Raw genomic sequence first — 57,671 nt, 5'->3', positions numbered from 1 at the left:
TCAGATGAGCCTGGACGAATACCGCGAATTTTTTCAGAAGTCCAACCGGTTTTCCTGGATTAATTTGAGCGGCGGTGAGATTTTTATGCGCCCGGATCTTATTGAGATCGTGAAGCTCATGATCGGGAACTGCAAAGACTTGTACTTGATTGATTTCCCGAGCACAGGTCAGCAGACCCAGTATATTGAGAAGAAGGTGCGGGAGATCCTCGATCTCAAACCCAAGCGGCTCTTGGTCACGCTGAGCCTGGACGGCACGCGGGAAGGTCACGATGAGATTCGGCAAGTGGAGGGGGCATGGGAGCGATGCACGGATACCTTCAATCTTTTGCGGCAAATTAACCGCGAAAATTTCGGAGTCTATTTTGGGCTCACGCTTTCCGGTTTTAATGAGGGCCAGTTCCCTCAGGCGGTGAAGGATGTGCAGGCTAAGCTGCCCTATGTGACGCACAAGGATTTTCATGTTAACGTGGCGCACGAGTCCGGGCATTACTATCAAAACGGGGGGATGCCCCGGGCCTCGCTTGAGGGACTGCAGGAGATCCTGGGGGAGATCCGAAAGCTCAGGGGGAAGCCAAGAAATCCTGTGGCCTGGCTGGAAGACCGTTACTTGGCTCTGGCCCCGGAGTTTGCGCGCTCGGGTCAGTCGCCTATGGTATGCCAGGCATTAGCCTCCTCGGTTTTTATCGATCCCTTCGGGGATATTTATCCTTGTTCGATTTATGACCGGAAGGCGGGCAGTCTGCGCGGTTGCGATTACGATCTGGCCCGTTTTTGGCAAGAGAATGAAACCAAGAATCTAAGGAAGGAGATCGAAGAGGGGAAGTGCCCGCAGTGCTGGACGCCTTGCGAGGCCTATCAGACCATTCTCTCTCAGCTCTCCAAAACTCTATTTCAATAACCATGTTTTTATCAAATGCTGAAACCATTTTCAGAGGCAGATTCACCCGGTACCTGATCGGGGGACTCGCCCTTGTGCTTTTGGGGGCTTTGGCTTATTTGCCGAGCCTTCAAGGGGAGTTTGTGTACGACGATGTTTCCTTTATCGTGGAAAACACGGCCAAACACGACTTGTCTCAATGGCCTTCCTATTTTCTGAGTTCCCGGGCAGTTTCTTCCGAGGATCATCAAATTTACCGGCCCTTGCGCACCCTTTCTTATGCCCTGGAGTGGCGGGCCTTTGGGGCGCATCCCTGGGGTTACCATTGCACACAGGTGGTCTTGCATTTGCTCAATGTCCTGTTGGCCTGGTGGTTGGGGATCCGGGTGTTCGGTGATTTTGCCTGGATGGATCAGAAACGCGCTATGGAGGCGGCCTGGTTTGGGGCTGCGGTCTTTCTTTTGCATCCGGTGCAGGTCGAGAGCGTGTATTGGATTTCCTCGCGCGGGGATTTGCTCTATGCATTCTTTGCCCTGTGGGCGCTCTTGGCCTATAGGCTCTATCTGGTTGAAGGCAAACGCTGGGCCCATTTCTTCAGTACTGCGGCCACGCTCCTTGCGCTTTTGAGTAAGGAGACTGCCGTGGTACTGCCTTTCTTGCTCCTGACCTATGCCTTTTGTCTTGGAGACCGTATCCGTATCCGGCGTTTGGGCAGACTCATTCGGACTATTAAACCGCATCTTATTTTGGTAGGCGTCTTCTTTCTGGTGCGTCTTTTTGTGGTCGGTTCGGTGGCGCAGAGGGGGTATTGGGCCGGAGGATTTTGGCCCACCTTGTGGACCGTGCCCAGTATTGTCTATGGGTATTTTGAACTCCTGCTTTTTCCGCATCCGCTCTATGTGATCCGGCAGGTTTCGGCTGTGAGCACTGCTTCGAGTGGCGCTTTTTGGCAGCCGCTGATTTTGATGGGGACCTTGGCGGGCGCGCTCTTGTGGGTAGGCCTGGGCCGGCGTTGGATCATTATGGCTTTGGCCTTGGCCTTTTGGACTCTTCTGCCTGTTTCCAATCTGGTTCCTTTCCGGGGGATCATGGCCGAGCATTTTCTCTATTTGGCGGTGCTGGGTTTTGGCTGGATTTTGGGAGCGGTTTTTGTGCGGCTGTGGAACCGGTCCTGGAATGAGGACCGCGCCCACAAGAAGGAGCGCCTGGTGCCCAGCCTTTTGGCGTTTACGATGCTTTTGTCCTATGGCCTGTTCACACTGGAGCGGGGAGAGGACTGGCAGAATGAATGGACTCTTTGGAGTCATGAGGTGGAAGCCGCGCCGGCCTCATTTCAGGCTCATATTGGTTTGGGCCTGGCGGCCGCGCATCGCCAGGATTTTCTCCTGGCCGAGGATCAATTCCGTAAAGCCATTTCCTTGCGCGGGGACAGTGGGTTGGCTCATTACGGTTTATCGCTCACGCTCATGCATCAGAACCCCCAGCGTTTGGAGGAGTCCATGGTTCATGCGCTTCTGGCGCAGCAGTTCAACTATCCGCAGGCCGGCCAACTGCTCCGGCACCTGTCTTTGCTAGGGGTTTGAGATGCTGCAACGCCCGTCTGTTCGCATCCAGCTGTGGGCAATTCTTCTTCTGGCTTTTGTGGCCTATTTACCGGTGCTCAAAGCAGGCTTTGTCTACGACGACCACTTCTTTATCGCAGGCAACTCGCATCTTCAGACCTTGAGAAATATCCCCGATTTCTTTCTGCGGCCGCAGCATACCCTGGCGGATGATATTGTCTGGGACGATATTTTCAGGCCTTTGCGCACCACGAGTTTTGCCTTGGATTATTTTGTGTGGAAGCTTAATCCGCTGGGCTATCACTTGAGCAGTCTGGGTCTCCACCTTTTGACCGTCCTGTTGGTCTTCTTGTTTCTTAGTAAGTTTCTGGAATCTGAAGCAGCGCTCTGGGGGACGGCCCTATTCGCCTTGCACCCTGTGAATGTTGAAGCTGTGGCCTGGATTTCGAGCCGGGCGGATGTCTTGTGCGCGCCGCTGTATTTGGGCGCCTTTCTCTGCTATGTGCGTTCGAGGCGTACAGAAGCCGGCGGCCAAGGCTTGCGCCTGTTTTCCTGGAGTCTGTTTCTGTTGGCGGCCCTGGCCAAGGAAGTGGCCCTTACGCTGCCGCTGGTTCTTTTGGTTTGGGAGGCTTTGTTTGGATCCAAGAGAGCTGAGCAAAGTTCCGGAGCCTTTTCCCGGTACCGTTTCTTGATTCCGTTTTTTGCCACGGCAGTCATCTATGCCGCGATTTGGATGGGCGTTCTCGGAAGGACGAGTCAGCGCACATGGCATGGCGGCACGCCGTGGACGAATTTGGCGACTGCCTACTATGCCTGGGCGAGGGCCTTTTCGCTGCTGCTTATGCCGCTTGGTTTGGCGCCCGACCATCCGGTGCCGCCCATTACAGGCATTGAGCCCAGACTTTGGGTGGGCTTGGGCTTTGCGGGTTTCCTGTTGTTTTGTGTCGCTGATCGCCTAAGGCGCGGGGACCGGATTGCGGTTTTCCTGATTGCTTTTTCTTTCCTGGTCTATCTGCCTACCTCGAGTTTAGTTCCCTTAAATGCGTTGGTGGCTGAGCGATTTTTGTATTTGCCGCTAATCGGATTGGCCGGGTTGCTGGGTCGTTATCTTTGGGATAAAGGAAAGCAGGGCCCTCAATATGTGGGGGTGCTGCTTGTATGCGTGCTGGGGGCGCTGACACTTGCGCAGGCTGCAGTGTGGAGGAATGATGCCCAGTTGTGGGACTCTGCTTTACAGGCAGAGCCGCAGAGTTTTGCCGCGCACTTCAATACCGGTATCCGTCTCAAGGGCGCAGGCGCTTACTCAGCGGCCTTGGCGCATCTGCGTAAGGCCGTGGCTTTGGAGCCGGACAATGCGCATGCGCACTACTACCTGGGTTCCGACTATATGCAGGAGGGCAATCTGGGGGCGGCAGAGAGGCATTACGAGCGGGCTTTGCAACTGGTCCCGGACTACGCCAATGTGCTTTTTGATTTCGGGGTTCTCCGTTGGAAACAGGGAGACCTGGTGGAGGCAAGGAAGATCTTTGAAGAGCTGCATCAGGCGTATCCGGAAAACCAAACCGTGACTTGCTATTTGCAGCACACCGGGAACCCCCCACAACCAGGGACAGGTCTCTCGAATCCATTGCAGCATAGCGGGTTACGCGAGGTCCGTCCCCCTATCGCCGTTCATCACCGGTGAAGGGGATGGGGACGGATCTCATGTAACCTATTATACGGTATAGGGATGGCGAGACCTGTCCCTAAGAATGGCGAATATGCATATTTTTGCTCAGAGCCGGAAGAAGGAACGCATTGTTATTTGGATGCTGATGGGGGTATTCCTCGTGCAGGCTTTCTCGAGTGCTGTTCTCAAGGCTCCTGCGGGCGATGAGTTGCTCTACATGGACTCCGCTCAGTATCTCTACGAAGGCTCGCGCTGGGCTGTGCGCGAAAACCTCACCCACACGCCGCTGACTTCCTATTTGCACGGGTGGCTTTCGGCTTCTTTTGATTATAAGAACCCTGCTGTGCGACTCATGCTGTGCCGTCTCTGCATGCTTCCCTTTGTGTTTCTTTTTTTTGGAATTCTCTGGCTTTGGGGCCGCAGGGCCTGGGCCCCGGCTGCCGGGCTTTGGGCTGCAGGCTTGGCAGCTTTTGAGCCCAATCTCTTAGCGCATGCACGGCTGGTGAACACGGACTTTCCCATGGCAGCCATGGCCTTGCTGTGCTTTTACGCGGTTTGGCGGGCCATTGAAAAACCGTCTGCATTGGGCTATGCGTTGGCCGGGCTTTGCATGGGCTTGGCCCTGGGCACCAAATTCACGGCAGTCCTTGTTTGGCTGAGTGCTTTTCTCATTCTGGGAATTTTCGCGCCGCGAAATCACAAGGGGCTGGGCTATCTCGGGATTGTCTGTCTGGTTTCCTGGATTGTGCTTTGCACACTTTACGGATGGCAGGGGGTCGGAGAGGCCCCGGACGCGCGCTGGTTTACGAGTGATCTCTTCAGCCATTGGGGAACTCGCGAACCCGTGCGCAGTCTGCTTGGCCTCTTGCCCGCGCCGTATATCTGGGGTTTGGATTTTCAGCGCCACTACAGCGAATTCGGATTTCCCAATTTTCTCATGGGCGCGCACTCCCGTTACGGCTGGTGGTATTACTTCCCGGTGGTGTGGCTGGCCAAGACACCCTTGCCTCTAATCGCACTTTTTGGTGCGGGCAAGATCCTTCTGTTCCGTCCCAAGGAGGGTCAAAACCGCCGCTTGCAAGGGGTTCTCTTTGTTCCGCTGATCTGCATTGCTTTCTACTTCCTGTTTCTCAATCACTACAATATCGGCTACCGCCACCTCTTGCCGCTCACCCCGCTGGTCCTTCTGCTGAGCGCCTACGGGGCCTGGAGTTTGTGGAATTGGGGAAGAACGGGACGCATGGGTGTTGCTTTCTTGTGTGCATGGTTTGTCATGGGCACTCTTGGGACCTGGCCGCATTACCTGCCGTATTTTAATGAGGCTGCGGGCGGCCCGTCAGCGGGATACCGTTTGCTGTTGGACTCCAATCTGGACTGGGGGCAGGATGCTTTTTTGGTTCAGCGCTATATGAAGAGACATCCGGGCGCACACCTTAACCCCAAAGATGCAATGGAGGGGAAGGTGATTGTGAAGGCCGGAATGCTTCAGAACTACCTGAACCAAGAGGACCGGGCGGCCTGGTTGAAGCGCCTCAAGCCTGTGGACCAAATCGGGCACACGCATCTTGTGTACGAGGTGGATTTGGAAGAGATTCGCAGGCTCAGCGAAGCGTCGCCGGAGGATGATGAACTTCAGCGGGCCCTTCTGCAGCTTCTGTATCGCCGGGGAGAAATAGCAGAACTCGAAATGCGCACTGCCCGCCTTCTGCAATCCGAAGCGGATTATTGGGTTTGGGCTTATTACAGGGGATTGGGGGCCTTGGCCCAGGGGAAAGATGCAGAGGCAGTGAAATGGTTGTCCGCGGCTGCCAAGTCTGCAGCGGCTTTTGAAGAGGTCTACGATGCCTTAGCTTTTGCCTTGCTTCAAGAGGGCAGAAGGGCCGAGGCCTTGGAGGTCCTCGGCCGGCAGCACCTGCGCCGCATGGAGTTGTGCACTTTTCAAGAACTGCAGTTGGACTCCACGCACTGGCGTCAGAAGGCGGAGGCGGACGCGGCTCAGCCTGTGAATTGGAATAATCTGGCCGTCGCACTTTGGGTGCAGGGGGATAATCGCGTTGCTTTGGAGGCCTTGGATAAGGCCTTTGATTTGGACCCGCGCAGGCCGGCCGTGCTTTTAAACCGGGCAGTGATCGAGGACAGCATGGGCCTTGGAATCAGGGCCATGGCTTCGTTTGACCGCGCCCTGGAAACGGCCCTTTCTGCGGATGGCATCAAACTGCCCATGGTCATTTACGGGGACCGCGTTGTGTACCTGACTGAGGAATTGATGATCAAAACGCACGCGCCTTTGCGTTGGAGGCAGTTGCGGTACGAGATCGAGCTCAAGCAGCTCGGCCGGGACATCCAGGATCCGAGGATTTACTTGGCCTTGGCCCAACACTATGCACAGCAGCGCGAGACGGCGCGCGCCTGGATGGCCTTGGAAGATGCCCAAATCAAAGCACAAGGAGAATTGGGGGAAGAGTCGGCCGTTTGGAAAAAGGCCTTGCTCGCCCAGTACCGGAGATGAAGCGTCCCCTTGTCATTACTTTGTGTTGGATTCTTCTTGCCTCCTTAACCGCAGCGGAGCAGGCGCGGGCGACCCGTTCGGAACGCGTGCCTTTGCGCTATCGCGAATCCCAACAGGCTCAAAGCTGGATTGCCCAACAGGGGCTGCAGGAGACCGCGACTTGCCGGACTGCTTCGCACAGTCTGGAACGGCCCGAGTGGCTGGCGCAGCTCTGGGGAAATCCGGATTGGGCCGTGGTCTATTTGGACGAGAGTCATGCCGTGCTTCTCAAACGCAGCATCCAGAATCAGGATTTTGTGCAGAAGTTCGAGATTCGCCCTGATCTCATGATCTGGAATCCGGGAAAGCCGTACGATGCGTATTGGGGGGCGCTCCTTCTGGGAAGGCTCATGCATTTTGCGGGTTATTACCCCAAGGCGGAATCCTATTTCCTCGAAGCGCAATCCATCCGGCCCAATGCCTGGCAACCTGCCCGCTCTTTGGCCCATCTCTATCTGGACCAGGAGCGGGTGAGGGATGCGACGGAAGCCTTGCGCACTTCTTTGCGCTATCATCCTGCACAAGCGGATCTCCAATCGAGCTTGGGGGCATTGCTCACGGTCCAGGGTGAGTGGGAGCGCGCGCTCCTGCATTACCGTTGGGCTTTATTGTTGGATCCGGGCCGGGTCCAGACTGCGCAGGAGATGGAGCAGGTGTACCGGGCTGTGAGGGATCGCCGGGAGAGGCTCAAGTGGTGATCGCACTTCTGCTCTTGCTCTTTCCGCTCTTGTACCTGGGACCCTTGTTTGCCTCAGGCCTTCCTCTATATACACTGGACCGCCACCTGTTCTGCTATCAGGAGTTTGCGCTGCGATGTTTGCGGGCCGGCGAACTTCCGCTCTGGAATCCTTTTGTGCACGGGGGCATGCCCTTTTGGGCAGCCACGGATATCCGTACCTTGCTGCCGCGCCTGGGTGCCGAGTTCTTGCTGCCGGGCCTTTCAATTTTCCAGAAACTGAACTTCCTCCATGCGTTCTTTCTCACTCTCGGAGCTTGGGGGGCTTACCGTCTTGTAAGGCGCACGGGCGGGATCAGAGCCGCAGCTTTGATGGCGGGTTTTTCTTTTGGATTCGGAGGACACCAAATAGGGCGTCTTTTTGCCGGGCACTTTGACATAGTGTACACAGCGGCTTTGGTGCCCTTTGTTTTTATGTGGACTCTGCGGGCTTTGCGCAAGAACCGGATCAGGAGTTGGGTTCCGGTGGGTTTGTGTTTGGGACTCATGCTTTATACCGGCCATGTCCAGCTCAGCTTGATGACTGCGGGTTTTCTATGTATTTTCGTTCTTGCGCAGCTTCTTAAGCGAGACAGGGCGAAAACCGGGCACTCCGTTCTGGGATTATTCCTGGCCTTTGGACTTTTTGCAGGCCTGGGTGCGGCACAGTGGATGCCTGCGATGGAATTCCAGAAAGATTCCGAGAGGGCCGGGGGCTTGAGCTGGGACCAGGCAGCAGCGCGCTCCCTTGCGCCGCGGGAACTCATTACTTTGATTCAGCCTTGGGCCTTGGGCGATCAAATCACTACCCGCTACCGGGGGGCGGGCCTGTGGTGGGAGCGGACCGCCTATGCCGGGGTTTTTCTCACAATCCTGGGATTGCTTGCGCTTTTTTTCGGCCCGCCCGCCGCAAGGCTCTGGTGTTTTATGGCGCTCGGGGGACTTCTGCTCGCCCTGGGTAATCACACGCCCGTGTACGGATTTCTTTACCAATATCTGCCGGGTTTTTCCGTTTTTAGGGAACCGGGCCGCTTCCTGCTCTTTTGGAATTTGGGAATCGCTGTGAGCGGGGCCGTGCTTTGTTCGCGTATTTTCGAGCAACCCGAGTTTTATCGGCGCTCGAAGATTCTTCCGTCCATGGTTCTGCTCGTGGTGGTCCTGGACATGCACTCTTTTGGGAGCCGGTATATCCAACCCGCGCATCCCGGCATCTTTAAGATGCCCGATTCAATCGTCCGGGCTTTGCTTCAGGATGAGGAACCTTTTCGGGTGCTTTGGCAGGGCCAGGCCCTCACAAATTTGGAGATGTTGGCCGGAATTCCTTTGGTTAACGGATACAAGCCCATTGCCACCCAGCGCTATGCGGAGTTTGTGAACACTCTCGAAGGGGCGCCTTTGGACCGGCCCGTCAGCTATCTGAAATACCTGCGCTATCCCGGTCACCCGCTCTGGCAGCTCCTGAATCTGAGGTATCTGATTCAATCTGCGGATGTGGAGCCTCCGGATTCTGAATGGGAAAAAGTGCTGAATGCAGAGAGCTTGGCGCTTTACCGCCGTATTCAAACTTCCCCGCGGGCTTGGTTGATCCCTGAGGCCCGCTGGGTGCGGGACCGCCGGGAAATTTGGCAACGCATTGCAAAGCCCGGATTTGATCCGGTTCAGACTCTTTATTTGGAGGGCGAGGGCCAGTGGCCGGCGTCCGCGGATTGGGTGCAGGGGGAGATTGAATTCCTGAGTGAGAGCCCTCATGAGATGGAGATGGGGGTCCGCGCCTCTTCGCCCTGCTGGCTGGTGCTCTCGGAGCCGTATGACCCGGCGTGGAGGGCCGGGCTCGACGGAAGTCCTGTTAACGTCTATCCTGCCAATGGGCTGATACGCGCGGTCCGGGTCCCTGCCGGGGAACACCGGGTGGAATTCCGATACTGCTCGCGCTCAGTTTTCTTAGGTATTGCTATTACACTCGTTACAATATGTCTGTTACTCATGCTGTCATTTCCGCGGGTCCGCCGTGTTTGGGGCGGGGCCAAGGATGACTCTTAGCGGCTCAATGACCCACGAACGTTCCCTTCGCCAAGACATAGTGCCTGTACTCACGATTCTTGCCCTTCTTGTGTTGAGCTTGGGGTGGGTGCTTCTGGGCCCGCGCGTGCTTTTGGGGCTGGATCTGGTTTACCAAAAACTTGCCTTGGTCAATTTGGGCCGGCAAGCCTTGAGTCTGGGCAGCCTGCCTTTGTGGAATCCGAATATCTTTTGCGGGGTTCCGTACCTTCCCACCGCGACTTTCAGTTTTGTGGATCCCTTGAATTTGGTTTGGGTGTTTACGCCGCTGTCCTTGGAGCGTGTCGTTAATTTGAGTTTGCTCACGCATTTGCTTGTGGGTGCCCTGGGATTTTACTGGCTCTGCCGGTTGAGTGAGTTGAATCCCTTATCCAGCGCGATCGGTGTGTTCGTGTTTGTGGGGAACGGATATGTACTGCAAAGCTTCTTTGCCGGCCACATCGGGCTTGTTTCCGTGTACTGGATGAGTCCCTGGTGGTGGGCGGCGCTTCGAAGATATGTGATCCGGCGCACTTTGGGCGCCGCGATTTGGGCGGCGATCGCTTTGGCCTTGCTGTGCATGACCGGGCATTCTCAGGGCACTTGGATGATGGGGGTAGCCGGGCTCTTATATTTGATTGGGGTGGGCGCGCAAGGGGAGGAGGCTTCGGAGATTTGGCATGGATTGGGCGAAGCTTTTTTTGTGGCCGCGGGCATTGCCTTGCTTGCGGCGGGTTTGGCTGCTCCGCGCGTCTTGCCATCCTTGGAGTATGCGCATCTCAGTGATCGTTCTTTGCTGACTCATGTGGTTTCCTCCCGGGAGAATTCGCTGGCTCCCCAAAATCTCCTGGGTTTGGTGATGCCTCCCTCCGGAACGGAGAACCCCGCTCCCTCTGCCCGGGCGGAGGGACGCGCGTCTGGGGCCCCGCAGATCTATACGGGGTGGGTGGCATTGCTGTTAATCTTGGCCGGGTTACTGGGCCGAAGAAGACCCTTTCAAATGACTGCCGCGCTCCTGGCTCTAATCTCCTTAGCATTGGCACTGGGTCCTGCGCTCCCTTTGGAAGGATGGGTCCGTCGCTTGGTGCCGACCTACGGATACTTTCGTGTGCCGGGCCGTTGGCTGTATGTGTTTGCCTTTGCGCTTTCTTTCTTGGCAGCCCTGGGGATGCAGCGCCTTTTTGAAGGAGTGAGCCAGGGGGCGGGAAAGGATAGGGCGCGTGTGCTGACACGAGTCATTGCCGTGTGCCTGGTGATGGAACTCTTTTTTCACGGGGCCTCTTTTGTGCGCGTTATGGAAGCTCATCCTTATCGCATCGATCCGGAACTCGGGCACTTTCTTCGCTCTTATGTGGGATCCGGGCGTGTGCTTTGGCCCGGATTTAACGGCGGTTCTTTTGAAGGTTTGCAGAATTGTCTCGGCAATGAGGGCTTGATGCCGGGTCCCTTGTCTGCTTACTTGAACCGGATCCAGGGACTGCCCGCAGACACAGCCCAGGCGCAGCGCCAGACTCTCAAAAAAATTCGAGTGCAGGATTTTGACTTGTTGTCTGCACGGCTCTGGGTGAGTGACAAGCGTTCGCCCTTGCCGGCGCCGGATCCGTCTTTGCCTGTTATTTTTCAGAATTCACGCTATCAAGTCTGGGGGAGTTTGGGCGCGCGCCCCCGGGCTTGGGTGGTGCACCGGGCCAAAGTGGTTTTTGATGACGAATCCGCCCTGACTCAGTTATTGAGCAAAGGGCGGGCTTATGAGGAAGAAGTCTTCCTGGAATGGGATAAGGCGCCGATCGATCTGCCGCAGGTGGATTCGCCCGGGTTTTCCGCAGCCACCGTGGTGTCTTCGAATCCTCATTCTTTGATAATTGATACAGTGTCCGAGGACCCGGGATTTCTGGTGGTCTCGGACACCTACTATCCCGGCTGGTGGGCTACTCTCGACGGCGAGCCAGCAGAGCTTTTGTGCGCCAACTATTTGATGCGCGCAGTATATTTGCCCAGTGGCCAGCACACGGTGCGAATGGACTACCGGCCCAGGAGTGTGACACTGGGATTTCTGATTGCACCTTCCCTTTGGCTGCTGTTGGGGGCCGTGGCCTTCATCAGGCGCAGGCGGTATTGATGGAACAACCCAAAGAAGAAAGCACAAATCAACGTGTCTGGACTGCGGTTCTTCTTGCCTTCCTAGTGTTCTTCTGGCTTTTTCAGACTGTGTCCAGTTTGTCGGTCAAGTCCATGACCAGCGACGAGGACCTCTATTTGCGGTCGGCCGTGAGTTTGGTGCGCGGCTCGCACTGGCAGCAGCGGGTCAATGTGATGCATGCGCCCTTGACTGCGTATGTGCATGGTTGGTTGCCGTTGCGCTGGGGGCAGGAGGATTTGGCGGACCGGCTTCTGCCCGCGCGCCTCTTGAATTTGGTCTGGGGGCTCTTGCTGGGTTTTTATCTCTTTTTATGGGCGCGGCGCTTGAACGGCCGCCGCGGGGCTCTATTTGTCTTAACACTTTGGGCCTTCAGTCCCAACCTTTTGGCTCACAGCCGCTTGGTGACTCCGGATATTTGTTTTGTCAGCGTCTCCTTGGCGAGTACCTATCACTTGTGGAGTTTTGCGGCTGAACACCGGCTCAATCAACTCCTCTTGTCTGCAGTTTATTTGGGCTTGGCCCTGCTGAGCAAATACACGGCTGTCTTAATGTCCGGGGTTTTGCTCCCCCTGCTCCTCTGGGCCATGCTTCTTGAAAGGCGCTCTGTTTGGAGAATGCTCTCTGCCGCGGGCATCCTCTTGGGCGTGTCCTTTTTCATCTTGGTTTTGGGCTATGGGTTTCAAGGGGCCTTTAGCTCCAAGGCCGGTTTCTTATGGCAGAGTGCGTTCTTCGACAACTTATCCCAGACCTTATTGGGCAGAGGGCTGCTATGGTTCTTTCCTTTGCCCTATCTTAACGGCCTGGATTTTCAGAAATACTTTACCGAATACGGCTTTTTGAATTATTTGATGGGCGAGTTCTCAGTCAAAGGATTCCCGAATTACTATGCGGTTGCAATGGCCGTGAAAACGCCGCTGAGTTTACTCATCCTGTTTCTGCTATCGCTTTTATGCATTGGCCGGCTGAGGTGGACAGACCGGGCCTTTTTGTTATGGCCGCCCCTGGTCTTTTTTGTTTACTTCAGTTTTGTGAGCGAGTTCCAAATCGGCCTGCGCCATGTGCTCTTGATCTATCCCTTTGCCTTTCTGTTTATTGCCGCCGCTATCCTGCCAAGGGCAGGAGATTCCCCCAGGCGGCTTTGGTCTTCTGTCTTGGCCGGGTTGTGTTTGATTGGTTTTGTCCTGGAGTCGGCATTGATTTATCCGCATTACTTGGCCTTCTTTAACCGTGCGGCGGGCGGGCCGGAAAGGGGAGACCAGTGGTTGATCGACTCGAATCTGGACTGGCAACAGGACCTGGGTTTTGTGGAAGCCTATATTGCCGATCATCCGGGCGTTCGTTTGGAACCGCCTGAGCCCGCCACCGGTCTTGTTTTGGCGAGTGTGAACAGTTTGAGGGGGTATTTGGGGAGCGAGGGACAGGTTGAATGGTTGCTCGATTTTGAACCTGTGGACTACATCGGCTATTCCTGGAAGGTCTATCAAATTACCTTGGGAAAGGCGCTGGCAGTCTGGGGCAGTGGCCCGGAAAATTCTGAGGCACGCCTGCGTTTGGTTTCTCTTTATAGAGAGGAAGGCTTATTGGATAAGGCCAAGACCCTGCTCCTCCAAGGACTGGAAGGGGAGAGCGGGCTGGACAGCCGCCGAGCGCAGATTTTGGGGGATATCTATCGCCGGGAGCGAAATCTCAGCGGAGCGCTCAAGCAAATGCGGCGTGCCGCAGAGTCCCCGCACTCGTACCGGGTCTTTGAGGACTTGGCCTGGTTGGAATTGGAGTCCGGGGAGGGTGCGCCCGGAAAACACATGCGTCTGGCCCATCACCACCGCATGCTGGAATCCTATCTGAGAGCCCCGGTCATGCCGGATCCCCGCACAGAGATGGGCGAGAGTGGTTTGGCGCGTCTCCGCACGCGTTGCAACCAAGGCTACTGGGCCTGGGCGGACGGAGATTTGGATACCGCTGTTAAACTGACCCGCGCGGTGGTGGAAAAGGAACCCTGGTTTGTGGATGCGTGGGCTAATCTGGCGTACCTTTACGAAGAGGCCGGAGACTACGGGGCGGCTTTGGAGGCGCAACAAGAATACATGCAGCGGGTAGGCAATGCGTTGGCGCGCCAGGATCCTCGCTGGTTTTACCACGGGGGCCTGGTGTTCGGGAGGACTTTGGTTTTGAACAAGCGCCAAGCCCATGAGGAAGGGTTGCAGCGCCGCATCCTTGTGTTGAAAAATGAGTTTAAGGGTCTGTCTCCCGAGGAACAGATTGCGGCTCTTTTGGAGATGGGCCGCTTATATGCGGTGCTCGGGCGTTGGCCCCAGGCACTTGCCTCTTTGCACCAGGCCCAAGGTTTACAACCGGAATCGCTCCAGGTGCGCGCGGCGCTAAAAGAGCTTTACTCTTGGAAAAAGAACTGGCCGATGTTATGAGAGTGCCTCATTTATCCAGGCTGGTGGTATTGTTGTTTCTGAGCTGGCTCCTGGGCTGCTACCTGCAGCAAATGCTTTGGCTCAAGCCTGTGCTGATTCGTCCGGCAGACGGGGCGCTGCTCAATCCGGATGCGGTTCACCTTGTTTGGAATCCCGTGCCCGGAGAAGAGATTCAATACGAAGTCCAAATTTTTCAGGGTTTGCCCGGAGAAGTCCCCGCGACATTGGAGAATAAAGAGATACAAGCTCCGGAAATCTATGTGACCGCCTTGGAGCCCGAGACCGGGTACTTCTGGCAGGTCCGTGCCTGGCAGGAGGAAAAAGCTCTGCGCTGGAGCCGGGCCGGGCAATTCAAAACGAGGGCCTATGTTCCCGCGCGCTGAGATGTTGCCGGTGATGGGAGCGCCCTTTCCCGAAGCCGATGCTTGGGATCACACGGCAGGGCGGGCTTTGGCTTTTTTGGCCTGCATTTTGGCCGCAGTCCTGGGGGCCTTAGCCCTGGGCCATTCTCACGCTGTGCTTTCGGAGGACTTCTACTTTCATACCGCTCATGCGGAGGCCTTTGCCCGCCAATTCCTGGCCCACAAGCACCCCTTTTGTTTTTGGACTGCGGGATTGGGTGTGCCTTTGTGGAGCGCTTATCCGCCCTTGCATGCTTTGATTGCGGGGGGATTGCGCGCGGTGTTTCCCCTGCTGGGGGCTGTGGTATGGGTTTGGCTTTCGACGGTGGTCTTGTGGAGCGCTTTTCCCCTGGCATTATACCGGTGTCTCCGGTCGCTGGATTTGCCTGCCTTGACTGCCGGGGGCGCGAGTCTTTTCTGTTTGCTCTTCTTCAATCCTTGGGGCCACAGCCTGGAAGCCTACACATTAATTGGATTGCAAGCGCAGTTGCTGGGCTATGTGCTCTTTTGTCTGGCCTTTAGCGCCCTGCACCGCTGCCTTTGGCACAAAGGCTCCTGGGCCTGGGCTGCTTTGGGCACGGGACTCTTGCTATTGGCCCATCCCATTGCCGCCTTCTTCCTCTGCTGGGTGGCGATCCTTGAAGTTCTCATTTTGCTCTCCCGCAAGGGCCGGCGAAGCGCATGGCCGGTCCTCAAATTATTTTTAGTTTTCGTGTTTGCTCTGGCTATAGGGTGCTTGTGGGTGTGGCCCGCGATTGCCTATAGCCAATTCCATTTAGTTATCCCTCAGCCTGAACTCTATCGTTTTACAGGCTTGTGGCAGAGCCCGTCGGTTCCGGCGCTCCTGCATTCCTGGTTTTTGGGAGCGCTTTTCGAAGGCGTGGCTTTGCCGGAGACGTGGATCCAATTGGGGCCGGCATTTTTGCAGCCGACTCTTAGTGAAGGGCGCTGGCCTGTCCTGACGGGGATGGCGGTCCTTGGTTTGGTCTATTACTTGTGCAGACCCGGGGAGTGGGAGACAGGTGAGGTGATGGTTCTGTCTCTTCTGTGTGTTTCTTTGGCGCTGATATTGGGCGCCGATGAGATTCCGGGGATGAACCGTGTTCCTATGTGGGGGGAACTTATGCAGTGGCGCGCGGTGTTTCTCCTGCAGATAGGCACCGCAGTTTTGGCCGCCTCCGTGGTGACGGCGCTGACGCGCTGGGTGCGGGAATTTTTTTACAGGGAGACAGTTAATCCCATGGTGGCGCGCACCCGCGAAGGCATTGTCTTGTGTTTGACCTTGATCCTGGTTCTTTCAGCGCCGGCATTGTATGAGCGCCTGCGCACGGCGCGCGAATTGGGACAGCGCGACGCAGAGCAGTTTATGGAGGCCGTGACCGGGGAGCTTCTCCAAATCCGGGCAGAGAATCCGGGCGCGCGCGTGTTGTATGAGGCGCGGAGTCCGGGGCTGGAGGACCTGGCCACGCTCTCGGGCTTGTCCCATCCCAAGGCCCGTGGCTCGAGCAGCGCGTCGAATTGGGGAGGGACGCCGAAGTTTTGGTGGCCGGATAACGCGGCAGAGGAGCATCCGTGGATTTTGGATCTTTATGGAGTCACTCATCTCGGCGGACTCAGTGCGCCAGGGACGTTTCTCTTGGATCGTCTGGCTCTCACTCAGAGAAGCGTCCCCGCAAGTCTGGCTGATCCTCTCTGGGCTTCCCCTGTTCTGGTTTTATCCAATCTGCGGGATTGGTACGAACTCAGCCACAGCTGGTTTATGTGGGCTATGCGCGAAGGCGGCTACCGGCAGGTTTGGCCTTTGGTGCGGCTAAGCCCCCGGCCTCGGGACTTTGAAACCTGGATAGAAGGAGGCAAGGTGCGCGCGCTCGTGCTTTTGGAGCCCGGACAGTTTGGGATAGAGAGCCCGTTTTGGAGGACGCTGTTGCAGCGTTGCGCGGACAAGGGGATTTCTGTTTACTCGAATCAGAATCTTCGCTTGAGTTCTTACACGGCCTTGGAACCGGGTTTGCCCTCTGTGCCCGGGTTGTGGCGTGAACTGGGCCCGTTGCCTCAGGAGCTGGACGATGTTGCAGTGCCTCAGGTACAGTGGGTGAATGTGGGGGGCGGGGGCCGGCATTCCATGCTTTCCAAGGCGCCGGAGGGGGGCGCTGCTTTTCTGAAAATGACGGCGGATCCAGGCTGGCAAATTCGCGTGAATGAAAGGCGTGCTGTCATTGGCATGCTTGCGCCGGGCTTCCCTGTTTGGATGCTTCCCCAAGGAGAATCCGTCACTCATTGCCAGTGGGTGGCTTCTTATGATTTTCAGCGTTTGGCAACGGTCTCGGCAGGAGCCTTGGGGTCGGTTTTTGTGTGGATATTGCTTGCAGGGGGAGTTTCCCTGTGGAGAGGACGCAAGAAGTGAGTGAGTTGAATCTCAGCATTCTCATCTTAGCCCATAACGAGGGCGGGAATCTGGGGCCGCTGATTGAACGGACTTCGCAAGTGCTCAGCCGGATGGAGCTGAGCTGGGAAGTGGTGGTCATCGATGGCGGTTCCATAGACGGAACCTGTGCGGAGGCCGAGGCCGCAGGCGCAAAAGTTTTTGTGCAGGCAAACCCCGGCTATGGGAATGCTTTGAGGGAGGGGTTTGAACGTTCGCGCGGGGAGTATGTTCTGTGTTTGGACGCGGACCTTTCGCACGATCCGGAGTTTATCGCGCGCATGTGGGATTGGCGCGATCGCGCGGATGTGGTGATTGCCTCACGTTATGTGAGCGGGGGCAGCGCGGAAATGCCCTGGTTTAGGTGGGTTCTAAGTCGTTGTCTAAATGTGATTTATGGCCATGTCTTGGCGATCGGGGTCAAGGACATGTCCAGCGGCTTCCGCATGTACCGGAGTTCAGTCCTGCGGCAGATTCAAACGCAGGGCCGGGATTTTGATCTGTTGGAAGAGCTGCTTCTCAAAATCTATGCGGGGGGGTGGCGTTTACAGGAAGTTCCCTTCGAATACCGGCCGCGCAAAGAAGGCCGGACGCACGCGCGTCTCATCTCCTTTGCCCGGTCCTATTTGAAGACCTTGGGCTCCTTGTGGCAGTTGCGCAATTCCATCCAATGCGCAGACTATGATTTCAGGGCCTTTTACAGCCGGATCCCGTTGCAGCGTTGGTGGCAGCGCCAAAGGCACCGCCATATTCGCGAGTTGGTAAAGCCCGGCACCAGCATCCTGGATGTGGGCTGCGGTTCCAGCAAGATCCTTGTCGACTTGCCTTTGGCTGTTGGCTTGGATCCCAGCATGGGTAAATTGCGTTTCATGAGGCGAACCAACACCCGTTTGCTTCGGGGAAGCGGTGCAAGACTGCCTTTTGCGGACAATCTCTTTGAAACCGTCATTAGCTCACAGGTGATTGAACACTGTTTGGATGCCGAAGAAATTCTGGACGAGCTTGTGCGCGTGGCAGCCCCGGGCGGGTCCTTGATTGTGGGGACGCCCGACTACGACAGGATCTCGTGGGTGTGGATTGAAAAGGTTTATGGCTGGGTGCACCGGGGAGGATATGCGGATGAGCACGTGACTCACTACACCCAAGCCAGTCTTAAGGCTGCACTGCTAAGCCGTGGCTGTGAGATCCAGGAAGTGCGTTATGTTGCGGGGTCCGAGCTGATCATCAAAGCCAAGAAATCCTAGTGTCAGGCCAAGAAACTCTGCTGTCATCCTGAGGAGAAAAGCGACGAAGGATCTATGTCCCCACCAACGTTCGTTTTACTTCCTCATCATCGCCTTATTAGGCATCGCGATTACCTATCTGCCCTCGCTTTCCAACGGCTTTGTGTATGACGACTATTCAGTCCTGCTCAACGCCAAGATCCTGAGAGTGCCCTTGGATCCCTCCCTGTGGTTTACGCAGGAATACTTTAATGCCTCGGGTGAATTCACCTACCGCCCCCTGACCACCCTCTCGTATTGGATTGACGTCCATTTGTACGGATTCAATCCCTGGACCCTTCACTTGGTGAATCTTCTGTGGCATTTGGGGGCTTGTGTGCTGGTGTGGTCCTTGCTCACGCGCCTTGGATTTGGCGAGATCCCGGCCTTTGTGGGGACTTTGCTGTTTGGTGTGCATCCGCTTCCTTCGGAGGCAGTGATGTGCGTGACCTACCGTAAAGATTTGTTGATGGTGGCGGGGGTGCTGGCGGCCGTGCGTTTGGCATTGGCAGGCCGGCATGGATGGGCTTATTTAGTGGGGGCCTTGGCCTTGTTGTCCAAGGAATCGGCATTGGTCTTACCTTTGTTAGTGGGCTTTGTGTTGGCGGCTGATCAACAGGCCGGAACCTTTGACTCTGTATTGCGGTTTTGGAAGAAACCTTGGTTAGGGTACTGGCTGGTGATCAGCGCTTATGTGCTCTTGCGTTTTGGATGGATGAGCCATCATGCAGATACACTCCCGCCCTATCCCGGGGGGAGTCTTGTCACGGCGCTGGGGACAGGACTCTGGGTTTGGGTGCACTACCTGCGGTCTTTCTTTTGGCCGGTGGCCTTGTCGCCGGTTCATGAGTTTGAGGCAGTGGTCGGTCTGAGTGATTGGCGCTTGTGGGCGGCATTGGGTTTGGCCGGCCTGGGTTTGGGTGGGGTGTTGCGGGCGCGGTCCCGGAATCTTCGTCTCCAAGCCGGGCTGCTTTGGCTGGGTGCGGGCTTGGTGCCCGCGCTCGGGCTCTATCCTGTGGCCAATCCCGGGGCGGAGCGCTTCTTCTATCTGCCCATGTTCGGGGCTGTGATGCTCGTGGCGGAATTTTGCGGGTGGCTCGTCGCTGCCTTGAAAGCGCACCGTATTTGGAGAAAGGTTGCCGGCGGGGTGGCACTCATTGCTTTTGCGGGTTTTTCTTTTCTCACAGTGCGGCAGTCAGGGGTGTGGGCCGATGATTTGGCGCTGTGGTCTGCCGCCTATTACCACTATCCGCAAAGTCCGAAGTCGCAGTTTGGCTTGGGTTGGGCGCTCTATCAGGCAGGGGACAGTTACGCGGCTAAAAAACGTTTGGACAGCTTGTTGCGCGTTTCTCCCTGGCATCCGCAGGCTTTGCTGGGGCGGGCCACGCTTCATTTGCAGGAGAAGGAATTCGGCAGGGCGCTGGATCTTTATGCGCAGCTGCTGCGGGTGCAGCCTGAAAACGCGGGTGCTTGGTTGGGGCGGGGGAAAGCCCTCGAGGGTTTGGGGCGCCGCGCCGAAGCGCGTTCTGCCTATGAACAAGGATTGGAATTTGCGCCGGGCGGGGCAGAGCTCTTTGTGGCGATCGGGGATTTGCTCAAAGAGGCGGGGGACTGGAAGGGGGCCCAAGCCCAGTACTACCGGGCGGTCTCTGCCAATCCCGCTTTTGCCTACAGCTATAACAAACTCGGGATTATTCAGGCTGCTTATGTGCGGGACCCGGTAGCAGCGCAGGGGTTTTTTGAAAAGGCGGTTGAGGTCCAGCCCGGGTCATTGGCAGCGCGTGAGGCCATGGAGAATCTGAAGAGACTGGAAGGGTTGGGTCATGCGACCGATTGAATATGGCCGTTGGAAGAAACGGAGTATCTTCTGGCTGATTGCGGGGATGTCGGCCGTCCTCCTTTTGTATTTGCCCGCTCTGCGCGGGGAATTTTTCTACGACGACTTTTCATTCATCGTTACCAACGACGCCCTTCGCCCTCTGTCCAAGGTGTGGACGAGATTCTTTAGTGACCCGGACAGCGCGGCCTTCGGGTTTCACGCCCTGTGGCGGCCTTTGCGCACGCTCTCCTTTGCCGTGGATTATTCCCTCTGGGGCTTGAATCCTTTGGGCTATCACTTGCACAATGTGTTCCTTCATTGGGCCAACGGACTCCTGGTTTTTCTCCTGACCCTGCGCCTGATTAAATTCTCCTCCCGGGATTCCAATCTGAACTGGAGCGCGTCGCTCCTGAGCACGATGCTTTTTTGGCTGCACCCGGTTCAGACCGAATCCGTGGCCTGGATTGCTTCCCGCGGAGATTTGCTCTATGCCTTTTTCTTTCTCCTGGCCCTGTTGCTATACCTGGCGGCCACTGAGGGGAAAGGCTTGAGGCCCGGAGTTCTGGTCTTCAGCCTTTTGGCCTATTGTGCTTCCTTGCTCTCCAAAGAGAGCGGGATTGTTTTGCCTCTTGTCCTCCTCCTTTTGGATAGATGCTTGAGACCGGAAGCGGCATGGCGCAAGCGTTTGCCTGTGTGGTTGTTTTTCTTTGCCGTGGGCGGGTTCTACTTGGCTTTGAGGACTCACCTGTTGCACAGCGTAGCGCAGCGCGAGTATTGGGGCGGCAGTTTGTACGCGACCATGATGACCATGGCGCCTGTGTGGCTGGAATACTGGAGGCTTCTGCTCTTTCCTTCCGATTTGCACGTACTGCATACCATTGCGATCCGGCATTCGGTGATGAATCCGCGGGTGATCGGCGGCCTGCTCTTTCTGTTGCTCAACGGGTTTTTATTCTGGCGCCTGCGCAAGAATGGATTGGGCTTCTTTGTGCTGGGGTGGTTTTGGATTCTGATGTTGCCGGTTTCAAACTTGGTGCCCTTTGGCGGACTTTTGGTGGAGCATTTGGTGTATCTATCCGGGCTCACCTGGCATTGGGCTGTGGGTATGGGTTTGGTGTGGATCCTCATAACCGCCCAGGAGCGGCAGAGGGCCTGGCATGCCGCGGGGATTTTGTGCGTGGCATTGCTGTTGACCGGGTATGGAGTCGGGACTTTTGCGCGGAATGAGGTTTGGGCCCAGCCGGTTTTGATGTGGGAGCTGGAAACAACCTATTCGCCCGCTTCGCACAAGGCTTATCACGAGTTGGGTGTGGCCCTTTTGGTGCGGGGGCGGTATGCGCAGGCTCGCCGGGCCTTTATGCAGGCCCTCAGCCTTGAGCCCGGTTCCACGCACACGCTTTATTTGCTGGGCCAAGTGGAGACCTGCCTGGGTAATTCCGAAATCGCGCGCGGGTATTTCGAGCAAGTCCTCGAATTCGAACCCCTGCACTCCGCCGCCCGGAAGGCGTTGTAGTTTCTCCGCAGCCGTCATCACGAGCCGCAGGCGTGGGGATCCTTGTTCAGCAATTAAATCAGGGACAGGTCTCGCCAATTCCATACGCAACATGGACTTACGCGAGAACCGTCCCTTTTGGCAGGGGTATTGGATCTGCATCCCCAAGGATCGGGCCGGTCGTCCTCACTCCGGATCGCCTTAGCTATTCTGTTCCGCAATAGGTGAAGTACGGGGGGCTGCCCAAAATCGCAGGGCACACGCTGGAAAGACATTTATGGCTTCAGCGATTTTGAGCTCCTCCGTGAGGCGCCGCCCCTCCCTTAGCGTATGCTGGGTTGTTTTCAGCTTAAGGGGACGGTTCTCGCATAACTCTCGGCCACGCAGAGAATAGGCGAGAACCGTCCCTGATGCAGTGACTATCTCCATTGGGCCTGAGAAGCGAAACAGTGCCTCCAACTTTACCCAGGCTGCTTGAATGGCCGGAGATCGGATTTGCAAGTAATGGTATACTTACTACTTGGGTTCCGAATCCTGCCACGGACTACCGGGGGGGCGTCATGGGGAGGGGAAAACAGTCCGGTTTTACCGCCATCGAGTTGACCATGGTGATGGTCATTATCGGTATCCTGGCCGCTCTGGCCATTCCCAGTTTCGACAGTTATTACAGTATGCAGGCTGAGGGCGCGGCGCGTAAGTTGGTGTCGGATCTGCGCTTTGCCCAGCAGCTGGCCATCAATACCCACGAAGCCATCGGGATTGCCTTCAGCACGGTGAACGAAACCTACCAGGTTTACGTGGTCTCCACCGGCGCGGATGTGATCAGCCCGCATACCCGCGGTGCCATGACCATAGACTACCCCAATGACCCGGAGCTTCAGGATGTCACGATCACCAGCGCTGATTTTGACGGGGGCGCCACCTTGGTCTTCAGCTCATTGGGTGTGCCCCAGGACGCTGCCGGAGTGGATTTGGGGGCCAACGGGAGCGTTGTGGTTGCTTGCCGTGGAAATAGCCGGACGGTTACGGTAAACCAAAATACAGGTCTTACTTGGGTCGACTAGTGTGTTTCATTCTCTCGGAGCGCCTGCCCTATGCAAACTTGCTTGATTACCGGGATATCCGGATTTGTGGGTTCCCACCTTGCGGAACATATTCTTTCAGAGCATCCCGACTGGAAGGTGGTAGGGACCATCCGTTGGCGTTCCCGCCATGACAATATTGAACATCTCGAAGACAGGGTCCAACTCTATGAGTGTGATTTGCGCGACCCCTCGGCTGTTGAGCGCGTCGTGAAAGAGACTCTGCCGGAACGGATCTTCGGCCTGGCAGCTCAATCCCACGTTCCCACTTCCTGGATTGCGCCCAAAGAGACCTTGGACAATAACGTGATCTCCCAACTCAATCTGATGGAAGCCATGAGGCGGGCGGATTACCCGATCCGGTTTTTGGTGTGCGGCAGCAGCGAGGAATACGGCTTGGTGCATGAAGAGGAAACCCCGGTCAAAGAGACGAATCCGTTAAGGCCTTTGAGTCCTTATGGAGTGAGCAAGGTAACGCAGGATCTCTTGGGCTTTCAGTACCACCGTTCTTACGGGTTGCACATTGTGCGCACGCGCGCTTTTAACCATACGGGCGTGCGCCGGCCTGCGGAGTTTATTTGCGGCAAGGTGGTAAAGCAGGCCTTGGAGATCAAGCAGGGCAAGCGCGAGCGCTACAGCCTGGGCAATTTGGATGCAAAGCGGGACTTCACGGATGTGCGCGATATGGTGAGAGCCTATTGGCTGGCCTTGGAAAAGGCGGAACCCGGCGAGGTCTACAATATTTGTTCCGGCAAGACGGTGACTATTCGCGAGGTGGTTGATATGGTGAGCGGGATCGCGGGTGTGAGCAATGAGGTGGAGACCGACCCTCAGGCCATGCGTCCCAGTGATGTGCCCATCCTCCTGGGGGATTGCTCCCGCTTCAAACTGGCCACGGGATGGGAACTGCGTTACACACTTCGCGAGACTCTGGAGTGGATGTGGCAGTGGCACACGGCCTCGGCCAAATAACGCGCCGACTTACGGACCCTTGCGTTATTTTGCGCATAAGTCCTTCATTCCAGGGAGTTTGTGGGGCACTTGCATGATATACTTGTGCAATATCCGGACTTATTGGGGAGGTGAGATTCATGGGGGACCTGCGGGGAGCGTCTCTTAAATCCATCCTGAAGGCAAAACTTCTGACTCAGTCCGGGATGAGTCTGATGGAGCTCAGTTTTGCCATCGTCATTCTGGGCCTTTGCGCCCTGCCTCTCATGGATATGTATTCCATGGTCGCCATTGAATCCGTTCATTCGGAGTTCCAGAATACGGCCACGGTCGTGGGCCGCGCCCTGATGGAAGAGATCATTGCCAAGGACTTTGATGAGAACAGCTCTTCCACACCCTTTCCTCCCTCCGGGGACCCCATCACTGTTTGGCCCACCAATTGGAGTAATGCTTTGGGGACAAATGCAGGGGAGTCCACCAATGCCGACTTTGATGATGTGGATGATTACGACGGTTACTCTGAGACGGCAATTGCCGGGTATCCGGGCTTTACCCGCTCAGCCACGGTCTACTATGTGTATGCGGATGATGATCCCCTGAACACGGATTTTGACACGGTCAGGCTGGACACCGCCCGGACCAATTACAAACGGATCGATGTCACGGTGACTCACGCAAAAGTGGGCACCATGACCTTTAGCGAGGTTGTGAGTTCGAGCCATAGCGGAAATTGACGGGTGAGCCCGTCATGGCGGGCGAAGCGTGGTTATCTAACGCGAAGCGTCATCGAGCTGAATTCGTCATTGCGAACGGAGTGAAGCGATCGTTGTGGAGCATAGATTGCTTCGCTATGCTCGCAATGACGGTGGGATGCCAGCAATGACGAACCAGTGACGCGCAATGACGGAATCACAGAGCTGAAACAATGAAGAAAGACCACAAAGGCCACACATTAATCGAGCTGGTCGCGGTGATCGCTGTGGCCGGCATTTTGAGTGCCGGCGTTGCGGGCACGGTGCTGGCCGTGGTCGACCTGTGGTCTTTTGTGAGCTTTCGCAATGACGAAGCCGTGATGGGCAAGATGGCCATCGACTGGATGACCCGCGAAATCCGGACTTTGCGGGGGAATGACGCGGCAGATATCCAGGTGGCGGATACGGATGAGTTTGATTTCTTTGACGGGGATGATGTCAATATCGTGTTTGAGCTGTCCGGGAGTGAGTTGCAGCGGAACAGTGACCCGCTGTGCAGGAATGTGACCAACCTGCTTTTTACCTATTTTGACGAAAACAATGCCGCTCTTGCAACGCCGGTCGGGGATGTGACGGATATCTGGCGTGTCGGAGTGAGCATAACCGTGGCGAGCGGAAATGAATCGATTACCTATAATTCCATTATTTTCCCGCGGAACCTCAGACCCTAGTCCGGTGCCCAAGCGGAGCGGGCTGAATTCCCAATCGGGTTTTGCGACCATCATCGCAGTCTTTGTGATGATGCTTTTCTCGGCCATGGGCATGGTTCTGGTCTCAATTTCAGCAGGGCAGCTTGAGGGCGCGCGCTCCAACTACCGCGAAGCGCAGGCCCTGTATGTGGCGGATTCGGGTTATGAACGGGCCAAGCAGCTCTTGGCGGAAGATCCTTCCTGGACCCCGGGCGGGGGCGTGCTCACCGAGACCTTCACCATCAGCGGAACCACGGGTTCCTATGACATTACCGTGAACACGGTGGGGGCCAATATCGAAGTGACGATTGAATCCTCCATGCTGGGTGCATAGTCCTGCCAAAATGTGCATTAAACAACTTAACAATACGATATTAAAAGAGTCCTTGAAAATATTCTAATTGGTGTTATACTCCCAGATGGATCTTGTTATGTCCACGATACAGCAAGTGTATCTGGCCGGGAAACCGAACAGCCTGAAGGGGTAGCCTGCGGGCCCAAGTTCTTGTCCTGATGGGGGTAGGCCGTCATTGCCTCAGGGGTACGGGGTCAGTCGTTTGAGACGACGGTTAGGGAGAACAGTCTGAGAGGGCAGGATTTGAAGGGGAGGCTCGCGTGGAGCAGGTGCGCAAGTTCGGAGTTCCGGTCATTTTATTGTGGGGGAAAGGGCCATGAAGAGGTTCTTGGGGAGTGTCTTTATTTTGGCGGTGTTTGTGGCCATGAATGCCTTGGGCGCGGCAAGCCGGACTTTTGGGTTTGAAGCCAAAAAGGTGGAAGTGACCGCGACCCGTCCGGCCTTGGATGCCTTGACCTTTGGGGCCGTGAACTTTATGGGCCGGGACGGAGCCGCGAGCTATTCCCTGGTGGCTGCCGGGGAACCCGGGGAGCCGCTGGAGGGCGTGATTGACGGCACGAATTACGATTTGACTGCCACAGCTACCGGGGCGGACGACCAGGCCGGGATTGCCACGGACCAGGTGGTTGGGACGATCACGGCCTCGAACCTGGTTGTGACGGGAGATCCCTCAGGCCAGCTGGGGGGTGTGGCCTCCATTGATGTCTTCGAGATGGTGGAGTGGTACAGGGACCGCGCGGATATCATTTTTACCGGGGATACCACGTACAACGGCGGGAGCATCGGCAGCGCCGGAAATTACCAGATTGTTTTTGTGGATGACGCGACGCTCACTCTGGCAGAGGATTTCGCAGGCTTCGGCGTCTTGGCTATTTGGGACAGGAGCGGTGATGGGACTACTCCGAGGCTGGTCATGCACAACACCGCGACTTGGACGGGCTTGGTGGTGGTATATCAGGATTCGACTGTGGCTTCCCAGGTCACGCGGGTCACTTTGGAAGGCCGCATGGAAATTCTCATGCAGGATTATGCGCTGCTGGGTCTTTCGGACTTGATCATCGGTACCGGAGCCATCATCAACGGGGATATCGGGATCGCCAACGCGGGAAATACTCTGACTGTCGAAAACGGCGCCGTGATTAACGGGAGTGTGCTGGCGGATTCGGTGTATCTCGAGGAGAATGTGATTATCAACGAGGACGTGCACTCGAATAATTTGACCGTGGACAACAACGTCACAGTGGTGGGCACTGTTTATCCCAGTCTGGATTTTTCAGACGTGGCTTTGCCGCCCTATCCGGTCTTTTCCGCGGGCGCGCCAGGCGACGACATCATCAACACGGCCAATGGCGCAATCGAAAGCGCGGCTGCGGGCTCCTATGACGAGATCCGCATGGGCAACAACGCGACGCTCTATCTCACCGGAGGGGATATCTACATCCGGCGCCTGCAAATGGGCCAAAACAGCACCGTGTATTACACTGCAGCCACCAATCTCTACGTGGCCGAGGATATTGATGTGACCAACGGATTTTCCTTGATCGAGGGGGCTGCGGGCTTGGGGCCGAAAGATATGATGATTTATATTACGGGCACCTTTGACTGCACCTTCAACAACCCGGTCGTGCATGCCAATATCTACATTCCCAACGGGTCCATTGTGGTAGGCAACGGCGCTGATTTCCAGGGAGCGGTGATTGCCAACGTCGTGGACTTCAGTAATAACCTGGCCACAGCAGTCAACGGAGACTCGGCTTTTATTGGGGGGCGGGCGGAAGAGCGTCCCATGATCTTGGGGGCTGTGCTGCTGTCGGGGAGCACGATGCATTTACCCAATACAGAGACCTTTTTTGATGTGTTCTATTCGGAACAGGCCTTGGATGCATGTGAGGCCTTGATTGATGACCGGGCCTATGCTTGGAGGGATTGGCGGGAAGCAGAATAAGATGCGGGACCTCGTCATCGCGAGGAGCGAAGCGACGTGGTGATCTTTGTTCCGCGTTCCGTAAAGGTTGCCGCGCCTCGCCAGGTTCGGCTCGCAATGACGGCGTTTTTGAGGCAACGACACAAGACGGGGGTTGCATACTGTGTGTTTCAAGGGCGTGGGCCGGGCGGCAATGGCCTTGAAACAGGGACACTGAGGAGGCATGTCATGAAACGAATGAGCGTACTCACAATAAGCCTGTTACTAGTGATGGGCTTCGGCATTTTTTGCCTGAGCGCCGGCACCGCATTTTCCGCAGAGGAGAAAAAGGTCTCGGTCACAGGGATTAAGCCGGCTGTGGGGACTGTTTCCGCAAGTCTGGGTGCTTTAAGTCTCTTGGGCCGCGCCGGAGAAACGACCTATGCGTTGACTGTGGCCGGGAGCGCTTCAGCCGCATCCGAGCTGGTGGTTGAAGGCGAGAACCACGATGCCAGCGGCAACCTGACGGGCGCCGGGGACCGGCCCGGCTTGGTTACGGATGAAGTCGTGGGGTCTCTTTCAACCAGCAATGCCGTGGTGAGCGGAGATCCTTCGGCCCTGTTGGGAGGCGAAGACCTCAGTGCTGTCGATCCAGCCGAAATGGTTGCATACTTTAAGTATGCGGCTGATTTGACGATCACTGCGGACACGGCCTACGACGAAACCAATAACATCGGCGGGGCCGCGGACTACCAGATCGTCTATGTCCAGGACGCGCAGCTCACGCTTGAGGGTGATTTTGAGGGCTACGGCGTGTTAGTGATCGACGACCAGAACCCCGCTTCAAGCAGGGATCCCCGCCTGGTCATGCTCAATAACGCCAAATGGGTAGGTTTGGTGCTTGTGAACCAGGCCGATGGGGCCGGCAGCGCCGATGACGTGACACGCGTGAAAATGATGGGGACTGCGGCGTCGACCGGCTTTGATGTGGGTGATTTTGTGTTGTTGGGTATTGACAGCATTGCAATGCACAATCACCAAGATGTGGCCAGTGGTGATGTGGGTGTCGTCAATGCAGGCGGGACATTTACGGCGGATGCCCATGGGGTCTGGGGTGGAAGCATTATGGCCGACAACCTCTCGCTGGGCCATCACTGTACGGTAGCCGGTGACCTGCACTACAACACAGGTTCTGTAGATCATCACTCCAGCATAGGGGGCGCAACCTATACTACTTTGAGTACGCCCTTGTTGACGCTGCCCACTTTTCCCAGCTTCTCTGCAGGGGTTGCAGATGTCAGCTTGGGGAACAACGCAACGCATACACTGGCAGCGGGATCCTACAAGGATATTACTTTTGGCAGCAATGGCGTGCTTTATTTGAGCGGTGGTGACTACTATATCGAAGACTTGAGCATGGGGGTTTGGGGTGAAGTGTATTTCCAGGCTCCCACAACCTTGCATGTGGCGGGCGATATCAATATTGATAATGGTTTTACGCTGCAGGCTGATGCAGGGAGTGGTTTGAGTGCGAAGGACTGCATGCTTTACGTGGCCGGCGATTTTGACGTGGATCGCAATCATGTGGTCATTTACGCAAATCTCTATATGCCTAATGGATCATTTACGGGCCATAATCACATTGAGTTGGGTGGAGCGTTTATCGCCAGAAGTATCGAGTTCCACAACCACTTCAATGTGCCGGCGAGTCTCGACAGTGGTTTTGGTAGCGCTGGAGGAGGCTCTGCTGAGCGGCCGCAGATTCTGGGCGCGGTGCTCATGGCAGGGAGCCAGTTCCACATTCCCAACGGCGAGACTTATGCGGACATTCTATATTCCTCAGAGGTCCTGACAGCAGTAGACTCTGAGCTCGCAGCGCGCCCGTTCAAGTGGGTGGATTGGAGGGAAGACGAATAAAACACCGTAGTCATGGCGAGTGAGCCTCCTTCGTCATTGCGGGCGTAGCGAAGCAATCTTTGCGGGACATAGATCCCCCCGCCGCTTCGCTCCTCGGGATGACGAGTAGCGCTCCTGGCAATGACGTGCTGGTAAGCGGGAGGTGACATCCTCCGGGGCTAAACCAGCGGACTGCGGCAAGGGGGTCCTAGAGACACTGCCCGGTCCGGATCTGAAGCCCTGAAAACTAATCCCTGAAGGGGGAGGAGGATGTCATGAGAACGCGAATCCAGCAACCAACAACCTGCTTGGTGTTAATAGGGGCGTTCACACTGTGTGTGGCGCCCCTTTCCCTTGCCGCTGAAGGCAAGAAAGTCGTCGTGACCGGCGAGAAGGCCCAGGTCGGTGCAGTGGCCGGGAGCCTGGGCGCTGTATCCTTTGTCTCGCGTGCCGGGGAGGCGAGTTATTCTCTGAGCCTCGACGGGAGCCCTACTTACCCTGCAGAGGCGGTCATTGACGGCCACAATTTTGACACATCGGGGAATTTGGCCGGCTCCGGGGACCGTCCCGGCGCAGTGACGGATTTGAATGCCGGTGTGATCTCCATGCTTCACACAGCGATTAGCGGCGACCCGCTTGCAATAGAGGGAGGTGTCACTCCCGTGGATGTGGAAGTGATGATCGACTATTTTCGCCAGATCGCGGATATGGTGATTTCAGCGGACACCACTTATAACGGCAGCAGTGCCATCGGGAGCCCGGGTAACTACAAGATCGTGCATGTGGACGATGCCCGACTCACACTCCAGGATGACTTCCAAGGTTTTGGGGTCTTGTTTATCGAAGACAAGACCCCTGCGGCTTCCAGGCCTCCGCGCCTGATCATGGAGAACAATGCCCAGTGGACAGGTTTGGTGTTGGTTTATCAGCACGATGTCGCGGGCAGCGTGGAGGATGTGACCCGTCTGCAGTTGATAGGGACTCCGGCTAGTCCCTTTGATGCGGGAGACTTTGCGCTCCTGGCTCTGGACCGCATGGCCATGCACAACCATCAGGACGTGGCTTCCGGTAATGTGGGTGTGGTCAACGCAGGGGGGTGGTTCAGCGCGGATTCTCACGGTGTCTGGGGGGGAAGCATTATGGCCGACAACCTTAGCCTGGATCATCACGCCACAGTGGCCGGAGATCTGCATTACAATTCCGGTTCTGTGGGTCATCACTCGAGCATCGGAGGAACAACCCATACCACACTGAGTCTTCCGCTCATGAGCCTTCCTGGCTTCCCCAGCTTTAGCGCGGGCACCACGGATCTGGCTTTCGGCGATCACAGTACGCAGACTTTGGCCGCAGGCTCCTACCGCAACATCAGCATGGGCGGGCATTGCGTGCTTTACCTGAGCGGCGGGGATTACTATCTCAATAGCCTGAGCATGGGGGTTTGGGGTGAAATTTACTTCCAGGCCCCAACAAACCTGCATGTGGCTGGGGACATCACAATTGACAACGGGTTTACGCTTCAGGCCGGTGCGGGGAGCGGTTTGAGCGCCAAGGATTGCGTGCTCTATGTGGCCGGCGATTTTGATGTGGATCGCAACCATGTGGTCATGTACGCGAATCTGTATTTGCCCAACGGCTCTTTTACGGGCAATAACCATATTGACTTGGGAGGCGCTTTTATAGCCAAGGAAATTGAATTCCACAATCACTTCAATGTGCCCTTGGTGCTGGACAGCGCATTCGGAGGGGGGAGCAGTCTCGTGGATCAGCGGCCTCAGATTCTGGGCGCAGTGCTTCTCAATGGCCGGGAGTTTCACATTCCCAATGACCAGGGCTATTGCGACATCCTGTATTCGGAACAGGTCTTGAATTTGGTGGACTCAGAAATTGCCGTGCGTCCTTACCGTTGGGTAGACTGGCGTGAAACAGAATAGTTTCACGGTGTCAGGCACCGGTGCCTGGCACCGGTGCCTGACACCAGGGACGGTTCTTACGGCCCGCCGAGTTCAACGAACGGTAAGAACCGTCCCTGCAGTTTGACTGCGATTCTTGAGTGATGCTACAATTCAATGTCACTCAAGGAGATGCGTCTATGAAGTGGAGAAATCAGGCGCTCCTGATTTCACTTGCCTTGGCGGGGGGCGCCGCCTTGGCAGCCCAAATCCTTTGGCAGCGTTTGGTATTGCCCTTGGTGGGTTCAGAATTCCACGCCACCCTTCTTGTTATCCTCGCTTTTTTCGGCGGTATTAGCGCGGGCTCTTATTTAAGCGGCCGCACTGCCGATGCGTGGGATCGACGCCGCGCGCTATGGAAATACGCGGTCTTTCAGTTGGCCGCAGGCGCTTACATTCTTCTCCTTCCGGTTCTCATTCAAATTTTGGCTCAAGGCGCTCCGCGGGGTTTTCTTCTCTTGTCGCTGGTCCTTGCCTTGGGTGTGCCTGCAGGTTTTATCGGCGCAGGTGTGCCGGTTTTGGCGCGTTATTGGATGCAGTTGCCGCAGCGGCGCGGGGATGAGGTGGCCCAGCTTTACGGCTTTGGCATGCTGGGCGCGGTGGTGGGCTGCCTGGCCTGTGTGTTTTTCTCCCTTGCGCTCTTGGGTGTGACCGGGGCTGTCTTCCTGACAGCCCTGGGCCATGTGATTGCCGCGGCTTTGGGTTGGGGGAGTCTGCCGGAATCCCAGCGCAGTGTGCCTCCGCCGTCTCCGGGGGTCCGGCGCCGCAGGCGCGTCGCGCATGTGATGCGCACGTCAGCGCGGCTGGCGCCTTTGGCGCAGCAAAGGCGCACGCTGGGTTTGGCGGTTCTGGCCCTGATCGGCGGCACGGCCTTGGTGTATCAGGTCAGTTGGGTGCGCTTCCTCAGTTTCTATGCGGGCGGGTCGATTTATACGCTCTCCTTCGGGCTTTCCGCCTTTCTTCTCGGGATTGGGTTGGGGATTTTGGCGGTTCTGCGTTTTCCCGGTGTGTCGCGCGGGGACCGCTTGCGGCTTCTGGCCGTGTCCCAGCTTTCGGTGGGAGCTGTGGCCTGCACCACTCTTTATCTTTGCGGGCTTTTGCCGGTTTTTGACTATTTGTTCGGCCGGGTCATTGGCGGGGAATTCTACCCCACGGTGGGATGGATGCTTGTGGTAACCACCGTTATCCTTTTGCCCACAGCCTTTTTTATGGGCGCGGGGATTCCCTTGGCTTTGGATGCAGCCACAACCGGGCGCCGGCATATGGGCCGGGATGCGGCGGCTTTCACCGTTATGGGAGCTTTGGGTGCTGTGGGCGGGGCCTTGGTCTTGGGCGTGGCTATTGTGCCTGCCGTGGGCGGGCGTTTGGGAGTGATCCTGGCCATTGCCGTGAATCTTTCGGTGGGTGTTGTGTTGTGGAATTGGCGTTCTGCGCGGCGTCACTCTTTTGGAATGCGCGCTGCAGCCGTGACCGCGCTTCCTTGTTTGACCTTGATTGTGGCCTATCTGGCCCCCTGGGATCCTCTCCTTTTTACCCGCGACTTGCATCAAAGTTCTTTCCAGACCGCGAATCCGAGCTGGGCTTCTTTCCGCCAGGACTTGCACTCGCGTTATGATGTGCGGTATTACCGGGAGGGCTCGGCGCAAACCGTGAGTGTGATTGACGAGCGGGATGGGTCCGACCGTTACTTGGTCCGGAACGGCCGGATTATCGGGGCGGCCAAGAGCCGGCTTGAGAGCGAAGTGCTTGCCGGCCAGTTGCCGTTCATGTTGCATACTGAGGCCCGGGAGGTTCTGGTGGTGGGTTTGGGAACCGGGATCCTGAGCAGTTCGGTGGCCACGCATGCGGTGCAAGGGATTGATATTCTGGAGCCGGAGCAGGCTGCAGTGGAGGCCTCGCAGTTCTTTACTCTCCACAACCGTAATGTGCTGGCCGATCACCGGGTGCATTTAGTGCGCGAAGACTTGCGCGGGTACTTGCGCGCGCAGGCTGATGTTTACGATGTCATTATCTCCGGGCCGCAGGACTTGTGGAGCTATCCTTCGGGGGCGTTGCTCACCTATGAAAGTCTGGCTGCCGGGCGCGCGGCATTGAAAAGCGGCGGAGTTTTTTGTCAGTGGATTCCTCTGGACGGCCTCGATCCCGCGGACCTTAAGTTGCTCACGCGCACTTTTGGGGAAGTCTTCCCGCACACGCAGGTCTGGGAGCTGGCGCACGGAGTGGATGTGCTCCTGCTGGGTTCGGATGTTCCTGTGGAGTTTGATGTGGAGAAGGTCCGGGGGCAATTCAAACGCACGCAGTTGCGTCAGGACCTTGCGCGCATTGGGGTGGACTCCCTCTATGATCTGCTCAGTTGTTTTGTATTGGGCGAGGAAGGTTTGCGCCAGTACGCGGGAGCAGGAGACTTTCACACCGATGATGACCTCATTCTGGAATTCCGCTCTCCGGATGCCACGCACCAGCCCACGGCGCGTTTGAACGCATCGCTCTTGTCTTCATTGCCTTCGGATCCCTACAAAGTGGTCAAGGAAAGCACCTCGGATCTGCGCCACCGTTTGGCCGGACGCTTGAGGCTTTTTGATGCGTATAAGCGCCGGGAGCTTATCCAAAAGGCCAGGGACTTGGTCGCGCCCCTGAGCCGGGAAGAAATTATCCAGTTCTGTCTCAAGGATCCCGACTTGGCCGATACCACGGCCCTGTGGGGCCGGCTCTATGATGCCTCGCGCTGGTGTTTGCAGGGATATATGGATGACACGGGCTGGATGGCTGCCGCCTATGATGCGCCCCGGGATCTTTACCTTTCCACCGGGACTCTGGCGGATCAGCTCGAGGGCTCCTTGCGCATGGGTCTCCTGGCGGCCTTTACCTCCAACTATGACTTGGAGAAACTCTTCCAATACAAACTGGGTTTGCATTTGAGGCAGGCCTATCACGACTACACCCTGGAAGGCGCGGATTTTGACGGGAACTTGCAGCTCGGGTATTTGGGCGGGCCGGATCAGGGCGGCCAACTGGGGCCCACGGCTCTGGGTGTTTTGGGGATCATTCAGTTGAGGGAGCCGCGTCTGTATCAGGGGCAACTCGAGAAGCTGGTGGGCTTCATGGGTCTGTTGCAGGAGGAGGACGGGCGCTGGGGCAGCGGAGTGTTCAAGTCCGATCCGGAGGAGGCCTCTCTCTTGCAGGTGGGCTATGCGCTATCGGCCTTTATGGAACTCTATTATTTTACCGGGCACGACATCTTCCTGAAACGGGTCGAGACCAGCTTCCCTTTTCTGGCGGAGTATGCGGGACAGATCGAGGATCTGGAAACCGCCTATTGGCTGATTCAGTCCCTGCACCAAGCCTACCGGGCCACGGGGGAGGAGGCTTATGCGGATTGGGTGGTGCGCAGCGCAGACCGGTTGGTGCCTTTGCAAAGTGCTTCGCTCGGAGAGGGTTGGGAGATCTTCGGCGGGGTCGGGCCTCACGGTTCCACGGCAGATACCGGAATTTTCTCGTTATCTATGGGAGAGGCCTCGGCTTTGGCCGAGGAGGCCGGGTTCCCGGACCGGGCCCAGCTCTATCGCCAGGTTATGGAGTTGGGTGTGCGCTATTTGTTGCAGCAGCAAGTCGTTGAGGAAGAGGCCTTGGAGTGGCCCAATCCCGTGCGCAGTATGGGCGGGGTGCGGGAATTTGCAGGGGATGGGAGGATGAGTTTTTTGGGCACGGTGCGGGCTTCCCATTCGCTTGTGGTGCAACTGCTGTTCTTGAATGAAGGAGGGGTGCGCAGCACCACTCCGAGCGCGTTCTTTAAATTGAGTCAGAAGAATTAGGCGTGTCATTCCCGCGGAAGCGGGAATCTAGTCGTTTCAGTCATCCAAATAGATCCCCGCCTGCGCGGGGATGACAGTTAGGAGAGGGTCATGCAACATGCTGTTAGAGCCGTAGTTATTTTCTCGCTACTTTTTCTAGCCGTTTCCACCCCTGTTCAAGCCGGTTCCACCACGGTCCCTCAAGCCACCATTTCGGAGATCATGAAGAAGCTCGAGGAGATCTCCGGTGATGTGTCCCGCATACGCAAATTCGGGATAAAGGGGGCCGGTGACAGCGGCGATTCCACGGGACGTTTGGAGGCACTCTCAAATCAGATGGCCCAGGTGCTCAAGAACCAGGAACAGATTCTCCAGGAGTTGGGGGTGATCCGGATCCGGGCGAGCCAAAAATGAGCCGGGAAGAAAATACCTCGCAAAGATAAGAAAAGTTGCGTACTATTGTGTATAGGATTGACTAATTTTTTGATAAATGTTAGAATTCTCACTGGGCATTTGAATTAAATTGTAGATTCTTCAAAATGAAATCCTGTTTCCTTGAGGGCTGAGCTGTGGTCGTCGACCCTTCAGAAATTCCTGACGAATTCGCCGGTTACATAAAGAAGAAGCCAGGAGAAGAAGGAGACGCAGGCAAGTCTCCGGAGCAGCCTCAAGATCCCAAGCCTGCTGCCTGGCCTCCGCCTCCTTCAGGTTCCCAACCTGAAGAAAAGTCTTCTGCCCCCTCGTGGCCGCCTTCAGCAGGAGAAGAGAATTCAGTGCCTCCCAAGGAGTCTGTGCCGCCCGGGGCCTCAGCCCAGAATGCCCCAACTACAGGCCGGGCCACGGAAGTGGAAGCGCCCACACTTATTGATGCTTCTTTGAGTGAGGAGCCTCCGCGTTCTTTTGTTCACAAACTCACCGAGAAATTTTCCCCCAAGAAGATTATTTACGGAATTGATTTGGGAGACAGCAGTGTCAAGGTGGTCAAAGTCCGCCAAGTGGCTTCCGGCTTTCAGCTCGCGGATTTTTGGCACCAAGAACTTCCGCCGGCGGTTTGCGCCAAGCGTGACAGGCGCCGCGAGTACTTGATTGAGTACCTGCGCGGGCTTGTGGTTCCGGAGCCGGGGGTGGTGGCTCACGGCATGTGGCTTTGCAGCGGGGATTCCGTGAGCATTTCCTCTGTGCTGGTTCCCAAGCTTTCGGGCAAGGACCTCAAGGGCGCGCTCATTATGGAGGCTAAAAAGCAAGCGGCCTTTTCCGTGGATCCGAATAATTTTTTCTATGTGGCCGGGACCGACTCGCCGGAAAAGGGCAAGCTCCAGGTTCTGACTGTGGCTTCGCAGCGGGATCACATTGACGATGCGGTCGCCATTATGGAAGAGGTGGGTTTGCACCCCGCACAAATCAACGTGCTTCCTTTTGCCTTGGAGAATTTGGTGACCCAGGCCAATTTGATCCGGGAAGACGAGGTGGTGGGCGTGTTGGATTTGGGGGCCAAGCGGTCGGCCCTCAGTTGTTTTGCCCATGGCCGTTTGCAGTTCTTCCGGGAACTTCCCATGGGCGGGGATCAGTTGACCCAATCCATGATGCGCACAGTTACGACCGCGTCCGGCAAGCGGGATGTCAGTTTCGAAGAATCAGAGCAAGTTAAAAAGGAAGTGGGGATTCCCGGACCGGACCAACACGAGGCCGAGTTCGGGGGTCTGACGGGGTGGGGGATTGCCGGCATGGTCCGGCCGGTGCTGGAGCGCCTGCGTACTGAAATTCAGCGCTCACTCAACTACTACAAGCAGACCTTCAAGATTACAAAGATAGACCGTTTGCTCATTTGCGGCGGAGCATCGCGCATGAAGGGCTTCCTGGAATACCTCAGCAAGAATTTGCCCGAGGTCCAGGTTTCCGAGCTCAATTCCCTCCAGCTGGTCGGGGAGTGGGTTGACGCAGATAATTACGATTGGAAACGTCTGAAGGCGGCTTCCCCGGATCTGGCCGTGGCCCTGGGGCTTGTGGTGCGTCCTAAGCGCCAGAAGTTCAATCTGGCTCCGCCGGAGCTGGCTCTGAAATACCGGCTGGCCAGTCTTAAGCTCGGTTTAAAACTACTCATTCCTCTTTTTGCGCTTGCCGCTGGTTTTATGTACCTGGGTGTTTCTGCGCAAGTGGCCAACTACAAGAGACTCATTACCAATGCGGAATCCGGTCTGGAACAGATGGAGGTCACGGTTTCCCAGATTCAGATTCTGGATCAGAAAAAGGCGAATTATGAGAAACGTAAAGGGTTGCTGGACAAGGCCGTGGGACGCCAACCCCTTTGGCACGGAGTCTTGAAGGAGCTTAGCCACATCACAAGCGACAATATTGTGCTGAAAAAGATTGAGGTCATGGAGCAGGAACAACCTCAGCAGCTTCTGTTGCAGGGGCTGGTGGCCCAAACCTACACCTCTCTGGATGTGGCTCTCTCGCAGTATTTGATTGCGCTGGATGAATCCCCGTTTTTCGAAAGGGTGCAGTTAGTTTCCACGGACCGCGATCCGTACTCACCGACGCCGCGTGCTGAGTTCAAGGTGTCGTGTCAGTTGGTGTACTAATCCATGATTAAATCATTGATTCAGCAGAACAAAATGCTTTTCTTGGGGCTCGTCGGGTTCCTTGTGTTTCTGGTGGGCTTCTATATCGGGCCGTACAAGGGCCAAATCCGGCAGACGGCCAAGCTCAAGGAGCAATTACAGCCTTTGCACGACCAAATGGTGGAGTACGAAGGGATGATTTTGAGGGCCCCGGATCCGGTCGGTGCGATTGCAAGGATAAACGAAGAGACTTTGCGTTTGGAGCAGATGGCCCCCGCGACAATGGATATTCCGCGTTTGATCCAGCAGCTGGCTTCCAAAAGCGAGGAATTGGAAATTGAGGTTGCCTTTATCCGGCCCCGCGATGATTTTGAAAACGTGAAGGGGGCTGCTCCTCAAGGTGTCTACCGAATTTATGTTGAAGTCCAGCTGCAAACGGATTACCAGTCCCTGGGCCGGTATATAGAGGAGCTCGGAGGCCTGACCCTCTTGTGCACTATTGAGGATATGACCTTGGAAACAAATAAGGATATCCCCGCAGGCCTGATTCAGGCGAATTTGATTGTGAGCAGTTATGTGCTCACTGCCGGGAGAAGCAGCTAATGGCTCTTGATGAGAAGAGCAAAAAACAACTGATCATGATCGGGGTTCTCTGCGTGGTTATGCTCTTTGCCTTTGTGAACAGCATTTTCAAGGTCAAGAACCGCCACAAGGGCGGGGGCGGTGAGGCCCATGTTGAAGAGCCTGCGTCTGAGCCACACGCCGAAACCCCGGCATTTGTTCCGGAACGCGGCTCCAGACCGGTGGTTACCATGGGAGCTTTTGATGAAGAGTCGCGACGTTTACAGTTGGCCAGCCTGGAGCGGCCGTGGGGCAGGGATCCTTTCTTTATGCAGGAAATTATTTTGAGTGCGCGGGAGACGTCTCTGGACTTGCAGGGAATTTCCTGGCGGCCGGATGGGAAATCCTACGCTATTGTGAACGGAGAGATCCTCCAAACCGGCGATATGTACGAGAGAAATATCATTGTCGAAATTGAGGCAAGGCGCGTTCTCCTTGAGCGAGAGGGGCGCCGCTACATTCTGTCTCTTCAGGAAGGGGAATAGGCCATGGCGATTCGACACCTCAGTCAGTTTTACAGAAGGGCCTCTGTGGCCGCTCTGCTTTTGACGCTTGGAATTGTGAGCGGGACTTCTCTGGGTTTGGCGCAGGAATCGCCGGGAACTCCTCCCCCTTCGAGCCACAAACAGATGTCTCTGATTACGATGGATTTTCGGGATACGGAAATTGGGGATGTCCTGCGTTTGCTGGCCAAGCAGCATGACATGAATATTATTCTTTCCGAAGAGGTGCGCGGCCCGATCACTGTGCAGTTTTCAGAGGTGACTGTGGACGAGGCCATTGATGCGGTGATTACCGTCAACGGCTATGCCTATACCCGGCGCGGCAATGTAATCAAGGTCACGACTCCGGAAGCGGCGGAACGCGAGCCTCCTGTAACCCGCGTATTTACCGTGAATAATGCCAGTGTGGCGACCCTGCAGGCTGCATTGCAGCCCGTGCTGACGGCCACGGGGTCCATCCAGGTGGACGAGCGTTCGCGCTCCATTATTGTGACCGATACGGCGGCTGCGGTGGAGAGTGTGGGAGAGCTGATTAATGACCTGGATTACCAGACTCCGCAAGTATTGATCGAATCACGCATCATTGAAACAGTGCTTGGCGACAACCAGGCTTTGGGAATCAACTGGAATATGCAGGCTTCTGCCAGAGGGGCCTCCAGACCCACGACAGCGCCCTGGAAAAATTGGGGTAGCGACAAGGACATATACCCGCAGAACGAGCGGGAGATCTCCCAGGAAGTTGTCGAAGTCAACGGCGTGGACCAGTTCCAGACCACCATTGCCACGGACTTTGGTCTCAAAGGGGTTATTCTGGGTAACGACACTTTGCAGTTCGCCCAGTTTCCCGCGGCCGCGATCACGGACTTTGTTTTCGGCACCTTGGATTTTTCGGCTTTTCAAGCCGCACTGCAGATCCTTTACAGCAACAGCGAGACACGAACCCTCTCCAATCCGCGCGTGACAACCCTGGACAACCAGGAAGCGCGTATTGTGGTGGGAACGCGCACGCCGGTCCCGACCTTTGAGCGCAATGAAAACACGGGTAGTTTTGAAATCACCGGTTTTGACAAAGAGGAAGTGGGAATCACCCTGACGGTCACACCGCACGTGAGTCATGACAATTACATCACCATGGATATCGTTCCGGAAGTCAGCAGCATCCTGCGTTTTACTTCTGAATTCGAAGTGCCGGTGGTTTCTACCCGAACGGCCAATACCAGCGTGCGGGTTCCGGACGGGCATACGGTTGTGATCGGCGGCTTGCTGGAAGAAGTCAATACGGAAGGGAGCACCAAAGTCCCGGTGCTCGGAGATATCCCGCTACTGGGTTACCTCTTTAAACAAAAGACGGACGACCTTACCCAGACGGATCTCTTGGTGTTTATCACCGGCCATATCATGAACGATGATATGGTGGACCGGAGCGCCCGGCATGCAATAAGTCGTGTGGACAAACCCAGTTTCTTTGCGGATCCTCTGGTTGATCCGGTGGAGACGGCCGAAGTTGCCGAGGTGGCTGCGGCCGTGGAGACTCCTGTGAAAGAATCTGCGGGCAAGAGCAAAAAGCCGTTGAAATTGAACCACCGGGGTGCTGGAGGCCAGGAATAGGAGGGGTTTGTGAAGCTTAGGTTTGGTGACGCTGCAAGAGACCGGGTCTCTAGAGTGTTTGCTTTTATCGCGCCGGTTGCCCTGGTGGCTGTATTAATTCTGTGGAAGGTCACGGCAGACCGCATGGAGCAGACAGCTGAACTTAGGGCCATGAATCGCATTCAGCCTCAGGTTCAGGGTCTCTTAAACCATGTCAATACGCTGAACGTCCGGCTTAAGTCCACTGAGGAAGACAGGCGGGGTTTGACGGCGCAAGTCAATGAGCTCAATGAGGGAATTCAGATCCAGCAGGCCATCAACCAGGATTTGGAGTCTCAACTTGCCCAGGCCGAGATCCAAGTGAACACCCTCCAGAGAAATCTCGAAGAAATTCGTATTCATGTTAAACAGTCTGAGGACGCCAAATTTTTGTCTGCCATTGTGGGCGAGAACAAGGACCTCAAATCCCGGATTGCCGCACTGGATGCGCAAATGTCCCAGGCTGCAGAAAATGTGGAGAATCTCACCCGCATTAACGAAAGTCTCAATGACAAAGTCGCGAGTTACAGCTCAAGAAAGGGGAATCGCAAGAAAGGGACGGACAGGGCCGAGGCCCGGATTTTGGAGTTGGAGTTGCAGTTGGCCAAGGCCGAAGAGAGTAAGGCCTCCCTCGAAGGCCTCTTGCGAACCGCTTCCAAGCGCTTGAGCCAGCAGTTGGAAGTTAACCAGGGCCTCACATCGGAAATCGGCAATCTCACCAATGCCTTGCGGGCAAAAGAAGAACGCTTGGCCGCGTTAGCAGAGGATCTGGAGGCCTTGAGCCGGGAAGAGACTGCGCTCCGCGAACAGGTGGCTCGCGTGAAGGATTCCAAGAGCAAGCTGGAGCAGGAGGTCAACGACATCCGGGGGCATATGGGAGAGGTGGAGGGGATGTACACCGTGGCTTTGGACGATGCCGATGACTTGGGCCGTGCTTTGGTCAATAAGGAGAAGATCATTGTCCGCCAGTCCGATGAGATCGCGGCCTTGGAACAGGCGATTGAAGCCAAGCAACTTCAGCAGGCTGAGCTTAGCGGGCGGCTTGCGGAAACACAGGGTATTTTGGACGAGAGCCGGCAGACCATATCGGACTTGGCCTTTTCTCTAGATAATACAGCCGAGCAGAACCGGATTTTGCGCGGCCGGGTGGTGCTGCTGGAAGGGCAACAGGAGGAGATGAGCTCCGATCTGGCCTTGGCGCGCACGGTGCAGAGCCGAGCCTCAACCCAGCTGGTCCAAGCGGCTGAGGTTAGCGAAGGGATGCAGGCAAAGTTGGTGGAATTGTCCCAGGCATTGCGGGCGATCGAGGAGATCCGTTCGCTTTCCGATACAAATACTGCAACGCAAAAGCGCGCGGAAGTTCTAGGGCAAGAGCTGGAGTGGATGCTGAGCGTTCAGGAAGAGGAGGCACAGAGGGATGCAAAACGGTTGGAGTAGACTTCTAATCAGTCTGACCTTGAGTGCAGTTCTGGGAGCTCCCGTGGCCCTAGCCGGGAACTCAGAGGTTCAGTCGCTTTACGAAGAAGGGCGCAGTCTGTACCAGGAAGGCCGTTTTCAAGAGGCCTTGCAGCTTTACAAACAGGCGATTGCAAAGGGTTTGAACGATGAAGTGTTGCAGGGTGTTCCTGTCAGTTTCGTTGAAAGCATTCCCGCGCCGCAAATCCCAACCCAGAATGCTGCGATTGCCGTCCCGGAAAGGCAGGTGGCGGAAAGAGAACAGACTGCGGCGCCGCTTCAAGACTTTTCTCCGGTCCGGTCCACTGACGCACCGTCTGAGATTGCGAAACGCGCTCCTTCGGAAATGGAGCTGCTGCAGTCCTTGCTCAATGAGGTCGTAACAAACCGTAAATTTATCGATAAGCAGCGGGGTGCAATTAAGACAGAGGTCTCCAAGGCGCAGCGTGACTATTGGATGTCGGCGCAGAAGGCCCGCGACGCCCAGGCCAAGCTGGCTGAGCTCCGGAGTCAGGTTTATACTCTGCCCCAAGGCGAGATCAGCGAAGAAAAATTCAGCGAGGAAGTACAGAAGCAGATTGACCAGCTCGAGGCGGCGTATCAGAGAGAGCGCAGCCAGTTGGAGGCACAGAAGGCCCAGATTCCTGCCGAGTATGTGAAGATTGAGCGCGAAGTATTGCATTTTGGCCGCAGTGTTCAAAGGGCTGAAGAACTCAGGCAAGCTGAAAAGGCCCGTATTGCCGATTCCGAGGGCCGTCTCAAGGTCTACGGTCAGGAACAGCTTGCGCTCTTGGCGCAGGAGCAAGAACTGGTTCATCGAGAGGTTCAGCTTCGGCACCGTCTTGCGTTGCATTTTGGAGCTGAGGGGAAGTATCCCCAGGCTATCGAAAATTTCCGTGCCGCAATTGAGTTGGATCCGCAGAACCCCAATCTTGTGGCGGACTTGGCCGTAGAGCATGCGAGAGCCGGTAAGTATAAGCCTGCCATCGCCGCATACCGCCAGGTACTCTCGCTCAATCCTCAAGATGCCCAAGCCCACTATAATCTGGGAGTGCTCTTGGAGGAGTATGGGAAGTCCCCCCAAGAGGCGTTAAACCACTACATGAAGTACCTGGAGTTGGCCCCGAATGCCAAAGATGCCGAGCTTGTGAGGTCTTGGATCCAGGACATCATCAATAGCCAGAAGGGCTGATTCACCAGCAGTTCCATTTGTCATGCCTGCCTATAGCTACAAAGCCACAGACTCTGAGGGAAGGATTGTCAAAGGCACTCTAACTGCCGGAGACGAGACCGCTGTCTCAACGCGTTTGGATGAGATGGGGTACACGCCGATCTCCATTACCTTGAGCAAAGGAGGCGGCCCCAGCAAGTTCTCGGGTGACATGAATATCAGTTTTGGCCCCCCCAAGGTCAAAGCGATGCATCTCATTGCCTTTACACGCCAATTCGCCACCATCATCAAGGCGGGTGTGCCCATTGTGCAAGGCCTGGGTATTCTGGCCCAGCAAACCGAGAGCGACGGGCTTAAACGGGTGCTCAAAGAGGCCATCGTAGATATTGAAAGCGGCACCAACCTGTCGGATGCAATCAAGAAGCATCCATCTGTGTTTTCCGAAATTTATATCAACACGATTGCGGCCGGTGAATCGGGTGGTGTGCTGGAAAGCGTGTTGCTGAAGCTGTCCGACATGCTTGAGCGGGATAATGAGACGCGGCAGAACGTAAAGCAAGCCATGCAATACCCGATTCTGACTTTGGTGGCCTTGGGCGTGGCTATGTTTGTGCTGGTCACCTTTGTTGTTCCCAAATTCTCATCCATGTATGCACGGTTCGAATCGGATTTACCCTTACCGACTCAGGTCCTTATTTGGGCGAATTTTGCGATAACCAATTATTGGTTCATTGTTTTGCCGGCCATGGTAGGGGCCTTCTTTGCCATTCGATTTTATGCCAAGACCAAGATCGGTACCTGGCATTTTGATTCTCTTTCCTTAAAGATACCGGTCTTTGGGCAGCTTTTTCAGAAGGTCGCTATGTCCCGTTTTTCGATGATGCTGATGACCCTCAACCACGCGGGTCTGCCGATCCTGCAATCCTTTGACATTGTCAGCCGCACGGTCGGCAATGTGGTTGTGGGAAAGGAAGTCTCCAAAATCCGGCAGGCCGTGGCAGACGGACGCGGGATTTCAGACACAGTACTTAAGTGCAAGACGTTCCCTCCCTTGGTGGGGCATATGATCTCCATTGGGGAGAAAACAGGCGAACTGGACGAGATGTTGCATTCTGTGGCCGAATACTATGATCTGGAAATCAAGTCCATGATTAAGAACCTCACCACCCTGATAGAACCCCTCATGACCGCTGTTCTCGGCACCGTGGTGCTCGGAATGGCTCTCGCGATCTTCCTGCCCATGTGGAACATGATCAAGCTCTTCCGGGGCGGACACGGTTAACCGAGCGCAGGGGCTGTGAGCCCCCCCGGCCGCGCCACCCCTCCCTCAGTGCAACGGGTTGGGTTGACGTATTACCAAACGTATGGTATGGTTGGGGTTATGTAACGGGGGCAAGGCCATAAAAACCATCCTGGGGGCCTATGGAGTGGTTTCTTTTTAGTCGACTTCTGCTCGGACACCTGATCGGGGACTTCCCTCTCCAAACCGGCACAATTTACCGCCTCAAGATTCAAAGTCTGCGCGGCACGATCCTCCACGCCGGCATTGTGACCTTTACCATGTGTTTGATGGGCCTGCCCTATTGGGGATACGGGTGGTTTTGGGCTGCCATGATCTTTGTGCTTATTTCCCACACTGTTGAGGACTGGGCCAAAGTCAACGTGTACTCGCGATGGGCCCCGCTCAACGGATTCTGGGGTTTCTTCCTGGACCAGGTCATCCATGTGGTCACCATCTTTGTGATTTTTCTGACTCCGCTTGGGTATCTGCCCGTTGCTGAAGTACCCACCCTATCCAATACAGGTTCATGGCTGGTGCAGCTCTACCTGGACAACCACGCCATGGTGATCATTACGGCCTATGTCTTTTCCTTATTTGCAGGAACGTATTTTTTGAGTTTCTTTAAAGCAAGCTTCTATCGAGCCCAGGAGGGCGCAGAAGACCGCTCCCTGGAGAATCTGAACCGGCGTTTCGGGATTCTTGAGAGAACACTCATCACCACATCTTTTCTTTATCCGGATCGATGTTTCTACCTTATTCTCCTTGCCGGGCTTTTGCGCTTGCCTTTCCCCAAGCTCCGGGTCTCGGTGGACTACTGCCTGAATCTAGCGTTTGCCGGTTGCATCGGTGTGGCCATGTGGATGTTGCTGCTCGCGATTTGATGCCGGCAGAAGGAACTTCCATGAATCCAAGCTCATCCGGACCCGAGAAAAAGCTCGAACGCCTGACTGCCCTTTTGGAGGTCAGCGCTCAACTGAATTCAACCCTCCAGCTCGACGAGTTGTTGCAAATCATCTTGGATAATGCGACCAAAGCAGTGGGGGCCCAGGCCGGTTCGGTCATCCTTTTGGATGAATCCTCAGGGGATCTCACCTGCAAGGTGGCCATGGGGGAGAAGAGGGAACAGGTTAAGGAATGGTTCCGGCTCAAATTGGGCCAGGGCATTGCCGGGTGGGTGGCCCAGAGCGGGGAGCCCTTGCTGGTGAGCGATGTAAAGCAGGATAAACGATTTTACTCCAAGGTGGACGAGGTCACGGGCTTTATGACGGAGTCCATTCTCTGCACTCCCTTAAAAATCCGCGACAAGATCCTCGGGGTGCTCGAAGTGGTTAATTCCCAAGGTGAGGAGGGGTTTACGCAAGAAGATCTGGATCTGCTGATTGCCTTTTCCAGCCAAGCCGCGGTCTCGGTTCAAAATGCCATCTTGGTGCAAGGCATGGATCGCGAACGCCGCTATCTGCGGGAGGCTTTGGAAGAAAAAATCCAGATGGTCGGCAGCAGCCCGTATAGCCTGGGTTTGCGGGATCTGATTGCCAAGGTGGGCCCGACGGATTCAACGGTTCTTCTCAGGGGGGAGAGCGGCACCGGCAAGGAACTGGTGGCGCGCGCTTTGCACCAAACCAGCCGTCGCTCTGCCAAGGCCTTTGTCTGTGTTAATTGTGCCGCCTTGAGTGCGTCTCTTTTGGAGAGCGAGCTCTTCGGTCATGAAAAGGGTGCTTTTACCGGAGCAGACCGCAAGCGTATCGGCCGTTTCGAATTGGCGGACGGGGGCACGGTTTTCTTGGACGAAATCGGAGTGATGTCTTTAGAGACTCAGGTCAAGTTTTTGCGCGTTTTGCAGGAGCGGGAATTTGAGCGTGTGGGAAGTGCCGAGACATTGAGAGTGGATACCCGGATCATTGCCGCGACCAACGAGGAACTCGAATCGGCGATTGCCCAAGGCAAGTTCCGGGAGGACCTCTACTACCGCCTCAAGGTGGTGGAGATTCAACTGGAGCCTTTGCGGCAGCGGCCGGTAGATATCCAGGAGTTAGTAACCTATTATTTGCAACGGTTTGGAGGGGAAGTAGGCAAGACATTTTCGGGCATTGAGGAGGAGGCGGTGCGGGTGCTGGAGCACTATTCTTGGCCCGGGAATATCCGGGAGCTGCGGAATGCCATCGAACATGCGGTGGTCCTCGGAAGCGGCCCTCGGCTGACCCTTAAAGATTTGCCGCATACGCTGCAGCAGCTCCGGGGCACGGAGACGAGCGAAACCATGGCGGATATGGAGCGAAGGCATATCGAGCGTGTGTTGCGGTCCACAGGTTGGAACAAGCGCAAGACGGCGACAATTCTGCAGGTTTCCAGAAATCGATTGGACCGGAAGATCGAGGCCTACGGTCTTCGCGGGCCGGAAGCGGACTCTTGATCAGACCGGCTGCTCGAGCGACAGCGTTCGGTGTTGGGTGCTTTGGGTGTGGATCCAATCATAGGCCCAAAGGCCGGGGAGGCCAGACAGCCGGAATTGACGGCCTTGAGCCTTCTCCTGCGCAGGCGGCGCATTGCCTTTGGGCATTTGGCCTCTTTTGATCAGCCTTGATCAGCTTTGTCCTCCTTGCGACAACTCTTCCTAAAGTACCTCATTGATCTGCATTAGCTTGATTTTCTGCTCATTTATGATACCTTTTGCCTGAAAAGCTATCTTAATAAAAGGGGGCATGGTGTGATGATTCGTCGGATTTATGGCCCTGCCGAGGGAGAAAACCAGCAGAACTCCCGACCGGAAATGATGACACTGAAAGACGTTGCAAGATATTGCGGGGTTCATGAGGTCACCATCTACCGGCTCCTGAAAGAAACCGATATCCCGGCCGTCAAGTTGCGTGGCCAATGGCGTTTCCGCAAAGATTTGCTGGATGCGTGGCTCGAAGAGGGAATGAACCGGCACCGGGTTGCCTAGGGATTGGTTCCGGAACGGAGCCAAGTGTTGCCAAATGGAAACAAACTGTAACACTCTATCAATAAATAAGTTACAAAAAGAAGTATCAAGCAGGGCTCCAAAACGGAGCTATGAGTGGCTCAGGATCTCAGGGGGAGCCGCTGAAGGCCGAATTTGCGTATCCCAAGACAAATTTTGTAACCCTTTTATATTAAATGGGTTAGTGTAAGTTGCCTTCGAAACATAGGTAGCTTTTTTTAAGTTGGCATCAGAGTTGCTCTAATAGCAGAGGACACATAGTCCTCAATCTGTTCTTTGAAGGTAAGAATCAAATCTTGTCAAAGGCAAACCACTTCGCTAAGGGTGGGACGCAAAGCCACAGACCCGACTTTCCGGGGGAGAGAGGGGGCGCTGGGCTGCCAAGGATTGGAATTCTTGGATGGTCTTCGGACCGCAATCGCGCACGTCCCGCACCCGAACAGGTGCGGGACTTTTTTTGGAGTGAGCCGCAATGAAAAACAATCACCGCCAACGAAAGATCGCTTTGAAGCTGATCGCGCTGTGCCTCGGCTTCTCGATGGTCTTCGGTTTTGTGCCGGAACGCGTGTACCCGGCAGACCAGGACCTCACCATTGATTCCATTCAGGGACAGGTGCGCATCCAGAGATCCGGGGATGAATCCTGGGTTCAGGGCGCCGTGGGCATGCAGGTGGGTCCTCAGGACCGGCTCGATGTGAGCCCTGCGTCCATGATGGTCCTTAAGTCCGGGACCGGATCCACGCTCATGGTCGAACCCGGACAAAACCTGCTTGTGCAAGAACTGATGGCTTCGCAGAGCGCAGGGCCTGACGCTATGGCTCTGTCTCCGCTTCAGGCAGGAGAGGTCCTTTTGCGTGAATCAACAGGCCGGGTCCAGCGCAGAGTCAGCGGCGGCTCTTGGGAAACTCTGGAATCCGGAACCCTCTTGCAGGCGGGCGAGACGGTTCGCACTCTCATGAACTCCAGAGCGGTGCTGGAGTATGCAGATCAGACAGTTCTCACTCTTAAAGAAAATAGTGTTTTGACCTTAGCGGATGATTCCCTTGATTCGGAATCGGGCACGAGCCGGCGCGAGCTCAAACTCGATCTCGGAAGTATGCACTATAAGGTCAGCAAAATCCAAGAAAAGGGTAGCGAGTTTAAAATTCACTCCTCTACTGCGATTGTGGGCATTACAGGAACCGAGGGGACTATTGTTGCGGGTGGCGAAGGGAAACCAACCAGCAATATTTTGCTCGAAGGCAGCACATACAACATGGATGCAGAGGGTCAGAACGGTGTGGCGCTGAAGGCCGGCAATGTGTGGACCATCGGCGGAGAGGAAGCCCCGTTGCGCCGCAAAGCAACTGCCGGGGAACTTGCCGGAAAGGGATTTACGGAATTGCACCCGGGTCTTGTACAGCGCTTGGACGCATTTTTGGAAGCTTATGATCAAAAGCGACTCCAAGGCTATAACACCGATTCGCTGAACTCTGCATTGCAGGAAATCTTCTTGGCCGCGAGTCTGAATTATTCTGAAAAGGTGAAGAAGCTGTTAGCCAGCGCAGAACAAGAGATGGCAGGACTGCAGGAACGTTACACTCCCGAGTTCTTGGCTGCGCGGCAAGAGCTGGCAGGAGCAAAGGCGCAGCTTGACACATTGCTCAAGGCAGGTCCTACGGAAAAGACCCGCGCTGCGGTTGCGGTCTGGCACGAGGCGGAAAAATCATGGAAACAAAAGGATTTGGATGAGATGAGGGATCATCTGCAGCGTTTGAACAGGCAGGTGGCCTCAATCAGTCTTGATGAGCAGGGTTTGGACAAGATCGATTCTCTGAAGAAGCGTCTTGAAGAGTTCGACCAGAGCCTGATGGAAAAGGAACAACGCGGCTATCTGGTAGACGGGGCGCAGTTTTCTCTGAACAAAGCCGTGTTCTACGCGGATCGGGGCGAGCTCACCCGCGCGGAGTCTCTACTCTTGGAGGCCCAAGAGCGCTCCAATATGGCGCGAACACAGGTTTCGGAAACGCTATCCGGGGATCTTCAGGCGCTGGCCGAAAAGGTCAAAGCAATGGGCGGGGAAGGCTATGACGTGGCTGAGGTAGCCGAGCAACTCAAGACGGCCCGCGTTTACAACGAGCGCGGTTTTAAATCACCTGCTGCACAGCTCTATGACGATGTCGTTGCGGCATTGCCCAATTTAAGGCGAAAATTGAGTGCGGAGTCACAGTACAAAATCGCGTTGCTTGGAGAGACTCTTGATACCAAGGCCGAGGCCGGATACGAGCTGGGAGAACTCCGCAACCGCTTTGAAGCTCTTAAGAAAATGGCGTTTTCCATGAAGCCGGAGAAGCTGGACAAGGACTTGAATGCCTTGAGTGATGAAGCGGGCAAGCTGTCCATGCCGGCTCATGTAGGGGCGCTTGTGAAGCGTTTTGAGACTTTGCTCGAGGAAAAGAAAGCTGCCGGGTATGAAGTCCGGCCTCAGGTTGCCCTGCAAGCAGAGGCGCAGACTTTGGTTAATCAAGGTTTGCCGATTCTGGCTCAGGAGAAATATCGGGAAGGTTTGAGAGCCTTATCGGCCCTCAAGGATACTACGCCTCCTTCTTTGCAGGTGGGCGACTTGGATTATGCAGGAGACCAAGTGAAGCTCAGCGGTTTGGCCTTTGACAAGGTGGACTTAGAGGCAGTGTGGATCAATGGCAATCGCACGGAGGCCGGGGAGGACGGGAAATTCGAGGCTGTTCTGAAGGTCAGCTCTTCGTGGGATCAGCTCAAGGTCTGGGCTACGGACACCAGCGGAAATCGCAGTCCTGTGGTCCAGATGCCGTTGGATGCGGAGTGGTTGAGCGCTCAGAGATCCGCCATTCAACCTGTGGAGTTAGAGGATACCCGGGCCTCTTTGGAAATTGCGGGGCTTAATCTGAGGCTTGCAGGCAGCACTGCGCCCGGCGCCACTCTTCAAGTCGGGGAGGAAAAGATTCTGGCGGACGCCGGGGGCCGTTTCAGCATGAGGCTTGCATGGAATCCGGACTGGGCTGAGGAAGGGTTGACGCTCGTTTCTATGGATGCATCCGGGCAAAACCGCCACGAACAACAACTGCCTGTTGTCGATTCCGCGGGACCGGCCATCCAAGTGGCTCATGTGCGCACAGAGGACATGGTTCCTCCGAATATCAATGTTCAGCCGTTGGATTACGTGGGAGACACAGTGGAAGTCAAGGGCCGTGTCAGCGATGAATTGAGTATTGTTCTCAAGGGCATTGTGCAGGACGCCAGCGGAATCCAGGAAGTCCGGGTGGACGGCCAGCCCGTTGAACTTGGAGAGGGCGGAGCTCTGAAGACGCATTTGGCTATAACCGCCAAGAAGGCGTTGGAGGGCGGAATTAAAGTGAGTGCCGTTGACCAGTTGGGTAATTCCAGTGAGTTTGTGGTGCCCATAGATGCCGTTAATCTGCGGCCCATCCTGACGGTTAATAGTGAACAACTGGCCTTGGGTCAAGGGGGAGAGTTTGAAAAGGCATTTTCGCTGCAAGAGGGCGTGAGGATGATTCGTGTCCGGGCAGTGGATGCTGCCGGCAACAAGGCTACCACAAAGGAATTGCGCGTTTCCGACCGCATTGCTCCGAAGATAGAACTGGCTGAAAAACTGGAAACAGCAGACCGCTTGATGATCCAGGGGCGCACAGAGCCGGAGGCCCGTTTGGAGGTTAATGGCGAGGTTTTGGCACAGGCCGGAACCCAGGGGGATTTCCTCCTTTCTCTGCCGAGAAAACTTGAAGATCAGGCTGTCAGCTTTGTGGCTGTAGATGCATCCGGAAATCGTTCTTCGGAGACCGCGTTGCAAGTGCCCGCGCGCGTGGACTACCGGGCTCCAAAGCTTATTGTTTCAAATGTTAAGCGCTTGGGGGGGGCGCGCATCCAGTTGGAAGGTTGGGTGTGGGATGATCTGGCCCTTGAAGGCCTGCAGATTGACGGGCAGAGCCTTGAAGTCGATGAGGACGGTCATTTTGTCTGGGAGGGGCAAGCTTCTTCGAGTCGGGAATCAATCGAGGTATTGGCCACTGACCGGTCAGGCAAGCAGACACAAGCATTGCGTGTCTTGACCGACAAAGTGTCTCCTGAGCTGAAGCTGGCGGAGCCTGTGTTTAGTGAAGGCGCTGTGGAGATCAGCGGCCAGGCTTCGGATGACGTCTATTTAAAGGAAGTCCGGGTCAACAATATTCCGGCTCAACTCAACGAGGACGGGTCCTTTATGCGGCGTTTGGCCGTGAACCGCAGTCTTGAGTCCTATACGGTTGAGGCGATTGACGGTTTTGGAAATGTGACTTCAATCGGTCCTAAACAATTGAACGCTCCGGAGGATAACTCGCCTCCGTTGCTGCAAACGAAGTCTCTGAGTTTTGGAAGCCCGGAAGTGCACGTGGCCGGCCAGCTCATTGATGACGTGGGTGTGGGCGGTTTATGGATCAACGGGGTTCCCGCCGAAGTCTATGAGAACGGGTCCTATCAACGCATTGTGCCTTTAGCGATTGAACAGCCCAAAGTGAAAGTGACGGAACTTGTTTACGGAGAAGGAACGGTCGGGGTCCTTGGGGAGGTTGTAATGGGGGACTTCACTCCGAAGACCATTCAAATCTCGGCGACCGACCTCGAAGGCAATGAAGCCGCCGGTATTGAAAGTCCAATCGATCCTTTGAGTTATGGGGATCTTCTTGTCACCATCAACCGGGAAACGTATTTGACCGATGCGGGGAATTTTGAAGTCTTTTTGTCGCTCGACACCGGACTGCGTTCGTTGGAGCTCATCGGAACGGATCCTTTCGGCACTGATTCGGAGGTTCTCCTTGTGGGTCTGGAGACCACGCCTCCGGTTTTGGAGCTAAATCCTCTTGAGTACAGGGAGAATGAAGTGATTGTTTCGGGGACAGCCACGGATGAAGGCTCAGGTCTCAAACGAGTTATGGCCAATGGAATCAATGCCGATCTGAACGGATCTGCCTTTGAACTGAGATTGGCTTTGGGGATGAGCACGCTGCAGTTGTCTGCAGAGGACCGTTTGGGCAATGTCACCTTTTCCGAAGTGCTGGAAGTCTTGCCTCCGGACCAAACCGCGCCGGTATTCAACATCGAGATTTCTCCTCAACCCGCGCTTGTGGGCTCACCGCTCAATTTTAATGTGCAGGCCTTTAACGGAGCGGATTCAGAGGTGCCGGACGCGTTAAACAATACCCCTGAACTCCTTGTGATTCTTTCCACCGGGGAGACGGAGTCCATTCCGCTGCAGGGCTCGGGTTCCGTGTTTTACGCAACGCTGGACTTACCGGCAGATGCTCCTGCGGGAACTGCAGAGCTGCGGATTAGCGGAAGGGATGAAGCCGGAAATGAGGGCCAGGAAATCCTCGGCCCCGCATCGTTCTTGATCAATGCCACCGACTTGGTGCCGCCTAGCTTTGCCGCTCAATTGGATCCTCCTTCTCCTGAGGCGGGGGGAAGCTTTTCGATCCTGGTCCAGGCCAGTGAGAGTCTTTCCGAGTTGCCCAAGCTGGAGGTGGAGCTTCCGGGTGGAGAGCTGCTGCATCCGGCCCTTAGCGGTTCTCTGGCGGATGGACTTCTGAATGCACTGCTGACTCTATCCGCAGAAATTCCGGCGGGGATGGGCACTCTCCGTGTCAGCGATGGGTTGGATGTGGCCGGAAACAGACAGTCCGAAGCTGAGACGCTTTCCTTTGAAATCCTCCGGGCGAATCTGAATCAGCTGGATCTTGTGATCGAACGTTATGAGATGACAGGAACGGAATTCATCTTGCAGGGAATCACGGTACCCCAAGCCATGGTGCGTTTGAAGGCCGCTGACTATAACCCGCTGGATTTGCCGGCGGACGCGAGCGGCCGCTTCATGTTCCGCAAACTTCTCAGTGCCGCAGAGCTGGATGAACTCCGTCTCATGGGCGAAGTGGTGGAGGTGCGCGTACAGGCCAGTAACTATGCAGGCTTGAGTTCAGAGGAAATCGTGCTTCTGGTCCGGTTGCCTGAGCCGGAGGTCATGGGGCAAGGTTTCTTCCGCCTGCTGGCTGAGCCGCCGGTCGCGCATCCGGGGGATTCGGTTCACTTTAGGGTGGAAACACAGCGCGCTCTTCGGGAGCCTCCGGCAATGATGCTGCGTTTGGAAGGCGGGATGAATGTCCTGCTGCCGGTCTCGGGCCAGGATCAATTATTTGAAGCCTTCTATCAAACGGATGTGACAACTCCCGTGGGCCCGGCTCTATTGGAGATAAGCTCCAAGAATCAATACCAAAGCTTCACCTATCAGATTGATCCGCTGGGGACTTATGGGATGGGCGGCGCCTTCTTTATGGTCACTGCGATGCCGGATCCGGGTTTGATCGGCGGGGAAGTCCAAATCCAGTTGGAAGCTCCGCGAGCGGTTGAAAGAATGCCGCGTTTGGTCCTGGAGTCGCAGGGGCAGCGCTTGGAAGTGCCGGTTTCCGGCAGCGGGCGTTTCTTCAGCGCCGGGGTCAGGATACCCAGCCACTGGATGCCGGGCCCTGCCATGTGGATCGTCAACCCGGAGCGGCCGACGCGCACCGAGAGGCCCTACGGTCTCGTAAATCAGATCATGCAGTACGGCGAGATGATGCATTTCTCCGCGCGCGTAAATCCCGATCCCATGGTGCCGGGGCTTGAAGCTCAAGTGAGTTTATTTGCGGAGCGCTCACTTAACACGATGCCTTCCGCCTTTGTGACCTTCTCAGACGGACGGCGCGCGGACATCGCGCTTACGGGTGCTTTGCCCGGGATGCAGTTCGAGGGCCGGATTCCGGTTCCCGAACTTGCGCCTTACGGTCCGGTTCGAATCGGGGTTTTGGATTCTCAGGGGCAACTGATCGGGGAGGGCTTTGCTTCTGTGGGCGCCGGAATGATTTTGGGGCAGGAAAGTGTCAGAGCGATCCCGATGAGGGATGTTTGGATGCCGGGAGATTACGCTGAACTGAGAGTGGAGTCCGATGTGCGTTTGCGATTCGTGCCCACAGTCAAGATGATGTTGGTCAGCGGCCGCATTCTCATGGTGCCGGTTCAGGGTCCTGTGCCCGGCAAACAGTTCTACGGTGGTGTGATGCTGCCTCCGAGCGCTTTACCGGGTCCGGTGAGCATCGATGTTTACGACGAGACAGGCCGGCGTATCGGCGGCGGCATGGGGCATATCGGAGGAGGAGGCCGGCGTGAAGGCGATGTCAAGCTGGCCTTGAGGCCGGATTCGCCCGGGCCGAATGACCCCTTTGAACTGAATGTTGAGACACAGCATCCCTTGTACTTCCTGCCTACGGCTGTTGTGGAGTGGATGAATGGGACGCGTATCGACGTGCCTTTGCAGGGCGCGGTGCCGGGGAACTGGTTCTCAGGCCATGGCCAAATGCTTCCCACCCTGCCGGTGGAAGCGGGCCGTGTGGCTGTGTATGACGATCGCGGAATGTTGATGGCCGAAAAGCCTTTGCAGATGATGAGCGGCAGCTTGGGTCAGATTGAGGTGCGTCTGAATCCGGATCCGCCGCAGATGGCGATGCCATTGATGATTCGGGTGCAGACTTCCCGGCCGCTTTCCTATGAGCCCATGGCGCGCGTGATGTTGCGCGGAATGGGGCCTCAAGAGTACCGTTTGCGCGGGGCCATTCCCGGGCTCAGCTTCAGCACTTCTTTGCCTGCTCTCACCGGGGAATTGGAAAGGATCGAGATCGTGGACCGCGGTCCCATGGGACAGGGGAGCGGCGATGTGGTTTGGAGCCGGCAGTACATGACGGGTATGGGGAATGTGGGTATGGGATATCTGCACGTCAACCCCATGCCGCTTATGCCCGGGATGCAAGCTAATTTTGATATTTACACGGAAACGCAGCTCTTTTTTCAACCCAAGGTTCGCATTCGAATGACGGACGGAATGACGGAAGAGATTCCTTTGCAGGGTGCGATTCCCGGGCATCAGTTCTTCGGATCTTTGTGGTTGAGGCCTGAGTTGCCTCCGGGAGAGATTTTCTTTGAACTCGTGGATCGCAACGGCATGCCCCTTGTCGGGCACTTGGAAGGCGGCAATGTTCCGGTGGGTTATGGCAGTACCCAGGATATGGGCGCGAATATCCGTTTGTCCATGGATCCGCCCATGCCGGGTCAACCGCTCACAGTTTATCTGGATGTGATGCGTCCGATGTACCAGCTTCCGTCAATGGAAGTGGAGTTTATGGATGGAAGCGCTATTTACCGGGCCATGACCGGAGTTCTAGGGGGCATGAGTTTTTCAGCCCAGTTGAGTGCGGCCGAAGTGGACCGCCAGCCCAATTTGGTGGAGATCTTGGATGCTCAAGGCCGCACGGTTGCGGAGCGGATTTTGGGTGTGAGCGCAGGAGAGCAGCCCTCTATCAGCACGATGCCTTACCCGCCGATGATGGGCCGGGAACTTGCGGTCCACGTGGACTTCCCGGCGTATGTATCCTTTACGCCGCGAGTTGTAGTGGAGTTCAGGGACGGCAGGATAGTGAATCTTGGTGTGAGCGGCGGGGGCAATCATTTTGAAAGCCTCCTTAGCGGCGCGGATTTCTGGAGCGAAATTGAATTGATCGATGTGATGAATCCAAATACCGGCGCGCTGCTCGGCAGCATGCAATTCAACACGGGCGGCACCTTCATGGCGGGTACCAATGTGCCGGATATTCAGATCATGCCGGATCCTCCGGCGGGCCTGTATAGCACGCTCGATGTGTATCTGCACTTCCGGGAAATGATGAACAACATGCCCCGGGTGGAGGCGCGCATGGAAGGTGGATCAGTTCTGCAGCTGGCTTTGACCGGCGGACTGCCGGGTTATGATTTCCAAGCCAACTTGCCCTCAGCCTTGCACCAAACCCATCTCGAAGCCATCGAGGTCTTTGATTCTTACGGGAATTGGCTGGCTCGCAGAGACTTTGGTCCTGCGGCGGATGATGGGGCGCATATGTGGTTGAGTCCGGAGCCTCCGCAGATGAATATGCCCCTTATGGTCAATGTCGAGTTCTACCAGGATGTGTGGCAGCCGCCCAGAGTTTATGTGCGCTTTAGCGACGGCTCCATGCGGGATTTCGGTACTTCGGGCGCGATCCCGGGCCGCTACTTCCAGGCCAGTTTGGCGGCGGGGGATCTCATGTTGCCGATCGAGCGCATTGAAGTGCGGGATGGATTCGGCAATGTGGTTGCCGAAGAGTTCTTCGATGTGACGGAGGTGGCGGGCAGTGCTCATGTCGAGGTCATGACTTGGCCGGATCCGCCCATGCCGGGACAGGATCTCACACTTGAAATGACCTTTGACCAGATGCTCTATGGTTTGCCTCTGGCGCGGGCCAAGCTGCAAGACGGAAGCAGGATTGAGTCCGCCGCAACGGGCGCGGTCCCGGGCAATGTGTTCGTGTTCCATATTTCCGCTGCGGTGTTTACCAGTCCGATGCTGGAGGCCGAGGTCTTGGATTTCAACGGCAACTTTATTGCGGGCTGGCAGTTCAATGTTCCTGCAAGCACCGACAATCCAGTGATGATCAGCCTGGATCCTCCTCAGCCTGTGGTGACAGAGCCGGTTTATGTGAATATCCAAGCGACCCAGCAGCTCTATGATCCGATCAAGGTGATCTTCCGCTTTGACGGGGGGCCGGACAAGGTAAGGATTTCCACCGGAGCCCTGCCCAATACCTTCTTTAATGTCGTGTTGTTGGGAGAGGATCATCATTATCCGCTGCGCCGCATCGATATCGAAGACTATTTTGGCGGCTACTTGGGAGGCATGGATGTAACGAGCGCCGGCGGAGGGCCACTGGGTGACTATGATGTTCAGGTCCAAGTAAATCCGAATCCGCCGCAAGTGGCGATGCCTTTGAATATCAATCTGAACATCTATCCTTCTCCTCAGTTCCAGCCCAAGCTCATCTATGAATTTATGAACGGCAATACCCTGGAGCACTGGGCTCAGGGAGATATCTACGGGAATTATTTCTACGATTCGCTGAGCGCCGGGGATCATACAGATCAGCTCAGCTCCATCTGGGTCCACGATCCTAATGGCGTGGTTCTGGAGGAGCTCTATCTGGCGCCTCCCTCCTCGGTGACAGGCACGGTTTCGCTGAGCCGGAATCCTCCGCTCGTGGGCCAATCCCTGGTCATTAGTTTCCAGAGCAATCAGCCCTTGACTCAGTACCCCATGGTGGCCATTGACTATGCCAGCGGGAATGTGGCTGACTTCCCGATGGCCGGGACATTGGGCGGGACCTTCTTCAGCTATACTTTGGAAATTGTGCCTGAGTCGATGAGTTGGTTGGGGATTGAGGACGGGAATGGGCAGCTCATTCAGGGAGCGGAATTTGTGTGGGGAACGCAAACGTCACCGGTCCCGTTGCAGTCCATGAACTTCAGTCCCAGTCAACCTGTGACGAACACGGTTCTGGATGTGATGATGACGTTTGAGAGTCCCATCAGCTTCAATCCAAAGATCAAGTTCCTGTTTGGAAACGGGGGCGGGATGCAGGAGTATTGGACCAGCATGCCTCTGCCGAACCATCAGTTTTATTTGTCGCTTTCTGCTGCGAGCCATATGTATCCTTTGGAACGGGTCGAAGTATATGGACCGAATGATCTCTTTATCGACGCTCGTGATTTTGCCGACAGCAGCACGAATCTGACCGTGGATATTACGTTGAGCGATCCGACGCCGCAGTACAACATGCCGCTGGATGTGTACCTGCATTTCAACCAGCCGTTGAGTTT

Annotated in this window: 34 protein-coding genes and 1 riboswitch (1 of these 35 running past the window's edge); all 34 genes read left to right on the top strand. The window is 55.9% G+C overall.

The features are described from left to right. Positions 1-901, top strand: partial view of a radical SAM protein gene (locus tag JW937_05090; protein MBN1586788.1) — the 3' portion only. 146 nt of this gene lie to the left of the window's left edge; the window shows 901 of its 1,047 coding nt (coding positions 147-1,047); its start codon lies beyond the left edge, outside the window; it ends in the stop codon at positions 899-901. A 2-nt stretch (positions 902-903) separates the two neighbouring features. After that, positions 904-2,463 (top strand): hypothetical protein, encoded by a 1,560-nt coding sequence (locus tag JW937_05085; GenBank protein ID MBN1586787.1) that lies wholly within the window; start codon positions 904-906, stop codon positions 2,461-2,463. A gap of 1 nt (position 2,464) precedes the next feature. Further along, positions 2,465-4,126, top strand: coding sequence for a tetratricopeptide repeat protein (locus JW937_05080; GenBank protein ID MBN1586786.1), 1,662 nt, complete (start codon positions 2,465-2,467; stop codon positions 4,124-4,126). A gap of 67 nt (positions 4,127-4,193) precedes the next feature. After that, positions 4,194-6,620, top strand: coding sequence for a glycosyltransferase family 39 protein (locus JW937_05075; protein ID MBN1586785.1), 2,427 nt, complete (start codon positions 4,194-4,196; stop codon positions 6,618-6,620). Continuing rightward, entirely contained in the window at positions 6,617-7,357 is a 741-nt protein-coding gene (locus JW937_05070) for a hypothetical protein (protein ID MBN1586784.1), read from the top strand. The genes JW937_05075 and JW937_05070 overlap by 4 nt, the downstream gene beginning before the upstream one ends. Further along, positions 7,351-9,414: a YfhO family protein gene (locus JW937_05065; GenBank protein ID MBN1586783.1), complete on the top strand. Its 2,064-nt coding sequence runs from the start codon at positions 7,351-7,353 to the stop codon at positions 9,412-9,414. Before JW937_05070 ends, JW937_05065 begins: the two co-directional genes overlap by 7 nt. Before the next feature lie 40 nt (positions 9,415-9,454). Further along, positions 9,455-11,530 (top strand): YfhO family protein, encoded by a 2,076-nt coding sequence (locus JW937_05060; protein ID MBN1586782.1) that lies wholly within the window; start codon positions 9,455-9,457, stop codon positions 11,528-11,530. Then, the gene (locus JW937_05055) at positions 11,530-13,974 is read left to right on the top strand and encodes a glycosyltransferase family 39 protein (protein ID MBN1586781.1); all 2,445 of its coding nucleotides are present in this window, start codon (positions 11,530-11,532) and stop codon (positions 13,972-13,974) included. Before JW937_05060 ends, JW937_05055 begins: the two co-directional genes overlap by 1 nt. Then, positions 13,947-14,357, top strand: a complete 411-nt coding sequence (locus JW937_05050; protein MBN1586780.1) for a fibronectin type III domain-containing protein — start codon at positions 13,947-13,949, stop codon at positions 14,355-14,357. Before JW937_05055 ends, JW937_05050 begins: the two co-directional genes overlap by 28 nt. Then, positions 14,341-16,779 carry a hypothetical protein gene (locus tag JW937_05045; GenBank protein ID MBN1586779.1) on the top strand — a complete coding sequence of 813 codons (2,439 nt, stop codon included), beginning with the start codon at positions 14,341-14,343 and terminating at the stop codon, positions 16,777-16,779. Before JW937_05050 ends, JW937_05045 begins: the two co-directional genes overlap by 17 nt. Beyond that, positions 16,776-18,041 carry a glycosyltransferase gene (locus JW937_05040; GenBank protein ID MBN1586778.1) on the top strand — a complete coding sequence of 422 codons (1,266 nt, stop codon included), beginning with the start codon at positions 16,776-16,778 and terminating at the stop codon, positions 18,039-18,041. Before JW937_05045 ends, JW937_05040 begins: the two co-directional genes overlap by 4 nt. Positions 18,042-18,183: 142 nt before the next feature. Then, positions 18,184-19,896, top strand: a complete 1,713-nt coding sequence (locus JW937_05035) for a tetratricopeptide repeat protein (GenBank protein MBN1586777.1) — start codon at positions 18,184-18,186, stop codon at positions 19,894-19,896. After that, positions 19,883-21,391 carry a tetratricopeptide repeat protein gene (locus JW937_05030; protein ID MBN1586776.1) on the top strand — a complete coding sequence of 503 codons (1,509 nt, stop codon included), beginning with the start codon at positions 19,883-19,885 and terminating at the stop codon, positions 21,389-21,391. Before JW937_05035 ends, JW937_05030 begins: the two co-directional genes overlap by 14 nt. 539 nt (positions 21,392-21,930) lie before the next feature. Next, entirely contained in the window at positions 21,931-22,434 is a 504-nt protein-coding gene (locus JW937_05025; GenBank protein MBN1586775.1) for a type II secretion system protein, read from the top strand. Between the two features lie 30 nt (positions 22,435-22,464). Then, positions 22,465-23,424: a GDP-mannose 4,6-dehydratase gene (locus JW937_05020; protein ID MBN1586774.1), complete on the top strand. Its 960-nt coding sequence runs from the start codon at positions 22,465-22,467 to the stop codon at positions 23,422-23,424. Positions 23,425-23,543: 119 nt separating this feature from the next. Continuing rightward, entirely contained in the window at positions 23,544-24,137 is a 594-nt protein-coding gene (locus JW937_05015; GenBank protein MBN1586773.1) for a prepilin-type N-terminal cleavage/methylation domain-containing protein, read from the top strand. Positions 24,138-24,328: 191 nt separating this feature from the next. Further along, positions 24,329-24,826 carry a prepilin-type N-terminal cleavage/methylation domain-containing protein gene (locus JW937_05010; protein ID MBN1586772.1) on the top strand — a complete coding sequence of 166 codons (498 nt, stop codon included), beginning with the start codon at positions 24,329-24,331 and terminating at the stop codon, positions 24,824-24,826. Positions 24,827-24,830: 4 nt separating this feature from the next. Beyond that, positions 24,831-25,178, top strand: a complete 348-nt coding sequence (locus JW937_05005; protein ID MBN1586771.1) for a hypothetical protein — start codon at positions 24,831-24,833, stop codon at positions 25,176-25,178. Positions 25,179-25,515: 337 nt separating this feature from the next. Further along, entirely contained in the window at positions 25,516-27,144 is a 1,629-nt protein-coding gene (locus JW937_05000) for a hypothetical protein (GenBank protein MBN1586770.1), read from the top strand. A gap of 207 nt (positions 27,145-27,351) precedes the next feature. Beyond that, a complete protein-coding gene (locus JW937_04995) occupies positions 27,352-29,019 on the top strand; it encodes a hypothetical protein (GenBank protein MBN1586769.1) in 1,668 nt (555 codons plus the stop codon). Between the two features lie 254 nt (positions 29,020-29,273). Next, a complete protein-coding gene (locus tag JW937_04990; GenBank protein MBN1586768.1) occupies positions 29,274-30,929 on the top strand; it encodes a hypothetical protein in 1,656 nt (551 codons plus the stop codon). 158 nt (positions 30,930-31,087) lie between these two features. Continuing rightward, positions 31,088-34,759 (top strand): fused MFS/spermidine synthase, encoded by a 3,672-nt coding sequence (locus tag JW937_04985; protein MBN1586767.1) that lies wholly within the window; start codon positions 31,088-31,090, stop codon positions 34,757-34,759. 90 nt (positions 34,760-34,849) lie between these two features. Beyond that, positions 34,850-35,152, top strand: a complete 303-nt coding sequence (locus tag JW937_04980; protein MBN1586766.1) for a hypothetical protein — start codon at positions 34,850-34,852, stop codon at positions 35,150-35,152. 155 nt (positions 35,153-35,307) lie between these two features. Continuing rightward, on the top strand, positions 35,308-37,320 hold the full coding sequence (gene pilM / locus JW937_04975) for a pilus assembly protein PilM (protein ID MBN1586765.1): 2,013 nt from the start codon (positions 35,308-35,310) through the stop codon (positions 37,318-37,320). 3 nt (positions 37,321-37,323) lie between these two features. Next, complete coding sequence (pilO, locus tag JW937_04970; protein ID MBN1586764.1) at positions 37,324-37,902, top strand: type 4a pilus biogenesis protein PilO; 579 nt, start codon at positions 37,324-37,326, stop codon at positions 37,900-37,902. Continuing rightward, the gene (locus tag JW937_04965) at positions 37,902-38,405 is read left to right on the top strand and encodes a hypothetical protein (GenBank protein MBN1586763.1); all 504 of its coding nucleotides are present in this window, start codon (positions 37,902-37,904) and stop codon (positions 38,403-38,405) included. The genes pilO and JW937_04965 overlap by 1 nt, the downstream gene beginning before the upstream one ends. 3 nt (positions 38,406-38,408) lie before the next feature. Further along, a complete protein-coding gene (locus JW937_04960) occupies positions 38,409-40,031 on the top strand; it encodes a secretin and TonB N-terminal domain-containing protein (GenBank protein MBN1586762.1) in 1,623 nt (540 codons plus the stop codon). A 9-nt stretch (positions 40,032-40,040) separates the two neighbouring features. Then, positions 40,041-41,486 carry a hypothetical protein gene (locus tag JW937_04955; protein MBN1586761.1) on the top strand — a complete coding sequence of 482 codons (1,446 nt, stop codon included), beginning with the start codon at positions 40,041-40,043 and terminating at the stop codon, positions 41,484-41,486. Beyond that, a complete protein-coding gene (locus JW937_04950) occupies positions 41,467-42,696 on the top strand; it encodes a tetratricopeptide repeat protein (protein ID MBN1586760.1) in 1,230 nt (409 codons plus the stop codon). The genes JW937_04955 and JW937_04950 overlap by 20 nt, the downstream gene beginning before the upstream one ends. A 22-nt stretch (positions 42,697-42,718) precedes the next feature. Then, complete coding sequence (locus JW937_04945) at positions 42,719-43,957, top strand: type II secretion system F family protein (protein ID MBN1586759.1); 1,239 nt, start codon at positions 42,719-42,721, stop codon at positions 43,955-43,957. Positions 43,958-44,097: 140 nt separating this feature from the next. After that, complete coding sequence (locus JW937_04940) at positions 44,098-44,838, top strand: DUF3307 domain-containing protein (protein ID MBN1586758.1); 741 nt, start codon at positions 44,098-44,100, stop codon at positions 44,836-44,838. A 20-nt stretch (positions 44,839-44,858) separates the two neighbouring features. Then, a complete protein-coding gene (locus JW937_04935; protein MBN1586757.1) occupies positions 44,859-46,367 on the top strand; it encodes a sigma 54-interacting transcriptional regulator in 1,509 nt (502 codons plus the stop codon). Positions 46,368-46,664: 297 nt separating this feature from the next. Then, the gene (locus tag JW937_04930) at positions 46,665-46,898 is read left to right on the top strand and encodes a helix-turn-helix domain-containing protein (GenBank protein MBN1586756.1); all 234 of its coding nucleotides are present in this window, start codon (positions 46,665-46,667) and stop codon (positions 46,896-46,898) included. A 312-nt stretch (positions 46,899-47,210) separates the two neighbouring features. After that, positions 47,211-47,301: riboswitch (cyclic di-GMP riboswitch) on the top strand. A gap of 87 nt (positions 47,302-47,388) precedes the next feature. Further along, positions 47,389-57,671: FecR domain-containing protein (locus JW937_04925; GenBank protein MBN1586755.1), on the top strand; the 10,283-nt coding region annotated here is incomplete at its 3' end.

The sequence above is a fragment of the Candidatus Omnitrophota bacterium genome, assembly GCA_016929445.1.
Taxonomy (GTDB): domain Bacteria; phylum Omnitrophota; class Gorgyraeia; order JAFGIU01; family JAFGIU01; genus JAFGIU01.
This window is presented reverse-complemented; position numbering and strand designations above follow the sequence as displayed.

Coding starts and splice junctions, on each gene's coding strand:
- JW937_05085 (MBN1586787.1), top strand. CDS start 904: ATGTTTTTATCAAATGCTGAAACCATTTTCAGAGGCAGATTCACCCGG.
- JW937_05080 (MBN1586786.1), top strand. CDS start 2,465: ATGCTGCAACGCCCGTCTGTTCGCATCCAGCTGTGGGCAATTCTTCTT.
- JW937_05075 (MBN1586785.1), top strand. CDS start 4,194: ATGGCGAATATGCATATTTTTGCTCAGAGCCGGAAGAAGGAACGCATT.
- JW937_05070 (MBN1586784.1), top strand. CDS start 6,617: ATGAAGCGTCCCCTTGTCATTACTTTGTGTTGGATTCTTCTTGCCTCC.
- JW937_05055 (MBN1586781.1), top strand. CDS start 11,530: ATGGAACAACCCAAAGAAGAAAGCACAAATCAACGTGTCTGGACTGCG.
- JW937_05045 (MBN1586779.1), top strand. CDS start 14,341: ATGTTCCCGCGCGCTGAGATGTTGCCGGTGATGGGAGCGCCCTTTCCC.
- JW937_05030 (MBN1586776.1), top strand. CDS start 19,883: ATGCGACCGATTGAATATGGCCGTTGGAAGAAACGGAGTATCTTCTGG.
- JW937_05025 (MBN1586775.1), top strand. CDS start 21,931: ATGGGGAGGGGAAAACAGTCCGGTTTTACCGCCATCGAGTTGACCATG.
- JW937_05020 (MBN1586774.1), top strand. CDS start 22,465: ATGCAAACTTGCTTGATTACCGGGATATCCGGATTTGTGGGTTCCCAC.
- JW937_05015 (MBN1586773.1), top strand. CDS start 23,544: ATGGGGGACCTGCGGGGAGCGTCTCTTAAATCCATCCTGAAGGCAAAA.
- JW937_05010 (MBN1586772.1), top strand. CDS start 24,329: ATGAAGAAAGACCACAAAGGCCACACATTAATCGAGCTGGTCGCGGTG.
- JW937_05000 (MBN1586770.1), top strand. CDS start 25,516: ATGAAGAGGTTCTTGGGGAGTGTCTTTATTTTGGCGGTGTTTGTGGCC.
- JW937_04995 (MBN1586769.1), top strand. CDS start 27,352: ATGAAACGAATGAGCGTACTCACAATAAGCCTGTTACTAGTGATGGGC.
- JW937_04990 (MBN1586768.1), top strand. CDS start 29,274: ATGAGAACGCGAATCCAGCAACCAACAACCTGCTTGGTGTTAATAGGG.
- JW937_04985 (MBN1586767.1), top strand. CDS start 31,088: ATGAAGTGGAGAAATCAGGCGCTCCTGATTTCACTTGCCTTGGCGGGG.
- JW937_04980 (MBN1586766.1), top strand. CDS start 34,850: ATGCAACATGCTGTTAGAGCCGTAGTTATTTTCTCGCTACTTTTTCTA.
- pilO (MBN1586764.1), top strand. CDS start 37,324: ATGATTAAATCATTGATTCAGCAGAACAAAATGCTTTTCTTGGGGCTC.
- JW937_04965 (MBN1586763.1), top strand. CDS start 37,902: ATGGCTCTTGATGAGAAGAGCAAAAAACAACTGATCATGATCGGGGTT.
- JW937_04960 (MBN1586762.1), top strand. CDS start 38,409: ATGGCGATTCGACACCTCAGTCAGTTTTACAGAAGGGCCTCTGTGGCC.
- JW937_04950 (MBN1586760.1), top strand. CDS start 41,467: ATGCAAAACGGTTGGAGTAGACTTCTAATCAGTCTGACCTTGAGTGCA.
- JW937_04945 (MBN1586759.1), top strand. CDS start 42,719: ATGCCTGCCTATAGCTACAAAGCCACAGACTCTGAGGGAAGGATTGTC.
- JW937_04940 (MBN1586758.1), top strand. CDS start 44,098: ATGGAGTGGTTTCTTTTTAGTCGACTTCTGCTCGGACACCTGATCGGG.
- JW937_04935 (MBN1586757.1), top strand. CDS start 44,859: ATGAATCCAAGCTCATCCGGACCCGAGAAAAAGCTCGAACGCCTGACT.
- JW937_04930 (MBN1586756.1), top strand. CDS start 46,665: ATGATTCGTCGGATTTATGGCCCTGCCGAGGGAGAAAACCAGCAGAAC.